Annotated in this window: 54 protein-coding genes and 1 tRNA gene (2 of these 55 only partly in view); 29 read left to right on the top strand and 26 right to left on the bottom strand. The window is 70.2% G+C overall.

Annotated elements, in window-relative coordinates; all coding sequences use genetic code 11:
* Both ACVFYP_RS13345 and ACVFYP_RS13350 read left to right on the top strand, forming a co-directional pair.
* Positions 1-312: the end of a glycosyltransferase family 2 protein gene (locus ACVFYP_RS13345; RefSeq protein ID WP_499200675.1), read on the top strand. It extends 1,506 nt beyond the left edge of the window; 312 of the gene's 1,818 nt are visible here — the last part of the coding sequence; its start codon lies off the left edge, out of view; its stop codon occupies positions 310-312.
* On the top strand, positions 309-1,232 hold the full coding sequence (locus ACVFYP_RS13350; protein WP_499200676.1) for a glycosyltransferase family protein: 924 nt from the start codon (positions 309-311) through the stop codon (positions 1,230-1,232). The genes ACVFYP_RS13345 and ACVFYP_RS13350 overlap by 4 nt, the downstream gene beginning before the upstream one ends.
* On the opposite strand, the gene ACVFYP_RS13355 is transcribed toward ACVFYP_RS13350, so the two are convergent.
* Positions 1,233-1,877, bottom strand: coding sequence for a LolA family protein (locus tag ACVFYP_RS13355; protein WP_499200677.1), 645 nt, complete (start codon positions 1,875-1,877; stop codon positions 1,233-1,235).
* 175 nt (positions 1,878-2,052) lie between these two features.
* On the opposite strand from ACVFYP_RS13355, the gene ACVFYP_RS13360 reads away from it, so the two are divergent.
* The 6 genes from ACVFYP_RS13360 (at position 2,053) to ACVFYP_RS13385 (ending at position 9,169) form a co-directional block, all read left to right on the top strand.
* Positions 2,053-2,325 carry a hypothetical protein gene (locus ACVFYP_RS13360; RefSeq protein WP_499200678.1) on the top strand — a complete coding sequence of 91 codons (273 nt, stop codon included), beginning with the start codon at positions 2,053-2,055 and terminating at the stop codon, positions 2,323-2,325.
* A gap of 228 nt (positions 2,326-2,553) precedes the next feature.
* Positions 2,554-3,342, top strand: a complete 789-nt coding sequence (locus tag ACVFYP_RS13365; RefSeq protein ID WP_499200679.1) for a hypothetical protein — start codon at positions 2,554-2,556, stop codon at positions 3,340-3,342.
* Between the two features lies 1 nt (position 3,343).
* Positions 3,344-3,721: a hypothetical protein gene (locus tag ACVFYP_RS13370; RefSeq protein WP_499200680.1), complete on the top strand. Its 378-nt coding sequence runs from the start codon at positions 3,344-3,346 to the stop codon at positions 3,719-3,721.
* 53 nt (positions 3,722-3,774) lie between these two features.
* Positions 3,775-5,031, top strand: a complete 1,257-nt coding sequence (locus tag ACVFYP_RS13375; RefSeq protein ID WP_499201272.1) for a putative DNA modification/repair radical SAM protein — start codon at positions 3,775-3,777, stop codon at positions 5,029-5,031.
* Positions 5,031-6,521: a UdgX family uracil-DNA binding protein gene (locus ACVFYP_RS13380; RefSeq protein ID WP_499200681.1), complete on the top strand. Its 1,491-nt coding sequence runs from the start codon at positions 5,031-5,033 to the stop codon at positions 6,519-6,521. The genes ACVFYP_RS13375 and ACVFYP_RS13380 overlap by 1 nt, the downstream gene beginning before the upstream one ends.
* A 77-nt stretch (positions 6,522-6,598) precedes the next feature.
* On the top strand, positions 6,599-9,169 hold the full coding sequence (locus ACVFYP_RS13385) for a Calx-beta domain-containing protein (RefSeq protein WP_499200682.1): 2,571 nt from the start codon (positions 6,599-6,601) through the stop codon (positions 9,167-9,169).
* A gap of 46 nt (positions 9,170-9,215) precedes the next feature.
* Here the strand turns inward: ACVFYP_RS13385 and ACVFYP_RS13390 are convergent, their stop codons facing one another.
* From ACVFYP_RS13390 to petA, 5 genes are all read right to left on the bottom strand, one after another.
* Positions 9,216-9,782 carry a DUF2585 domain-containing protein gene (locus ACVFYP_RS13390; RefSeq protein WP_499200683.1) on the bottom strand — a complete coding sequence of 189 codons (567 nt, stop codon included), beginning with the start codon at positions 9,780-9,782 and terminating at the stop codon, positions 9,216-9,218.
* 14 nt (positions 9,783-9,796) lie between these two features.
* Complete coding sequence (locus ACVFYP_RS13395; protein WP_499200684.1) at positions 9,797-10,687, bottom strand: S-methyl-5'-thioadenosine phosphorylase; 891 nt, start codon at positions 10,685-10,687, stop codon at positions 9,797-9,799.
* 123 nt (positions 10,688-10,810) lie between these two features.
* The gene (locus ACVFYP_RS13400; RefSeq protein ID WP_499200685.1) at positions 10,811-11,611 is read right to left on the bottom strand and encodes a cytochrome c1; all 801 of its coding nucleotides are present in this window, start codon (positions 11,609-11,611) and stop codon (positions 10,811-10,813) included.
* Positions 11,611-12,882, bottom strand: a complete 1,272-nt coding sequence (locus tag ACVFYP_RS13405) for a cytochrome b (RefSeq protein ID WP_499200686.1) — start codon at positions 12,880-12,882, stop codon at positions 11,611-11,613. The genes ACVFYP_RS13400 and ACVFYP_RS13405 overlap by 1 nt, the downstream gene beginning before the upstream one ends.
* A gap of 62 nt (positions 12,883-12,944) precedes the next feature.
* A complete protein-coding gene (gene petA, locus ACVFYP_RS13410) occupies positions 12,945-13,541 on the bottom strand; it encodes a ubiquinol-cytochrome c reductase iron-sulfur subunit (RefSeq protein ID WP_499200687.1) in 597 nt (198 codons plus the stop codon).
* Positions 13,542-13,989: 448 nt separating this feature from the next.
* Here petA and hemF point away from each other — a divergent pair, with 448 nt between their 5' ends.
* The 10 genes from hemF (at position 13,990) to ACVFYP_RS13460 (ending at position 23,379) form a co-directional block, all read left to right on the top strand.
* Positions 13,990-14,847 carry an oxygen-dependent coproporphyrinogen oxidase gene (gene hemF, locus ACVFYP_RS13415; protein ID WP_499201273.1) on the top strand — a complete coding sequence of 286 codons (858 nt, stop codon included), beginning with the start codon at positions 13,990-13,992 and terminating at the stop codon, positions 14,845-14,847.
* 67 nt (positions 14,848-14,914) lie between these two features.
* Positions 14,915-15,367 carry a (2Fe-2S)-binding protein gene (locus ACVFYP_RS13420; protein ID WP_499200688.1) on the top strand — a complete coding sequence of 151 codons (453 nt, stop codon included), beginning with the start codon at positions 14,915-14,917 and terminating at the stop codon, positions 15,365-15,367.
* Between the two features lie 14 nt (positions 15,368-15,381).
* A complete protein-coding gene (locus ACVFYP_RS13425; RefSeq protein ID WP_499200689.1) occupies positions 15,382-17,625 on the top strand; it encodes a xanthine dehydrogenase family protein molybdopterin-binding subunit in 2,244 nt (747 codons plus the stop codon).
* Between the two features lie 76 nt (positions 17,626-17,701).
* Complete coding sequence (locus tag ACVFYP_RS13430) at positions 17,702-18,232, top strand: hypothetical protein (protein WP_499200690.1); 531 nt, start codon at positions 17,702-17,704, stop codon at positions 18,230-18,232.
* A gap of 80 nt (positions 18,233-18,312) precedes the next feature.
* A complete protein-coding gene (locus tag ACVFYP_RS13435) occupies positions 18,313-19,311 on the top strand; it encodes a Bug family tripartite tricarboxylate transporter substrate binding protein (RefSeq protein WP_499200691.1) in 999 nt (332 codons plus the stop codon).
* Between the two features lie 292 nt (positions 19,312-19,603).
* Positions 19,604-20,056: a tripartite tricarboxylate transporter TctB family protein gene (locus ACVFYP_RS13440; protein WP_499200692.1), complete on the top strand. Its 453-nt coding sequence runs from the start codon at positions 19,604-19,606 to the stop codon at positions 20,054-20,056.
* Positions 20,057-20,058: 2 nt separating this feature from the next.
* Positions 20,059-21,588 (top strand): tripartite tricarboxylate transporter permease, encoded by a 1,530-nt coding sequence (locus tag ACVFYP_RS13445; protein WP_499200693.1) that lies wholly within the window; start codon positions 20,059-20,061, stop codon positions 21,586-21,588.
* Positions 21,589-21,602: 14 nt separating this feature from the next.
* Positions 21,603-22,226, top strand: coding sequence for a DedA family protein (locus ACVFYP_RS13450; protein WP_499200694.1), 624 nt, complete (start codon positions 21,603-21,605; stop codon positions 22,224-22,226).
* A gap of 39 nt (positions 22,227-22,265) precedes the next feature.
* Entirely contained in the window at positions 22,266-22,928 is a 663-nt protein-coding gene (locus ACVFYP_RS13455; protein WP_499200695.1) for a tyrosine-protein phosphatase, read from the top strand.
* A gap of 211 nt (positions 22,929-23,139) precedes the next feature.
* Positions 23,140-23,379: a DUF2188 domain-containing protein gene (locus ACVFYP_RS13460; RefSeq protein ID WP_499200696.1), complete on the top strand. Its 240-nt coding sequence runs from the start codon at positions 23,140-23,142 to the stop codon at positions 23,377-23,379.
* Here the strand turns inward: ACVFYP_RS13460 and ACVFYP_RS13465 are convergent.
* The 9 genes from ACVFYP_RS13465 to ACVFYP_RS13505 form a co-directional block, all read right to left on the bottom strand.
* A complete protein-coding gene (locus ACVFYP_RS13465) occupies positions 23,372-24,049 on the bottom strand; it encodes a CatB-related O-acetyltransferase (protein WP_499200697.1) in 678 nt (225 codons plus the stop codon). The two genes, ACVFYP_RS13460 and ACVFYP_RS13465, sit on opposite strands and share 8 nt — an antisense overlap.
* The gene (locus ACVFYP_RS13470) at positions 24,046-25,800 is read right to left on the bottom strand and encodes an ABC transporter ATP-binding protein (protein WP_499200698.1); all 1,755 of its coding nucleotides are present in this window, start codon (positions 25,798-25,800) and stop codon (positions 24,046-24,048) included. The genes ACVFYP_RS13465 and ACVFYP_RS13470 overlap by 4 nt, the downstream gene beginning before the upstream one ends.
* Positions 25,801-25,897: 97 nt before the next feature.
* Positions 25,898-27,178 (bottom strand): CCA tRNA nucleotidyltransferase, encoded by a 1,281-nt coding sequence (locus tag ACVFYP_RS13475; RefSeq protein WP_499200699.1) that lies wholly within the window; start codon positions 27,176-27,178, stop codon positions 25,898-25,900.
* Complete coding sequence (locus tag ACVFYP_RS13480; protein ID WP_499200700.1) at positions 27,175-27,417, bottom strand: hypothetical protein; 243 nt, start codon at positions 27,415-27,417, stop codon at positions 27,175-27,177. The genes ACVFYP_RS13475 and ACVFYP_RS13480 overlap by 4 nt, the downstream gene beginning before the upstream one ends.
* 44 nt (positions 27,418-27,461) lie before the next feature.
* Positions 27,462-28,433, bottom strand: coding sequence for a Bug family tripartite tricarboxylate transporter substrate binding protein (locus ACVFYP_RS13485; protein ID WP_499200701.1), 972 nt, complete (start codon positions 28,431-28,433; stop codon positions 27,462-27,464).
* A 56-nt stretch (positions 28,434-28,489) separates the two neighbouring features.
* Positions 28,490-29,542: an NAD/NADP octopine/nopaline dehydrogenase family protein gene (locus tag ACVFYP_RS13490; RefSeq protein WP_499200702.1), complete on the bottom strand. Its 1,053-nt coding sequence runs from the start codon at positions 29,540-29,542 to the stop codon at positions 28,490-28,492.
* Positions 29,539-30,957 (bottom strand): NAD(P)-binding domain-containing protein, encoded by a 1,419-nt coding sequence (locus ACVFYP_RS13495; RefSeq protein ID WP_499200703.1) that lies wholly within the window; start codon positions 30,955-30,957, stop codon positions 29,539-29,541. Before ACVFYP_RS13495 ends, ACVFYP_RS13490 begins: the two co-directional genes overlap by 4 nt.
* Before the next feature lie 46 nt (positions 30,958-31,003).
* Positions 31,004-31,618: an NUDIX hydrolase gene (locus ACVFYP_RS13500; RefSeq protein ID WP_499200704.1), complete on the bottom strand. Its 615-nt coding sequence runs from the start codon at positions 31,616-31,618 to the stop codon at positions 31,004-31,006.
* A 16-nt stretch (positions 31,619-31,634) separates the two neighbouring features.
* Complete coding sequence (locus tag ACVFYP_RS13505) at positions 31,635-32,285, bottom strand: DUF1285 domain-containing protein (protein ID WP_499200705.1); 651 nt, start codon at positions 32,283-32,285, stop codon at positions 31,635-31,637.
* Positions 32,286-32,484: 199 nt separating this feature from the next.
* On the opposite strand from ACVFYP_RS13505, the gene ACVFYP_RS13510 reads away from it, so the two are divergent.
* From ACVFYP_RS13510 to ACVFYP_RS13540, 7 genes are all read left to right on the top strand, one after another.
* Positions 32,485-33,489 (top strand): AAA family ATPase, encoded by a 1,005-nt coding sequence (locus ACVFYP_RS13510; protein ID WP_499200706.1) that lies wholly within the window; start codon positions 32,485-32,487, stop codon positions 33,487-33,489.
* Positions 33,482-34,342 carry a DUF58 domain-containing protein gene (locus tag ACVFYP_RS13515; protein WP_499200707.1) on the top strand — a complete coding sequence of 287 codons (861 nt, stop codon included), beginning with the start codon at positions 33,482-33,484 and terminating at the stop codon, positions 34,340-34,342. Before ACVFYP_RS13510 ends, ACVFYP_RS13515 begins: the two co-directional genes overlap by 8 nt.
* A gap of 62 nt (positions 34,343-34,404) precedes the next feature.
* Positions 34,405-37,131, top strand: a complete 2,727-nt coding sequence (locus tag ACVFYP_RS13520) for a DUF4159 domain-containing protein (protein WP_499200708.1) — start codon at positions 34,405-34,407, stop codon at positions 37,129-37,131.
* A gap of 3 nt (positions 37,132-37,134) precedes the next feature.
* Complete coding sequence (locus tag ACVFYP_RS13525) at positions 37,135-39,312, top strand: hypothetical protein (protein ID WP_499200709.1); 2,178 nt, start codon at positions 37,135-37,137, stop codon at positions 39,310-39,312.
* An 83-nt stretch (positions 39,313-39,395) separates the two neighbouring features.
* Entirely contained in the window at positions 39,396-39,734 is a 339-nt protein-coding gene (locus ACVFYP_RS13530) for a hypothetical protein (RefSeq protein WP_499200710.1), read from the top strand.
* 111 nt (positions 39,735-39,845) lie between these two features.
* A complete protein-coding gene (locus ACVFYP_RS13535) occupies positions 39,846-40,496 on the top strand; it encodes a hypothetical protein (protein ID WP_499200711.1) in 651 nt (216 codons plus the stop codon).
* 68 nt (positions 40,497-40,564) lie between these two features.
* A complete protein-coding gene (locus ACVFYP_RS13540; protein WP_499200712.1) occupies positions 40,565-41,095 on the top strand; it encodes an invasion associated locus B family protein in 531 nt (176 codons plus the stop codon).
* A 92-nt stretch (positions 41,096-41,187) separates the two neighbouring features.
* On the opposite strand, the gene ACVFYP_RS13545 is transcribed toward ACVFYP_RS13540, so the two are convergent.
* From ACVFYP_RS13545 to ACVFYP_RS13575, 7 genes are all read right to left on the bottom strand, one after another.
* On the bottom strand, positions 41,188-41,997 hold the full coding sequence (locus ACVFYP_RS13545) for an aspartate dehydrogenase (RefSeq protein ID WP_499200713.1): 810 nt from the start codon (positions 41,995-41,997) through the stop codon (positions 41,188-41,190).
* A gap of 233 nt (positions 41,998-42,230) precedes the next feature.
* A complete protein-coding gene (locus ACVFYP_RS13550; protein ID WP_499200714.1) occupies positions 42,231-43,154 on the bottom strand; it encodes a hypothetical protein in 924 nt (307 codons plus the stop codon).
* Between the two features lie 174 nt (positions 43,155-43,328).
* On the bottom strand, positions 43,329-44,009 hold the full coding sequence (locus ACVFYP_RS13555) for a zinc metallopeptidase (RefSeq protein ID WP_499200715.1): 681 nt from the start codon (positions 44,007-44,009) through the stop codon (positions 43,329-43,331).
* A 13-nt stretch (positions 44,010-44,022) separates the two neighbouring features.
* Positions 44,023-44,808 (bottom strand): SDR family NAD(P)-dependent oxidoreductase, encoded by a 786-nt coding sequence (locus ACVFYP_RS13560; protein WP_499200716.1) that lies wholly within the window; start codon positions 44,806-44,808, stop codon positions 44,023-44,025.
* 31 nt (positions 44,809-44,839) lie between these two features.
* A tRNA-His gene (locus tag ACVFYP_RS13565) sits at positions 44,840-44,912 on the bottom strand.
* Between the two features lie 61 nt (positions 44,913-44,973).
* On the bottom strand, positions 44,974-45,378 hold the full coding sequence (locus ACVFYP_RS13570) for a cytidine deaminase (protein ID WP_499200717.1): 405 nt from the start codon (positions 45,376-45,378) through the stop codon (positions 44,974-44,976).
* A 1-nt stretch (position 45,379) separates the two neighbouring features.
* On the bottom strand, positions 45,380-46,573 hold the full coding sequence (locus ACVFYP_RS13575; RefSeq protein WP_499200718.1) for an aminotransferase: 1,194 nt from the start codon (positions 46,571-46,573) through the stop codon (positions 45,380-45,382).
* 380 nt (positions 46,574-46,953) lie between these two features.
* On the opposite strand from ACVFYP_RS13575, the gene ACVFYP_RS13580 reads away from it, so the two are divergent.
* Positions 46,954-47,292 (top strand): P-II family nitrogen regulator, encoded by a 339-nt coding sequence (locus tag ACVFYP_RS13580; protein ID WP_499200719.1) that lies wholly within the window; start codon positions 46,954-46,956, stop codon positions 47,290-47,292.
* Between the two features lie 185 nt (positions 47,293-47,477).
* Positions 47,478-48,917 (top strand): type I glutamate--ammonia ligase, encoded by a 1,440-nt coding sequence (glnA, locus tag ACVFYP_RS13585; protein ID WP_499200720.1) that lies wholly within the window; start codon positions 47,478-47,480, stop codon positions 48,915-48,917.
* 236 nt (positions 48,918-49,153) lie between these two features.
* On the opposite strand, the gene ACVFYP_RS13590 is transcribed toward glnA, so the two are convergent.
* The 3 genes from ACVFYP_RS13590 to ACVFYP_RS13600 all read right to left on the bottom strand — a co-directional run bounded on the left by ACVFYP_RS13590 (position 49,154) and on the right by ACVFYP_RS13600 (position 52,609).
* A complete protein-coding gene (locus tag ACVFYP_RS13590; protein ID WP_499200721.1) occupies positions 49,154-50,587 on the bottom strand; it encodes an amidohydrolase family protein in 1,434 nt (477 codons plus the stop codon).
* Between the two features lie 135 nt (positions 50,588-50,722).
* Positions 50,723-51,616 (bottom strand): fumarylacetoacetate hydrolase family protein, encoded by an 894-nt coding sequence (locus ACVFYP_RS13595; protein WP_499200722.1) that lies wholly within the window; start codon positions 51,614-51,616, stop codon positions 50,723-50,725.
* A gap of 9 nt (positions 51,617-51,625) precedes the next feature.
* Positions 51,626-52,609 (bottom strand): Bug family tripartite tricarboxylate transporter substrate binding protein, encoded by a 984-nt coding sequence (locus ACVFYP_RS13600; RefSeq protein ID WP_499200723.1) that lies wholly within the window; start codon positions 52,607-52,609, stop codon positions 51,626-51,628.
* Between the two features lie 113 nt (positions 52,610-52,722).
* On the opposite strand from ACVFYP_RS13600, the gene ACVFYP_RS13605 reads away from it, so the two are divergent.
* Positions 52,723-53,346 (top strand): glutathione S-transferase family protein, encoded by a 624-nt coding sequence (locus tag ACVFYP_RS13605; RefSeq protein ID WP_499200724.1) that lies wholly within the window; start codon positions 52,723-52,725, stop codon positions 53,344-53,346.
* A 13-nt stretch (positions 53,347-53,359) separates the two neighbouring features.
* Positions 53,360-53,941, top strand: a complete 582-nt coding sequence (locus ACVFYP_RS13610; RefSeq protein WP_499200725.1) for a histidine phosphatase family protein — start codon at positions 53,360-53,362, stop codon at positions 53,939-53,941.
* Here the strand turns inward: ACVFYP_RS13610 and ACVFYP_RS13615 are convergent.
* Positions 53,936-55,747: the 3' portion of an HAD-IC family P-type ATPase gene (locus tag ACVFYP_RS13615; RefSeq protein WP_499200726.1), read on the bottom strand. 891 nt of this gene lie beyond the right edge of the window; only the last 1,812 of its 2,703 coding nucleotides appear in the window; the start codon falls outside the window, past its right edge; it ends in the stop codon at positions 53,936-53,938. The two genes, ACVFYP_RS13610 and ACVFYP_RS13615, sit on opposite strands and share 6 nt — an antisense overlap.

Consider the following 55,747-nt stretch of genomic DNA (forward strand, 5'->3'; position numbering starts at 1 on the left):
CTCCGCCGGGCGGTGTTCGAGGAGGTGGCCGGGCTGGATGCGGCGGCGCTGCCCTGGGCGCTGCATGATGTCGATCTCTGCCTGCGGCTGCGCGCCCAGGGCTACCGCATCCTGACCAACCCCGCCGCGACGCTGCGCCGCACGGCGCCGGAACTGCCGCCACCCCTCTCCGCCCTGGTGACCATGCGCTGGCGCTGGGATGCGGTGCTGGTGGCCGACCCCTTCCTCAACCCCAATCTGCCGAGGCTGGAGGCACTGCGCGGAGCCGCGCCGGCGGCCCCGCCGGCCTGGCGCAAGGGATGCGCGGCGTGACCGCGCAGGCGCCGCCCGTTGGCGGCCTGGCCATCGGCATCGTGCTGTTCCGGCCCGATCCGGCGGCGCTGGCCGCCACCTTGCGGGCCGTGGCCCCGGCGGCGGAGATGGTGCTGCTGTTCCTGAACGCGCCGCTGTCCAACGCCGCGCGGACGGTGGTGGCGGGGCACCCCGGCCCGGCGCCTGTGCTGATGAATGACGGGACCAATCTCGGCCTGGGCGTCGCCTATAACCGCATGGCGGAGGTGGCACGCGGCGCCGGCCTCGGCGCGCTGCTGCTGCTCGACCAGGATTCCGCGCCGCCCGCCGACCTGCCCGCCGCGCTCTGCGCCATGCGCGACCGCCTTCGCCAGGCGGGCGAATGCCCCGCCGCGATCGGGCCCTTGCCAGTGGCGGCGGAGGGGTCGGGCTGCAAGGCGCCGCGGCTGTTCCCTCGCCCGGGGCTGGAGTCGCCGGAGGATGCGCGGCCGCTGAACTTCCTGATCTCCTCCGGCACCCTGCTCGATCTGGAGGCCTGGGCCGCGATCGGTGGGTTCCGGGAGGATTTCTTCATCGACGCGATCGACATCGAATGGTGCTTCCGCGCCTGGGCGCGGCATTTTTCCTGCTGGATGGTGCCGGGCCAGCCCATGCCGCACCGGCTGGGCCAAGGGGTGCTGCGGGTGCCGCTGCTGGGGATGCGGCTGGCGCGGCAGCCGCCGGCGCGGCTTTACACCTATGCGCGCAACCAGGCGGCGATGCTGCGCCTGCCGAGCGTGCCGCTGTGCTGGAAGTGCCGGCTGCTGCCCTACATGGCAGTGCAGGCGGCGGTCCATCTGGTGGCGAGCCATGGAGACCGGCAGACGCTGCGGGCCTTCCTGCTCGGTCTGCTGGACGGGCTGCGCAACCGGCTGGGGCCGGTCAGCCGCGGCTTTGGCTGATCAGCGGCGTGCCGCCTCGCCTTCCAGGAAGCGCGGGTCGTTGAAGTCGAACAGGCGGTTGTCCAGCGTCATGCCGGCTTCCACCTCATACAGCGTCACCCGCGTTTCACGCCCCTGGGCGTCCAGCACGGTCCATTGCCGCAGCTCCAGCGGGTCCTCGGCGAAGGCCAGCACCAGCCGGCCTTCCGCCACCGCATCGGTGCGGTGCAGCCCGACCCGCAGGAAGCCGCCGGAGCGTTCGGTGGCATAGACGGTGATATCCCCCGAGAGCCGGATCTGCGGCCGCAGCAGCAGGCCGAGCGGGGTGGTGGAGGCGGGCACGGCGGTGGGCTGGCGCAGCTCGCGATCATACATCAGCACCTGGCCGCCGGAGGCGACCAGCAGCAGCGGCTCCGGCGGGTCGTAGTCGAAGCGCATGCGGCCGGGGCGGCTGATCAGGGCCGTGCCCTGGGCGGAGGCGCCGTTCTGCGCCACCTGTAGGAAGCGGGCGCGCAGGGTGCGCATGCCGTTGAGATAGGTCTCCACCCGCGCCACCGCCGCGCGGTCGATCGTGCCCTGGGCCAAAGCGGGCCGGAACGTCAGGGGGGCGGCGAGGGGGGCGAGGGCCAGGGCGGCGGCGGCCCCGAGGATGCGACGGCGGATCATGTCCTGGCAGATGGCCCATCCCCGGCCCCACGGAAAGGCCCCGCCGTTGTTAACCTCATCTCAATCCTTGGTGCGTCTAATGCGGCGACGCGGGGCACCATGATCGTCCCCTGACCGCCCGAAGATCGGGTCTCCGGCACCCCTACCCGGCGCGATGGCGCCACGGAGTCTCCCGATGCCCTTCGATTTCCTGCCGCCCGCCGCCCTTCTGCCGATCGAGGCCGCGACCATCCATGGCGTGCCGCGGCAGGAGCTGGTGGCGCATGCGATGGAGCAGATCTCGCCCTCCCTGCGCGGCGCGGTGGCCGAGATCGAGGTCAGCGGCGGTGGCCAGTTCGTGCATATGGGCATGGTCTTCGACCAGGTGGCCTGGCGCGCCGTCTGGCGTCGCCCCGGCCTGCCGGTCGCCAGCGGCAGCTTCCCGGTGTGGAACGGCGCGCCGGTCTGATTTTTTTTGGCTCAGGCGCCGGCGCGCGCTCCGCGCGCTTGGCTGCGCGCCACTTGGCGCGGCGCCCGTTCGGGCGCTCACCCGCCGTTGGCGGGTGCGAAAGTGCCTCAGCCGCCGGCGCGCACCTGACTGCGCGACATATGTCGCCGGGATGATGGGGGCGGTTCCGCCGCGCCCGGCTTCGCCCTACCCTTCGCCGCCCGCGCGGCCAAAGGGCAGGAGCACCCGATGTTCGACACCGACAACACCCCCGAATCCCGCATTGCCGGCGCCGCCGCCCTTCTGGCGGATATCCGCCGTGGCCGTCGCGCGCCCATCCCCGGCCTGCCCGAGTCGCTGAAGCCGCAAACCATCGCGGAGGCGGAGGCGATGCAGGTGGCGACCTATGCCGCGCTGGGCTGGTCCATCGCCGGCTGGAAGGTCGGCCGCACCTTCGACCAGCCGATCGCCGCCCCGCTGCCCGATGCCGCCCTGGCCCCGGTGACGGAGACGCCGCTGCACCTGCCGCCCGGCACGGCCATGGAGCTGGAGGTGGCGCTGCGCCTGCGCCAGGGGTTGGACGCGGCGCAGCTCGCCGCCCTGCAACCCGCCGACCTGCCTGGGCTTGCTGACCTCGTCCTGCTGTTCGAATTCGTCGAGACCCGGTTCGCCGCGGGCCATCCGGCCGGCGATCTGGAAAAGCTGGCCGACTGCGTGTCCAACGGCAGCTGCGTCTTCGGCCCCGCCACCGGCGCCTGGACCTGGCCGGATGCCGAGACCATCGCCATGCGCCTGACCGTGGATGGCATCGAGGTGGCGCGGCATGAGGGCCCGCATCGCGCCATGCCGCTGGCGGCGCTGATCGGCGGCTGGCGCGACCGCTGCCTGGCGCTTGGCCATCTGCCCCAGGCCGGAGAGGTCATCACCCTCGGCAGCCAGACCGGCATGCTGCCCGTGCCCGCCGCCGGCGGCACCCTGCTGGGTGAGATGACCGGGCGCGGCAGCCTGAGCGTCCGCGTCGCCCCGCTTGGGAGCTGACATGGACCATCACGGCCCGCCGCCGATCGCGCAGCTGCACGGCATGGGCGGGCACCTGCTGCTCTACCCCGACCGCATCCGCCTGCTGCGCCACGGGCCGTGGTTCACCGCCATGAACCTGCTGGCGCATCTGGAGCGGGAGATGGAGACCATCATCCTGCTGCGCGACCTGGTGGCGGTGCATATGGTCCGGTCGCTGCTGCTGGTGCAGTTCCTGCGCCTGACCTATCCGGGCTGCCCGACGCCCAGCGGCCATTACCTGCGCGACGCCTTTGCGGAAAACGCCTTCCTGTTCAGCCTGGCCGACAATCGCCCGCTGCTGGCGATGCAGCAGCGGATCACCGATGTGGCCGCGGAGGCGCGGGGCGGCGGCGGGTAAGGGGGTTGTGTTCGAGCAATTCGAACATATCATGAACATGAACCCTTCGGACCCTGCCCATGGAGCTGCTGCGCAAGCTCGAGATCCTCGCCGATGCGGCGAAATATGACGCCTCCTGCGCCTCCTCGGGCACGAGCAAACGCGACAGCCTGAAGGGCGGGCTGGGCAGCACGGAGGGCAGCGGCATCTGCCACGCCTATGCGCCGGATGGGCGCTGCATCTCCCTGCTCAAGCTGCTGCTGACCAATGCCTGCGTCTTCGACTGCGCCTATTGCATCAACCGCGCCTCCTCCAACACGCCGCGCGCCCGCTTCACGGCGGAGGAGGTGGTGGCGCTGACGCTGGGCTTTTATCGGCGCAACACCATCGAGGGGCTGTTCCTCTCGTCGGGCATCATCCGCTCGCCGGACTACACCATGGAACAGGTGGTGCGGGTGGCGCGGCTGCTGCGGCTGGAGCATGGCTTTCGCGGCTATATCCACCTGAAGACCATCCCCGACGCGGCGCCCGAATTGCTGGCGGAGGCCGGGCTCTATGCCGACCGGCTGTCCATCAACATGGAACTGCCGACCGTCGCCGGCCTGGAATCCCTCGCCCCCGAGAAGAATTTTTCCCGAATCCGCCACGCCATGGCGGGGCTGCGAACGCGTATCGACGGCGCCCAGGACGAGGCGAGGACGGCGCGACGCGCATCCCCCAAAAGATTCGCGCCGGCGGGGCAGAGCACGCAGATGATCGTGGGCGCCGATGGCGCGGATGATGGCGCCATCCTGTCGACCGCGACGGACCTCTATGCCGGCTACCGGATGCGGCGGGTCTACTACTCCGCCTATTCGCCGATCCCCGACGCCTCCCGCCTTCTGCCGCCCGCGCCCCCGCCGTTGCTGCGCGAGCACCGCCTCTACCAGGCCGACTGGCTGCTGCGCTTCTACGGCTTTTCGCGGGAGGAGGTGATGGCGGGCGGGGAGGCGGGGATGCTGGACCTGGAGCTGGACCCCAAGACCGCCTGGGCGCTGAAGATGCGCCAGGATTTCCCGGTGGATGTGAATCGCGCATCGCGGGAGGTGCTGCTGCGCGTGCCGGGGCTCGGCGCGAAGACGGTGGACCGGCTGGTCTCCGCGCGACGTCACACCCGGCTGCGGGTGGCGGATCTGGCGCGGCTGCGCGTGCCCCTGGCGAAGGTGCTGCCCTTCCTGGTGCTGGCGGACCATGTGCCGCGCGGGCTGGACAGCGCCGGGCTGCGCGACCGCCTGCGCCCGGCCACCGCCTTCGCGGCCGCCGCGCGGCCTGTGCAGATGGCGCTGTTCTGATGCTGGCCTCGGCCCGGGCCGGCGTCGCCGTCACCCTGCCGGGACCGGCGGATTTCGCCGCCTGGCGGCGGGCGGCACGGGGCCTTGTCGCGGCCGATATTCCCCCGGAACAGGCGGAATGGGTGGTGGCGGGGGAGTTGCCGGGGCTGCTGGCCGAGGCACCGGCACCGCCACCTTCCGCCGCACCCTTCCACGTGCCGCGCGCCTTTCTGGAACTCGCGGAGGTTGCGATCCGCCATAGCGATCCGCAACGCTTCGCCCTGCTCTACGGCCTGCTCTGGCGCATCGTCCAAGGCGAGCGACAGGTGATGCAGGCGGCGACCGACCCGGCGGTGATCCGCATGGGCGCCCTGGCCAAGGCGGTGCGGCGGGACGCGCACAAGATGCACGCCTTCGTCCGGTTCCGGGAGGTGCATGGGGAGGACGGGCCGCGCCACATCGCCTGGTTCGAGCCCGACCACCATATCGAGGAAGCGGAGGCCGGCTTTTTCCAGCGCCGATTCGCCGCGCTGCGCTGGTGCATCGTCACGCCCCGCCGTAGCGTCGCCTGGGACGGCGCGGCGCTGGCCTTCGGCCCTGGCGGGCGGCGCGCCGATGTGCCGCCGGACGATGCGATGGAGCCGCTGTGGCGCGCCTATTACGGCGCCATCTTCAACCCGGCGCGGCTGAAGCCCGCCGCGATGCGGGCCGAAATGCCCCGCAAATACTGGCACAACCTGCCGGAAGCGGCGGAGATTCCGCGGCTGATGGCGGAGGCTCAGCGCCGCGTGGCGGAGATGATGGAACGCGCCGCCGTCGCGCCCAATCCGCGGCCGCAATCGCCCCGCCATCTTTCGGCTCCGGCGCAGGTTTCGCGGGACATGCAGATGCCGATCGACGCGCCCTCCGACCCCGCTTTGGCCCTGGCCGCGCTGCGGGAGGACCTGCTCTCCCGCCCCGACCTGCCCGCTTTCGCCGCCCGCGCCACCCAGCCGGTGTTTGGCGAGGGTCCCCTCGGCGCCAGCCTGATGTTCGTTGGTGAACAGCCGGGGGATGAGGAGGATATCGCCGGCCGCCCCTTCGTCGGCCCCGCGGGCCGCCTGCTGGATCGCGCCTTGGCGCAGGCCGGCGTGGAGCGGCGCGACGCCTACCTCACCAATGCCGTAAAACACTTCAAGTTCACGCCCACCGGCAAGCGGCGCATCCATCAGTCACCGAATGCCGGCGACATCACCTACTACCGCCCCTTTTTGACGCGGGAGGTGGCGGCGGTGGCGCCGCGGCTGATTGTCGCCCTTGGCGCCTCGGCGCTGACGGCGCTGACGGGGCAAAAGCTGCCGGTGCTGAAGACGCGCGGGCAGGTGGTGACGGCGCTCGGCGGCCAGCCGGTCTTCGCGACGGTGCATCCCAGCTACCTTCTGCGGCTGCCGGACCCGCAGGCCCAGGCGGCGGGTTTCAGCGATTTTGTGGCGGACTTGCGGGCGGCGTGGGAGCTCACGTGCGGGTTGTGACTGCGCAAAATATACCAGATTGCCAGCGGACTCGAGGATCGATAAACCTTCGATAAGTCTTCGAAGATGGTGCGATCATGGTGCATCTGGCTGGGCTCTCGATCAGGGCGAATCAGGACCGCGTGGCAGAAGGCACGGTCGGCTACCTGCAAATGGTCAGCTTCTCGGTGACACGGAGCGGCGACCTTTCCATTGCCAGCACCGCCTCCTGGCGTATCGTGACCGAGCCCGGCGGCGTCGATGCCGCAGACTTCTATGGTGGCGTGCTGCCGTCCGGCACCGTCAGCTTCGCCGCCGGCGAGGTTTTGAAGACCGTCGATGTACTGGTGCTGAGCGATGGCCAGCCCGAGGGCAATGAGCGCTTCGGCGTGGCCCTCGAGCAGCCGTCCCACGGCACCGGCCTTTTGGGGAATGCGCAGGCCTGGACGACGGTCCACGATGTCTTCCTCTCGGTCTATGTGAACCAGAACAGTGGCCTATCGGAAGGCTCCGGAGGCGGCGTGACTCCGGTCACCTTCACAGTGTCTCGCAGCGGCGACCTTTCCGTTGCCAGCACCGCCTCCTGGCGTGTCGTGACCGAGGTCGGCGGCGCTGATGCCGCTGACTTCCAGGGTGGCGTGCTGCCCTCCGGCACTGTCAGCTTCGCAGCCGGCGAGCGAATCAAGACCATCGAACTGGGGGTACTGCGCGATGACCAGATCGAGGCGTATGAACGCGTCGGCGTGGTGCTTGATCAGCCCTCAAACGGCACCGGTCTTACCTCGGGCAATTTTGAAGCCTGGACTTGGGTCCGGGACGATGACGCGCCCACAGATGTGCCGCCGGCGTTCATCGGGCTGCAGGCGCTTGTGCGGGGCGGCGTGATGGAGGGTACGGGTGGCGGCACCACCATCCACCAGTTCCGCATCACCCGCAGCCATGACGACCTGCCGACGCCGCCCCTGAGCTGGTACGTCGTCACGGACGCTTCATTCAACGGGCCGGATGCCCGGGACTTCGCCGGCGGCATCATGCCGAAGGGCAGCGTGCTCTTCGCCGATGGCGAACTGAGCCGAATCATTTCTTTCGAGGTGGTCCAGGACGACGAGATGGAGGCGGACGAGGTTTACGATGTGCGCTTCGTGTTCCGTGATTATGGAGTCGACTATGCCAACTCCAGCGCCCGGGGCATCATTCTGAACGATGATGCGGAGCCCGCATCGCTCGACATCGCCGCTCTCACCGCCAGCCGCGCGGAAGGCACCGGCAGCGGCGTGACGGTGCACGAATTCCTGGTGACCCGCAGCGGCAACCTCGATATCGCGGCCACCGCCCGCTGGTCCGTCCAGGGCAGCGGCGGCCAGCCGGCTGACGCGGCGGATTTCCTGGGCGGCGTGCTGCCCTCGGGCAGCGTCAGCTTCGCGGCGGGACAGGTCAGCCAGGTCATCAAGGTCCGCACCCAGCGCGATGCGGTGGCGGAGCGGGATGAGGGCTTTCAGGTCACCCTGCATAACCCAGGCGCCGATGTGGTTCTGTCCACCGCCAGCGCCAGCGTGACCGTGCTGGATGACGACACGCCGGGCGCCACCTACACGCTCTCCCCCGCCAGCAGCAGCAAGGCGGAAGGCACGGGCAGCGGTGTCACGGTGTATGAATTCACCGCGACGCGGGACGGTGACCTCTCCGCCGCGGCACAGGTGGCGTGGACGGCCACCGGCAGTGGCGCCCATGCGGCGAACGCGGCGGACTTCCTGGGCGGCGTGCTGCCGGGCGGCACCCTCGCCTTCGCGGCCGGCCAGGCCAGTCAGGTGGTCAAGGTGCGGGTGCTGCGGGACGCGACGGACGAGGCGGATGAGGGTTTCACCGTCGCCCTGCGTGGCCCGTCCGGGCAGGTGCTGGCCTCCGCGGGCGGCACCATCGCCAATGACGATGCCGCGGGCTTGGCCCTGACCCTCACGCCCAGCAGCAGCGCGCGCGAGGAAGGCACGGGCAGCGGCGTCACGGTGTATGAATTCACCGCGACGCGGGACGGCGACGTCTCGGCCGCCGCGCAGGTGGCGTGGACGGCGACGGGCAGCGGCGCCCATGCGGCGAATGCGGCGGACTTCCTGGGCGGCGTGCTGCCGGGCGGCACCATCGCCTTCGCCGCTGGCCAGGCCAGCCAGGTGATCAAGGTGCGGGTGCTGCGGGACACGACGGACGAGGCGGATGAGGGTTTCACCGTCGCCCTGCGCGGCCCGTCCGGGCAGGTGCTGGCCTCGGCGGGCGGCACCATCACCAATGACGATGCGGCGCGCCTTGCCCTGACCATCACGCCCGCCAGCGGCGCGCGCGGGGAAGGCACGGGCAGCGGTGTCACGGTGCATGAATTCACCGTCACCCGCGCTGGGGACGTCTCCGCCGCGGCGGAGACCAGTTGGTCCGTGGCCGGCTTCGGCGATCACGCGGCGGATGCGGCGGATTTCCTGGGCGGTGTGCTGCCGGGCGGCGTGGTCGCCTTCGCGGCCGGACAGGCCAGCCAGACCGTGAAGGTGCGCGTGCTGCGGGATGCGCTGGCGGAGGCGGATGAGGCCTTCGCCGTGCTGCTGCAGGGCGCGCGGGCGGAGGCGACCATCCTGAACGATGACGGTCCCTTCGCGCCCAGCGCCGATCTGATGCTGATCGGCTGAGACCAGATCGGCGGTGATCGTGACCGATCACCGCCGATCCATGGGCTCAGCCCCCCGCCTGCCAGGCCTTCACGCTGTCCAGCGGCCAGAGCAGCATCAGCACGTTCAGGGTCAGGTTGTCTCGGATCACCAGGGCCACGCCGATCTCCATGACCAGCAGCAATGCCACGCTGGCCCAGACCGGCAGGCGCGCGGCCAATGCGAAGCCGATCCACATGGCCGCGATGTCACTGACGGAGTTGAGAACGCTGTCGCCAAAATAATCCAGCGCGATGGTCGCCTCGCGGTAGCGCTGGATCACCGCCTCCGTGTTCTCGGCGATCTCCCAGGCCGCCTCCACCACCGTGGCGATGACCAGGCGCGGCAGCAGGCCGAGCCGCCCGGCCAGCAGATGCAGCGCGGCGTAGAAGATCAGCCCATGGGCGATGTGGGACGGCGTGTACCAATCCGTCAGGTGCTGGGAGTTCTCGCTGCTCAGCACCTCCCCATGCCACAGCTTGATGCTGCCGCATTTGCAGATCGGCTCCCGCCCCATCGCCAGCAGGATGCCGGCGGTGGCGGCCAGCAGGGCCAGCAGGATGGCGAACCAGGCCCAGCGGGGCATGCGGTGCATGGCCGGGCGGACCGTCAGCCCGCCGCCCGCAACACCCGCCCGGCGACGGCATCCAGCTTCGCCATCAGCGCCGGGTCGCGCTGTTCCGGCGCGGTGATCAGCGCGTAGTCCAGCGCGCGGTCGCAGCCGGCGGGGCAGGGGCCGCGCGGGGCGCCGAGGCCGGGCACCACATCCGCGATCAGCGACCGGGCCATGTCCGCATTGCCGAACAGCACCTTCACCACCTGGTCCACCGTCACCGCGTCATGATCCGGGTGCCAGCAGTCGAAGTCGGTCACCATGGCGACGGTCGCGTAGCAAAGCTCCGCCTCCCGCGCCAACTTGGCCTCCGGCATATTGGTCATGCCGATCACGGAACAGCCCCAGCTGCGATACAGCAGGCTTTCCGCCTTGGTGGAGAATTGCGGGCCTTCCATGACCATGTAGGTGCCGCCGCGCGTCACCGGCAGCCCCAGCTTTTCGGCGGAGGCCTGCAACGCATCGCCGAGCCGGGGGCAGACCGGATGCGCCACCGAGACATGGCCAACGCAGCCGGTCTCGAAGAAGGACTTTTCGCGGGCAAAGGTGCGGTCGATGAACTGGTCGACGATGACGAAATGCCCGGGCGGCAGCTCCTCCTTCAACGACCCCACGGCCGAGAGGGAGATGATCTCGGTGCAGCCGGCGCGCTTCATCGCGTCGATATTGGCGCGGTAGTTGAGGCGGGAAGGCGGGGTCGGGTGGCCGCGACCGTGGCGTGGCAGGAAGCGCACCTCCACCCCGCCCAGCCGGCCGTGCAGGATCTCGTCCGAGGGCTCGCCCCAGGGGCTGGCGATGCGCTTCCAGGCGCGGTCCTCAAGCCCCGGCAGGTCGTACAGGCCGGAGCCGCCAATCAGGCCGATGACGGGGGTGATCTGGTCGGACATGCGGGCAGGTTCCTCGGTGCCTGGGGCTTCTACAATGGGATGAACCCTTCTTGAACCGGCCCCAACGAAAAAGGGCCGCCCTTGCCGGGGCGGCCCTTATCTCGGCTGATCCAGTGGGCTGGATCAGTGCTTCACATCGGCCCAGATCTTGCGCTTCACGGCATAGGTCAGGCCGCCCAGCACGATCAGGAACAGGATGATGCGCACGCCCATGGCGCGGCGCTGCTCGGTCTCCGGCTCCGCCGCCCAGGCGAGGAAGGTGGTCACGTCGCGGGCCATCTGGTCCACGGTGGCGGCGGTGCCGTCAGCATACTGCACCTGGTCCGGGTTCAGGATCGCCGGCATGGCGATCTGGTGGCCCGGGAAATAGGCGTTGTAGTGCATGCCCTCGGCCACGGTGAAACCGGCCGGCGGATCGACATAGCCGGTCAGCAGCGCATGCACGTAGTTGGCGCCGTTCGGCCGGGCCTTGGCCATGACCGACAGGTCCGGCGGATAGGCACCGTTGTTCGCCGCGCGCGCCGCCAGCTCATTCGGGAAGGGGCGGCGGAAGCGGTCGGACAGGCGGGCTGGGCGGTCGAACATCTCGCCCATGTCGTTCGGGCCGTCCCGCACCTCGAAGGTGGCGGCGATGGCACGCGCCTGGTCCTCGCTCAACCCGATCTCCATCAGGTTGCGATAGGACAGCTGGTACATGCCATGGCAGGCCGCGCAGACTTCCTTGTAGACCTGCAGGCCGCGCTGGGCGGCGCCGCGGTCGAAGGTGCCGAAGAAGCCGGCGAAGCTGAAACCAGCATTCGGGATGGTGATATGCTCCCCGGCCGCGTGGGCCGGGGTGGTGAGGGCCATGGCGCCACCGAAGGTGGCGGCGCCCAGCGCCAGGGCGCCGATCAGGTTGCGGAAGCCCCGCTTGAGGTCACGCATCAGGCCTTCTCCATCGGCTTCGCCGCGGCGCCCGCCATGACCGGTCCGCCACCGCGGAGGACGGGCATGGAGATGCTCTCAGGCAGCGTCAACGGCCGTTCCAGGCGGCCGAGCAGGGGCAGGATCAGCAGGAAATAAGCGAAGTAATAGGCCGTGGCGATGCGGGACACCGTCACATACGGCTCCTCCGCCGGCTTACCGCCCGCCCACATCAGGACGAAGAAGGCGACCAGCCACAAGAACAGCGCCCACTTCGCGATCGGCCGGAAGCGCATGGACCGCACCGGGGAGGTATCGAGCCAGGGCAGCACGAACAGCACCGCGATGGAGCCGAACATCAGCAACACGCCACCCAGCTTGTCGGGAACGGCGCGCAGGATGGCGTAGAACGGCAGGAAGTACCATTCCGGCACGATGTGCGAGGGCGTCACCATCGGGTTTGCCGGGATGTAGTTGTCCGGGTGGCCGAGGTAGTTCGGGGCGAAGAAGACCAGCGCGGCGAAGACGATGAAGTAGACGATCAGGCCGACGCTGTCCTTCGCCGTGTAGTACGGGTGGAAGGGCAGGGTGTCCTGCGGCCCCTTCGGGTCGATGCCGAGCGGGTTGTTGGACCCGGTGATGTGCAGCGCGGCGACGTGCAGGAAGGTGACGCCGGCGATCACGAAGGGCAGCAGGTAGTGCAGGCTGAAGAAGCGGTTCAGCGTCGGGTTGTCGACGGAGAAGCCGCCCCACAGCCAGGTCACGATGTGCTGGCCGACGATCGGGAAGGCGCTGAACAGGTTGGTGATGACCGTGGCGCCCCAGAAGGACATCTGGCCCCAGGGCAGCACGTAGCCCATGAAGGCGGTGGCCATCATCAGCAGGAAGATGACGACGCCGAAGATCCACAGCAGCTCCCGCGGCGCCTTGTAGGACCCGTAATACAGGCCGCGCCAGATGTGGATGAACACCACGATGAAGAACATCGAGGCGCCGTTCATGTGCACGTAGCGGATCAGCCAGCCGTAGTTCACGTCCCGCATGATGCGCTCGACGCTGTCGAAGGCATGGGCGGTGTGCGGCGTGTAGTTCATCGCCAGGAAAATGCCGGTCGCGATCATGATCATCAGCGTGACCATGGCGAGCGCGCCGAAATTCCAGAAATAGTTGAAGTTGCGAGGAGTCGGGAAGCTCCCGTACTCCTTCTGCATCATGGTGAACACCGGAAGCCGCTGGTCGATCCAGCGGATCACGGGGTTCTGGATGGTGCTGTCGTGAAGGCCGATGGCCATCTTGCCTGGCTCCCCAGTGGAGGCCGAGGGGTGGGCGCGGGGAATGCCGCGCCCTGCCGCCCTCAGCCGATCCGGATTTGCGTGTCGGAAGTGAAGCTGTAGCCCGGAACCGCAAGGTTCAGCGGTGCCGGACCCACCCGGATGCGGCCGGAGGTGTCGTAATGGCTGCCGTGGCAGGGGCAGAACCAGCCATTGTAGTCACCCTTGGCATCGGTGGGCTTCTGCCCGAGCGGCACGCAACCCAGATGGGTGCAGACGCCAACCACGACCAGCCAGGCATCGCGCTGCACGCGGCTCTGATCCGTCGCGGGGTCCTTCAGCTGGGACAGCGGCGTGGCGCGCGCGGCCTCGATCTCGGCGGCGGTGCGGTGGCGCACGAAGACCGGCTTGCCACGCCACACCACGGTGACAGCCTGACCAACCGCGATCGCCCCCAGCTCCACATCGGTGGAGGCCAGCGCCAGCACGTCCCGCGCCGGGTTCATCGAGCTGATGAAAGGCCAGACCACCGCGCCCACGCCGACCGCCGCGAAGGCGGCGGTGCTCAGGGTCAGGAAGTCGCGTCGTGTCTCACCATGGGACCCGTCGGAAGCCCCAACGGGAGCAGCCCCGTGCCCGGCACCCTGCGATGCCCCGGCGGGCACCATTGTCTCGGCCATCTCGTCGTCCTTTTCCGCCTGCCGCCTTCGGGGCCGACCGGAGCCGGCCGGGTCCTGAACGGCGGGACCCTGAACGGCTGGACCCGCCTCCAGGGCCCTTGCCGGCCCAATCGGACCGCCAGGCGACCCGCATCGCCGCAAACCTTCGGCACCTTCCCGGATTGTCAAGGGGCGCCGACGCTTGCGCGAAGGGCGCTCAGGCCTCGGCTGCCAGGATGGCGCTGCGCCGCATATAAAGGGTGGGTTGTGGCGGTGTCCATCCGCTGTTGCGCCAGAACACCTGTGGCATGGCGCGAAAGCCGCGGAGCGTGTCGCCCGGGTCGCCATTCCTTTAACCGCCTGTCAATCTGCGCCTTGCGCGCCCTGCCGAGAGGCGCCAGCCGAGGACCCGTCCGCCATGACCGACCAGCCGCCCGCGCCGCTTTCCGCCGCCCCTGCCGACCATCCCATGCTGCCCACCGCCCGGGCCTGGTTCGAACAGCTGCGGGACCGGATCTGCGCGGCCTTCGAGGCGATCGAGGATGAGCTTTCCACCGGCCCCCATGCCGGCCTGCCCGCCGGCCGCTTCCTCCGCACCCCCTGGGACCGGCCGGAAGGGGGCGGCGGCGTGATGGCGGTGATGCGCGGGCGGGTGTTCGAGAAGGTGGGGGTGAACGTCTCCACCGTCTTCGGCGAATTCTCCCCCGAATTCCGCAAGCAGATCCCGGGGGCGGAGGCCGATCCCCGCTTCCTGGCCACCGGCATCTCCCTGGTTGCGCATATGCGCAGCCCGCGCGTGCCGGCGGTGCATATGAACACCCGCTTCATCGTCACCAGCCGCGCCTGGTTCGGCGGCGGCGGCGACATCACCCCGATGGACCACGCGGCGCCGCATAGCCTGGAGGATGCCGCGGTCTTCCACGCCGCCTTCAAGGCCGCCTGCGACCGGCATGACCGCAGCTACTATCCGCGCTTCAAGCAATGGTGCGACGAATACTTCTTCCTGCCGCATCGCAACGAGCCGCGCGGCCTGGGCGGCATCTTCTACGATTGGCTGGGCGACCGCACCCCGGGCCATGGCATCGAGGCGGATTTCGCCTTCACCCGCGATGTCGGCCTGGCCTTCCTGGAGGCCTACCCCGCCATCGTCCGCCACCGCATGGCCGAGCCCTGGACCGAGGCGGAGCGGGCGCATCAGATCATGCGCCGCGGCCGCTACGTGGAATTCAACCTGCTGCACGATCGCGGCACCCTGTTCGGGCTGAAGACCGGCGGCAATGTGGAGGCGATCCTGATGTCGCTGCCGCCGGAGGTGGGCTGGCCCTGACAGTCCTCGACATCGGCCCCGTCATTTCGGCACACTCCGCGCTTCGCGCTTCAGAAGGCCCCACCCGATGGTTCAGATCACCGTCAACGGCACGGCACGCCAGGTCGAGGTCGAGGATGACACCCCGCTGCTCTGGGTGCTGCGCGACACGCTCGGACTGACCGGGACGAAATACGGCTGCGGCGTCGCCCAGTGCGGCGCCTGCACGGTGCTGGTGGATGGCATCGCCATGCGGTCCTGCCAGGTGCCGGTGGACAGCGTGGCCGGCCAGGCCATCACCACCATCGAGGCGGTGGAGCAGGACCCGGTGGGCGCAAGGCTGGTCAGCGCCTGGGTGGCGCTGGACGTGCCGCAATGCGGCTATTGCCAGTCCGGCCAGTTGATGGCCGCCACCGCCCTGCTGAAGGAAACGCCGAAGCCGAGCGAGGCGGATATCGCCAGCGCGATGACCAATCTCTGCCGCTGCGGCACCTACAACATGATCGCCGCCGGCATCCGCCAGGCGGCGGACGCGGCATGAGGGGCGAACCGGCCATGACCCGTCCTGACGAAGCGCTGGCGGCCGCCTTTCAGGGGGACGCGCCGCTGAATCTGTCCCGCCGCGCCACGCTGGCCGCTGCCTTCGGGGGCGGGCTGCTGCTGGCACTCGGCATCCCGCAGCGCCCGGCCCGCGCCCAGGCGATGGGCGGGCTGGCCCATGCCCGCAAGGTGCCGTCCTACCTCACCATCCGCCCCGATGGCCGCATCCTGCTGCAAAACCCCTTCGCGGAGGGCGGGCAGGGCATCCATACCGCGGTCGCGCAGATCGTGGCGGAGGAGCTGGATGCCGACCTCGCCGCCTTCGAGGTGCAGACGGCACCCGCCGGCGCGGACTACCAGGTGCTGTTCAACGGCAGCCGCCGCGTCACCGGCGGCAGCTTTTCCATCCGCAACACCTATGCGCATTTCCGGGTGCTGGGTGCCACCGCGCGGGCGATGCTGCTGGCCGCCGGCGCGCAGCGGCTGGGCGTGCCGGTTGGGGAGCTGACGACGGAGCCAGGCTTCGTTCTGCACACCGGCACCAGTCGCCGCATCCCCTACGGCGAATTGGCGGAGGCCGCGGCCGCGCTGCCGGTGCCCCCCGACGCCGAGCCCAAGACCGGCGCCTTCCGCCTGATCGGCACGCCCCAGAAGCGCATCGACACCCGCGCCAAAAGCACCGGCCAGGCGCAGTACGGCATCGATATCCGGGTCGACGGCATGCTGCAGGGCGCGGTCATCCATGCCCCCCGTGCCGGGGCCGAGCCGGGCGAGGTGCTGAACGAGGCCGCGCTGAAGGCGATGCCCGGCGTGCATTCCGTCCACCGCCTGCCCGGCGCCGTCGCCGTGCTGGCCGACAGTTTCTGGCGCGCCCGCAAGGCGGCGGAGGCGGCTGAGATCGCCTGGACGGCGCTCAGCGGCCAGGCCGTGGTGGCGGAGGATTTCTCCTCGCCGGGCATGCTGGAGGCCCTGCGCAGCCAGGCCGATGCGCCGGGCAATCCGGCGCGGGACATGCAGGGGGATGCGGCCGCGGCGCTGCGGGGCGCCGCCAAGGTGGTGACGGCGGATTACGATGCGCCCTACCTCGCCCATGCCCAGCTCGAACCCCCCTCCGCCACCGTGCGCTTCAATGCGGATGGCACGCTGGATGTCTGGACGCCGAACCAGTCGCCGGAGGCGTTCCGGTCCATCGCGGCCCGGGAATCCGCCTTGGCCGAGGAGAAGATCCGTATCCATACGCCGCTGCTGGGCGGCTTCTTCGGGCGCCACTTCACCTATGGCAGCATCCACCCCATGAACCAGGCCATCCGCCTGGCCCGCGCGGTGGAGCGGCCGGTGAAGGTGATCTGGACGCGGGAGGAGGAATTTGCCCGCGACGCCTATCGCCCACTGAGCATGGCGCGCCTGCGGGCCGGGCTGGATGCCGCCGGCAAGATCGTCGCCTTCCACGCCACGGTGCCCGGTGAGGGGCCTGTCGCGAAGCATTTCGGGACGGCGCGGCTCGGCAATCCGCCGCTCGACACTACGGCGGTGGAGGGGGTGGCGTTCAAGCCCTATGCCATCCCGAACCGCCGGGTGGACTGGGTGCATGTCCCGCATCCCGTCAACATCGGCTTCTGGCGCTCCGTCGGCCATTCCATGAATGACTTCTTCTACGAGTCCTTCCTGGATGAGGTGGCGGAAGCCGCCGGCGCCGATCCCCTGGCGTTTCGGCGCGCCCATCTGGCGGAGTCCCCGCGCCATCTTGCGCTGCTGGATGCGGTGATGGAGCTGTCGGGTGGCTGGCGGCGCGGCCCCTATCAGGCGGCGGATGGCACCCGCCGGGCGCGCGGCCTCGCCATGGCCTCCCCCTTCGGGTCGGAGGTGGCGACGGTGGCGGAGGTTTCGCTGCGGCAGGGGGAGGTGCTGGTGCACGACATCTTCGTCGCCATCGACCCCGGCAGCATCGTGAACCCCGCCATCATCAAGGCGCAGGTGGAAAGCGCCGCCTGCATCGGCCTGTCCTCCGCCGCCTTCGAGGAGGTGGTCTTCGACGGCGGCCAGCCGCAGCAGCGCAACTTCGACACCTACCGCATCCTGTCGCGGGCGGAGATGCCGAAGGTGCATGTGCGCATCGTCGAAAGCGGCGCGCCGATGGGCGGTGTTGGGGAGCCCGGCACGCCGGGCGTGCCCCCGGCGGTCGCCAATGCCGTGGCGGCGCTGACGGGGCGGCGGCTGCGCAGCCTGCCCTTCGGCAAGCATCGTCTTGGCGAGGCCTGATCCGAAGATGAAAATTTGGCAACCTTAGCCGCGGGCCATGCGTTACGGTTTCTCCATCTAATCGGAGGACCCTCGCATGGCCATCACCCGCAAGGAGGAGCAGCGGCTTCTCTCGCATGAGGAGGCCAAGTTGTTGGCGCCGAGCCACCATCCGGCGCTGGCCGATCTGTCGCCTGAGGAGCTGCGCGCTTTGGCGCAGCGGCTGCGCGCCGAACATGGCCGCGCCCGCGACATGGTGCGGGAGGCCAGCCGTGCCCGACGCGGCAAAAGCGAAGCACGCGGCGCGGCCAGCGCGGCCGAGAAACTGTCGCAGAAGAAGCAGGTCTTCGCCGCGGCGCTGCGCCGGGTGAACGGGCAGTTCGCGCGGAAGGCGGAAGTCCGGCAGGAACGCCGCGCCACCCGACAGGCGGAGCGCAACACGGCGGCCCTGCGCCAGGCCCTGGCGCGCCGCAAGGCGGCAACGCCGCATCATCCCGCGCCGGGCCGCAGCGCCGGCAAGGGCATGCGCGACACCAGCCATGTGGAGATGCATCCCGGCCCGGACCCGCGGGCCATCGGCAGCATCTCCCAGGCCACACGGGACAACCAGGCGCGGCGGGACGCCTGAAGGCGGCAGGGCGCGAGGCTGTAGCCTCCGCCCGGTCCGGGCGGTATCCTCGCCCGGTCGACACGTCCAGGAGACAAAAAATGATCATCAGCCGCCGTGCCCTGCTGGGCACGACGCTCGGCGCGCCCTTTGCCGCCACCCTGCCACCGCTCGCCGCCCCCGCCTTGGCGCAGGCGCCCTGGCCCAGTCGCCCCGTGCGCGTGATCGTGCCCTGGCCGCCGGGCGGTTCCACCGATGTGCTGGCGCGGCTGGTCTCGGAACAACTTTCGCAAAAACTCGGCCAGCCCTTCGTCATCGAGAACCGGCCTGGCGCCGGCGGCAATATCGGCCATGACCAGATCGCGAAAAGCGCGCCGGATGGCTACACGATGGGGCCGGTGACGGTCGGCGGCTGGTCGATCAACCAGTATCTCTATGCCCGCCTGCCCTATGATCCGGAGAAGGACATTTCGCCGATCTCCATGCATTGGGAACTGCCCAATGTCCTGGCCGTGCCGACGGCGCATGTGCCCGCGACCAACCTGCAGGATTTCATCGCCTGGGCGAAGACGAGGCAGGGTGGGGTGAATTACGGGTCGCCGGGTGTGGGCACCACGCCGCATCTCTCGGGCTCCATGTTCGCCAACCGACTGGGGATCGAGGCGGTGCATGTGCCCTTCCGTGGCGCGGCGCAGACCATTCCCGCCCTGCTGGCGGGCGACATCACCTTCGCGCTCGACAACCTCGCCTCCTACGTCCCGATCATTGCCAGCGGCCAGATGCGGGCGCTGGCGGTGACCAGCGCCGAGCGCTGGCCGACCCTGCCGGACGTGCCGACCATGGCGGAGGCCGGGGTGCCTGATTTCGTCGTCACCTCCTGGTGCGCCATGGCCTTCCCGGCGGGCGTTCCGGCCGCCATCACCCAGCGCGCATCGGCCGCGATCAAGGAGGTGTCGGAGACTCCGGCGATGCAGGAACGCTTCCTGCGCACCGGCGCCCGCGCGATCTGGAGCACGCCGGAAGTGGCCGCCGAGCGCGCGGCGCGGGAGCGTCCGATGTGGCGTGACGTGGTGCGGATCTCCGGCGCACGACTCGAATAGTTAGCCGACGAAGTTCTTTCCGAATCAGCGCGCCACCGCGAGGTGGCGCGTTTTTTTATGTCCGGCATCGGGCCGTGCGGGGGCGAAACCAAGGGCCCGCGGCGCGGTCCGCAGGGGATTGTTTGCAAAGAATTTTGGCCCGCTCGGGCGGCCTCCGTGCCGATCCCGTTCCGGCATCCCACTGCCATGCATTGGATCGAATTTCCTCTTTGCAATGTTATGTCCATGTGTCAGGGAGCGCATCCTGGCGGCAAAGTCCGCTACGTCCCAAGCAATGAGAGAGGCGAACGGAATGGAGAGGCGCGACTGGACAGACTTCATCGGGGGTGCGCTGCTCCTGATGTTCGGCTTGTGGTTCCTTTGGCACGCACAAACTCATTACAGTTTCGGAGAACTGCGCCGAATGGGCCCGGGAGCTTTCCCGACTGGCCTCGGCGTTCTGATGTCCGCCACCGGATTGCTGATCCTGATCCCCGCCTGGTTCCGGCGGGGTGAGATGCCGACTGCCAATCTGCGGCCCTTCCTCGCCATCCTGGCCGGCGGCCTGGCCTTCGCCCTGCTGATCGAGCCCGCCGGGCTGGTGCCCGCCATCGTCGCCCTGGTCGTCATCGTGTCGCTGGCCGAGGTGGAGCTGCGCTGGCTGCGCACGGCCATCCTGGCCGTGTCGCTGTCCGTCATCGGGGTTCTGATCTTCACGAAGGGGCTGGGTATCCCGATCCCCGCCTTCCGCTGGTGGAGCTACTGAGCATGGAAGTCTTCGGCATGCTTGGGATGGGGTTCGCCACGGCCTTCTCCCCCGAAAACCTGTTCTATTGTTTCGTCGGCGTCTTCCTGGGCACCTTCATCGGCGTGCTGCCGGGCATCGGGGCGCTCGCCGCCATCTCGATGCTGCTGCCGCTGACCTTCCACCTGGAGGCGACGCCGGCCATCATCATGCTGGCGGGCATCTATTACGGCGCCTCCTATGGCGGCTCGACGGCCTCGATCCTGCTGAACCTGCCGGGCACCCCCTCCGGCGCCGTCGCCTGCCTCGACGGCTATCCGATGTCGAAGCAGGGGCGCGGCGGCATCGCGCTGTTCATCACCACCGTCGCCTCCTTCGTCGGTGCCAGCATCGGCATCATCATCATGACCATCTTCGCGCCCCGGCTGGCGGAGGTGGCGCTGGCCTTCGGCCCGGCGGACTACTTCGCCATGATGGTGCTCGGCCTGGTCGCGGCCTCGACGCTCGCGCAGGGCTCGCCCATCAAGGGCATCGCCATGGTGCTGCTGGGCCTTTGCCTCGGCATGGTCGGCACGGATGTGCAAACCGGCCAGCAGCGCTACACCTTCGATATCCCCTACCTGTCGGATGGTGTGAGCCTGGTGGCCGTCGCCATGGGCCTGTTCGGCGTGGCGGAAGTCATCGGCAGCATCGGCCGCGTCAAGGCCGCCGATGCCTCGGCCGAGAAGATCACCATGCGGTCGATGATGCCGACCAGGCAGGACTGGAAGATGTCCTGGAAGCCGATGCTGCGCGGGTCGGGCATCGGCAGCTTCGTCGGCGTGCTCCCCGGCGCCGGCGGCACCATCGCCTCCTTCATGTCCTATGCGGTGGAGAAGAAGGTCGCCAAGGATCCGTCGCGCTTCGGCAAGGGCGCGATCGAGGGCGTCTGCGCGCCGGAATCGGCCAATAACGCGGGCTCCCAGACCGCCTTCATCCCGACCATGACGCTGGGCATTCCGGGCGATGCGGTGATGGCGCTGATGCTCGGCGCGCTCATCATTCAGGGCATCCAGCCCGGTCCGCGCCTGATGACCGAACATCCCGAGATGTTCTGGGGCCTGATCGCCAGCTTCTGGATCGGCAACATCATGCTGGTGATCCTGAACATCCCGCTGATCGGCCTTTGGGTGAAGATGCTGCAGATCCCCTACTCCATCCTGTACCCGTCGATCATGATGTTCATCTGCATCGGCGTGTTCAGCATCAACAACAGCTACTTCGACGTGCTGATCGTGATGGTCTTCGGCATCATCGGCTACATCATGATGAAGCTGAAGTTCGAGCCGGCGCCGCTGCTGCTGGGCTTCATCCTGGGGCCGCTGATGGAGGAACATCTGCGCCGCGCCATGCTGCTGTCGCGTGGCGATCTGGCGGTGTTCTGGGAACGCCCGATCAGCGCCACCCTGCTCGGCCTGACGGCGTTGATGCTGGTCTGGGCGGCCTATAGCACCATCCGCGGTCGCAGCGTGGCGGCACGGTTGCGGGCCGAGGCCGAAGCGACGGGGGGCTGAGCGAAGGCGTGGGCATGACGGAGCAGTTCATCGGCCCGATGGTGGCCTGGGTGGAGGCGAATGCCGCCTGGGCCCCGGTGATCGCCTTCGGCATCGCCTTCATCGAATCGCTGCCGCTGATCGGCATCTTCCTGCCTGGCTCAGCCCTGCTGCTGGGGCTGGGCCTGCTGATCGGCAGCGGCACGGTGCCGGTCTGGCCCGTGCTGCTGGCCACCATCTTCGGCGCCATCCTGGGCGATGCGCTGGGCTTCTGGCTGTCGCGCTGGCTGGGTCCCGCCTTCGTGCGGCAGCACCTGCCGAAGCGCCACCGGCGGATCTATGGCCGTGGCGTGCTGGCCTTCCGGCGCTGGGGGGTCTGGGCGGTGTTCATCGCCCGCTTCATCAGCCCGCTGAGGGCCGTGGCGCCGATCATCGCGGGTGTCACCCGCATGCGGCAATGGCGCTTCCAGGCGGCGAATATCGGCTCCGCCCTGATCTGGGCGCCGATCGTGCTGATCCCCGGCACGGCGGCGGGCCATGTGATGGCGCTGCTGGAGGATCGGGGCGATATCCTGCTGCTGGTCGGCTTGCTTGTGGCGGCGATCATCGCCTGGCTGGCATTGCGCGCCGTCTGGGCGCGGGTCAGCCTGTCCGCTTGATGTCTGGCCATCCGGCGCGACACACGCCATATCGGCGCGGTGAATCTCTCCTCCGCTGCCGGGCGCCGCGCCGCCTGGCTCAACAGCCTGTTCGTCGATCATGCGGCGTTGCGCATCTCCTGGCGCAATTGGGGGGTGGTGGAGCCCGGCCGGCTGTACCGGTCGAACCACCCGCTGCCCTGGCAGTTGGATGCCGCGAAGCGCCGTTTCGGCCTGCGCTCCGTCATCAATCTGCGCGGCCACCGTCAGGATTGCGGCAGCGATGCACTGGGCCGGGCGCGGGCCGGGGAGCTGGGCCTGGTGCATGCCGATGCGCCCTTCGAAAGCCGCGGCGCGCCGCATAAGGATCGCATCCTGCGGCTGGTCGGGCTGCTGGCCGAACTGCCGGAGCCCGTGCTGATCCACTGCAAGTCCGGCGCCGACCGCACTGGGCTGATCGCGGGCGTTTGGCTGCTGCTGCAGGGCCGCCCGGTGGAGGCGGCGCTGGACCAGTTGCACTGGCGCTTCGGCCATGTTTCCGCGAGTCGCACCGGCATTCTCGATGCGTTTTTTCGCGACTACGCGGCCTTCCAGGCGCAGCATGGCCCAAAGCCGTTCCTGGACTGGCTGCGCGAGGATTATGACGAGGTGGCGCTACGCGCAACCTTCCAGAGCAAGCCCTGGGCGGACCGGCTGGTGGATGGGGTGCTGCGGCGGGAATAGCGGGTCGCATCACCGGGCTGGCGAGGCGCGGGCCAGCGAGGCCCCATTTGCCGGGCGGGAAAACACCAATCCGCGGCCGGCGCCCCACAGCATCAGGGCATTTTCTTCGAGTTGTCCGTGGAAGATTTCAGATGCAGCCTTGGGGCCCCGGGCGGGCACCGAGGGAACCCGCGCCGCCGCGGCGCATTCTGCTAGGCCAGGGAGATCGCCGATGGACCGCATCCACTACCGCGTCGTCGAACATGATGGCGGCTGGGCCTACAAGCTGGGCGACGTGTTTTCCGAGCCTTTCCCCAACCGCGAGGCCGCGCTGAGGGCCGCCCGCCACGTCGCGCGGCAGCAGCATGTGCCGGACAATGCCGCGACCATCGAATACCAGGACGCGCAGGGGAAGTGGCACACGGAGTTCTCCGCCGGCGATGACCGGCCGGATGCCGACGTCGTCACCTGACGGCGAAGTCTTCCAATGCCGTGACGCCGCCCTTGGCGAGAATGGGGATGGCCTGCGCCACGCGCGCTGCGGGCCAGCCCCACCAGGCCAGGGCAACCAACCGCGCGGCGTCCTCCTCGCTGTAGCGGCGGCGCACCACACGCGCGGGATTGCCGGCGACCACCGCGTAATCCGGCACGTCGCGGGCCACCACGGCCCGCGCGCCCACCACGGCACCATGGCCGATCCGCACGCCCGGCATCACCAGGGCTTCCATCCCCAGCCAGACATCATGGCCCACCACCGTGTCCCGCGCGGGGCGCCAGGGGTAATCGGACAGCGGCAGGGCGCTGGCGAAGGCGCCGCCCATAATGCCGAAGGGATAGGTGGAGGGGCCCGCCATCGCATGCATCGCGTCGGGAAACATGAAGCGCGCGCCGGTGGCGATGGCGCAGTATTTGCCGATCTCCAGCCGCGCCCCGGTGACCTGGAAATTGTAGAGCAGGTTGCGGCGGAAGAAGTCCAGCGCGTGCAGCGGGTCGTCGTAATAGGTGAAGTCGCCCACCGCGCAGTTGGTGATGCCGGGCATGGTGGCCAGCAGCGGCTTCAGGAAGACGATGCGCGTCTTGTTCGGCACCGGATGCAGCGCATCCGGATCGGGCAGTGCGGCGGCTTCCGCCTTCGATCTCACGCCGCAAAAGCCTGTGTGCGGACCAGGCGGGCATAGAGGCCGTCGGCGGTCATCAGCTCCGCATGCGTGCCCTGTTCCACGGCGCGCCCGGCCTCCATCACCACGATCAGATCGGCATCGCGCACGGTGGACAGGCGATGGGCGATGACCAGCGTGGTGCGGCCTTCGCGCAGCCGCGCCAGGGCCTGCTGGACCAGCGACTCATTCTCCGCATCCAGCGCGCTGGTCGCCTCATCCAGCAGCAGCACGCGGGGATTGCGCAGCAAGGCGCGGGCGAGGGAGACGCGCTGGCGCTGGCCGCCCGAAAGCCGCGATCCCTGGGTGCCGAGCGGCGTCGCATAGCCCTGCGGGAGGGCGGCGAGGAAGTCATGCGCCGCCGCGGCGCGCGCGGCATCCTCCACCTCCGCCTGGGTCGCGCCGGGGCGGCCGCAGGCGATATTGGCGAAGGCGGTGTCGTCGAACAGCACGGCGTCCTGGCCGACATAGGCGATGGCGTCGCGCAGGCTGGTCAGGGTGACGTCCCGGATATCCGCGCCGTCGATCCGAATGCTGCCCGCCGTCACGTCATACAGCCGCGGCACCAGGGCCAGCGCGGTGGACTTGCCGGCGCCGGAGGGACCGACCAGCGCCACCGTCCGCCCCGGCGCGGCCGCAAAACTCAGGCCGGAGAGGGCGGCATCCGGCACGCCGTCATAGGCGAAGCCCACATCCTCGAAGGTGACGGCGCCCTCGCCCGGCGGCAGGGGGATGGCGCCGGAGCGGTCGGTGATGCGGGCCTTCTCGTCGATGGCGTCAAAGCTGCGGGACAGGCCGGCGAGCCCCTCCTGCAAGGCCGCGTTCAGGCTGCCGAGCGCCCGCACCGGCTGGGCTGCCATCAGCAGCGCCGCGACGAAGCCGGTGAAGTCGCCAATGGTGCCGAGGCCGGCGGCCACCCGCCAGCCGACGAAGCCCAGCACGGCCGCCACGGCGACGCCGCCCAAAGCCTCCAGCACCGGGTCCAGCCGGGCGCGGGACCGGGCTATGGCGATCTGGCTGTCGCGCAGCCGGGTGAAGGCAAGACGGGCGCGGGCTTCCTCGGCTTCCTCCAGCCGGTAGGAACGGACCACGCGCGCTGCGGCGAAGCTTTCGACCAGCAAAGCGGAGGTCTCTCCCACCCGGTCCTGCATGCCGGAGGAGGCGCGGCGGATGCGCTTGCCGATGCGGAGAATCGGCACGGCGGCGATCGGGTAGAGCAGGAAGGCCAGCAGCGCCATCTGCCAGTCGATCCACAGCATGGACCCCACCAGCCCGACCACGGTTAGCACATCCGCCGCCCCGCTGAGGGCCTTGGTCAAGGCCTCCCGGATCAGGGCCGCATCCGTGGTGAAGCGGGCGGCGTGGCGGGCGGGGGCGTCGCGCGCCACGGCGGCCAGGTCGGCGCGGGTCAGCGCCACGAACAGGCGTTGCTGCAGGTCGGCGATGACGCCCAGCACCACGGATTGCGTGGCCAGCGCCTTGCCATACAGCGTCAGCGCCCGGGCGGCGGTGACGGCGATGATCAGCGGCGGCAGCACCCAGGCGACGCGGGCATCGCCGGCGGCGAAGCGGTCGAAGGCCTGCTGGATCACCAGCGGATACAGCGCGGCGGTGGCGGCGACGCCGATGGTGCACAGCGTCGCCACCAGCAGCCCGCGCGGGTGCTGGCGGATGTAGTCGCGCCAAAGCCGGCGGATCAGCGGCAGGGAGGCGGCATCGAAGGCAGGGCGGGCCATGCGGGCCGTGTAGAGCAGTGGGGGGCGGGAGGCGAGGGGGGTTCCCGAATCGGGCCCGGGGTGATAGTTCTTTATTTGTTCCGGTCATGCCGGGGAGTCAGGACCCTGGCATCTCTGTCGGTGCAGTGCCTTCCGGGGCGGCGGTCCCGTCCGCCGTCCCGGCATTTTTCGCACGCGCCAGCAGCGCCGGCTGGTCCAGGGTGCAGTCGCTGTCGATCCAGGCCTGTCGCAGGCGCCCCAATATCTGGCCCATGGTCGGCCCCGGCCGCACGCCGAGCGCCAACAGGTCCCGGCCCTGCACGGGAAATTCCGGATCGGCCTCGCCGGGCGAAAGCCGGTCACGCAGCTCGGCCCAGCCTTCCCCGCCAAACTCCGCCTGCGCCACCCAGAGTGGTTCCACCGGCGCCACGTGGCGGGAGGCGGCGCGGATGCCGGCGCGCCAGGCGCGGAAATGAAAGCCCTTTGTGGCATCGCCGGGCCTCGGCGCGGCCTCGATCCGGCGCAGCACGGTGAGCCTTTCGCGCTCCTCGCCCGACAGGCGCAGCCGGCGGGCGAGCGCGGCAACATCGGCCGGCAGCGGCAGCAGCACGGCGAGGCGCAGCAGCGGATCGCCCGGCAGGCCGCGCGGGATCATGGCGGCGAGGCGGGCAGGCTCCGCGCCCTCCGGCAGCACCGCCGCCAGCAGGCCGACCCGGGCCATCAGCTCCAGCGCCCCCACCGGATCGGGCGCTTCCAGTAGCCGCTTCAGCTCCATCCAGATGCGCTCGGGCGCCACCCGTGCCACCAGGCCCGGCACGGCGGCGGCGATGGCGGCCAGCGCCTCCGCATCCGGCATGCCCTTGCCGTAGCGCGCCCAGAACCGGAAGAACCGCAGGGCGCGCAAAAAATCCTCGGCCAGCCGCGTCGCCGCATCGCCGACGAAGCGCACCCGCCCCGCCGCGAGGTCCGCGCGGCCGTCGAAGAAATCCCAGAGATTGCCCTGGGCATCCATCGACATGGCATTGAACGTGAAGTCGCGCCGGGCCGCGTCTTCGCGCCAATCGGTGGTCCAGGCGACCTCCGCATGGCGACCATCGGTGACCACATCGCGGCGCAGCGCCGTGACCTCCACCGGCTGGTGGCGCAGCACGGCGGTGACGGTGCCATGGGCGAGGCCGGTCTCGAAGACCTTCAGCCCGGCATCGCGCAGCTTCTGGGCGATCACCTCCGGCGGGTAGGGCGCGGCGACGTCCACGTCATGCACCGGGCGGCCCGCCAGCGCGTCCCGCACGCAGCCACCCACGGCCCGCGCCCCGGGCAGCGCCGCCAGCACCGCCGCCGGGGCGGCGTCCGACAGGAAGGCCGGGGGCGGCAGACGGTCCCGCGGCGGGTCGCTCACCGCCCGCCCTCGATGCGGCTGGGCAGCACGCGGCCATCCGGGCCGAGGCTGGGCGGCACATAGACGCCGCCCACCACATCCTGCTTCGTCAGCCGCACGAACAGGGCGGCGCCGGCGCCGATCACCACGGCGATGGCCACCAGGATCACCACCCAACGGGGCGGGCGCGCGCCTTCCGGCCGGAGCCAGCGCCAGAGCAGCCAGGCGAGAAGGGGCAACAGCAGCAGGAGAATGGCCATGTGGCCATCCTATAGCCCGCCAGGATGCCCCGGCAGAGTCCGCCCTATTCCACGCTGATCGAAAGCGGCGCCGCCACCCGGGTCCAGCGCGCCAGATCCTCGCGCAGCAGGGCGCCGAATTCCGCCGATCCCGCGCCGTTCGGCACCGCCCCCAGCGCCGCCAGCCGGGTCTTCACCAGGTCATCGCCCAGCGCCTTCACGAATTCGGCGCGCCAGCGCTCTATGACCGGGGCCGGGGTGCCGGCCGGGGCGGCGAGGCCGGTCCAGATCGAGGCGACGAAGTCCCGCACGCCACCCTCGATCATCGTCGGCACCTCCGGCATCGCCGGGAAACGCTCGGCGGAGGTCACCGCCAGCACCCGCAACTGCCCGCCTGAAAAGCCGAGCACGGAGGGCACGGAGACGAACATCAGGGCGATACGCCCGGCCATCAGGTCGTTGAAGGCGCCGGCCGCGCCGCGATAGGGCACATGCTCGACATTCAGCCGCTCCCGTGCCTTCAGGTCTTCCATGATGAGGTGGGTATTGGTGCCGGTGCCGGTGCTGGCATAGGGCAGGGGCTGCGGCGCATTGCGGGCCAGCGCCAGCGCGCCGGCCAGATCCTGCACCGGCAGGTTGGGCGCGGCGATCAATGCCACCGGGCTGTCCGAGATATGCAGGATCGGCGCGAAATCGGCGATCGGGTCATAGGACAGGCGGCGGCCGATGGCCTTGGCGATGGTGAGCTGGCCGGCGGTGGCCAGCAGCAGGGTGGTGCCATCCGGCGCCGCCTTGGCCACCGCCTCCGCCCCCAGCAGCCCGCCGGCGCCACCGCGATTCTCCACCACGACATTCTGGCCGACGGAGGCGGTGACGGCCTGGGCGAAAAGCCGCCCCAGCACATCCTGGCTGCCGCCCGGCGCGAAGGGCACCACTAGCCGCACCGGCCGATCCGGCGCCCAGCTTTGGGCCGATGCCTGGCGTGCCAGGGCCGGCAAAGCGAGGGCGGTGGCGAGCAGTGTGCGGCGGGTCGGCATGTGGTGAGCTCCTGCAATCCGCGAAAGCCTGCCGCGCCGGCAGGGTCGCGGCAAGTTCAACGACCGATCCCGTCCCGCAGCGCGCCCGCCAGATCGTCCAGCGCCAGCCCGTCCAGCAGCGCATTGCGACGCAGGTCACGGCCCCACAGCGATTCCAGCACCGTGACCACCGATTCGGTCGCCGGCATCGGCACCGACGTCCGGGCGGCGAGCCACAGATAGAAGGACAGGCCGAAGGGCACGTCCTCCGTCACGTAGCGGGTGTCCATCAGCGCCGGGCCGTTCACGCTGCGGCCGCTGGCGGCGATCGCCTGGCCCATCTCGTGCAGCGCGGCGCGGGGCACGCCGCTGGCGCGGTGCAGCGATTCGGCCAGGGAGATCACGTAAAGCCCGCAGCCTTTGGCCAGCGCGTCGCGCTCGGCTTGCAGGGCTTCCATGAGCCGGCCGGAGGCTTCGGTCATCAGCTCATATTGCGGCCAGGCCTCGGCGCGCTCGATGCGGGTGACGTTGGCGAGCGCCAGCACGGCGTGGATGATCGGATTGGCATTGGCCAGCGCCGGCTGCAGCACGTCGGGCGCCACCGGACAGGCGTGACCGAACAGCACGGTGGCCAGCGCGGCAAGGTCCGGCGCGGCGGCGGCCGGGATGGCGGCGATATCGACCGCGGCGCGGATCGCCGGGATGCGGACGCGGTCGGGTGCCAGGCGGCGCGCGGTGGTGGGCGTGGTGGCCAGCCCGCCGACCGGCGCGCGCGGGCCGAGGGCGGCGCGCAAAGCTTCGAAGGCCAGCGGCGAGAGCGCTGCGGCCGGCGCGATCAGCAGCGGCATGCTGGGCGGGATGGCGGCGGCCAGGCGCGGCAGCAGCGCTTCATGCGCATAGGCCGGCACGGCCAGCAGCGCGATCTCGGCACCGTCCAATGCGGCCTCCAGCTCGGCGGCGACACGAAGCGAAAAACGGCCGGCCAGCGCGCCTTCCGCCACGATATGGTCGGTCATCCCTGCGGTGCCGCGGCCCGAGGGCGACCACAGCGCCACCTCATGCCCGCGGGAGGCGGCGAGTGCGGCGGCGGCCGGGCCGATGGCGCCGGCGCCCAGAATCGCGACTTTCATGGGCGCTCCGGCCATTCATCGCCCTGCAATTCGGGCGTCTCATAGGCTTTCAGATTGGCGAAATGCTGCGCCTTGTCCTCGACGAAGAAGGCGCGGGCGAGGTGGCGGGCCAGCCGCTTGGCGCCAGCGCTGACCGCCGGGATGTCGCCTGAAAGCTTTCCGTGGCTCAGCGTCGCCGGGTAGTTGAAGCAATGCAGCCGGGCCAGGGAGGGGCAGGCGCCCGGCACCTTCTCCTGAAAGGCGAAGCCGGGGTCGAGGTCGGGCGAGGTCGCCAGCTCCTCATTCGGCCGCTCCGCCCGAAAACGGTCGCCCCAGAGCCGAATGTTGGGCGCGAAATGCGCGAGTTCCGGCCGCGCCGCCACATCCACCCGGAAGCCCGTCCCGAAAATCAGGAAATCCAGCGCGAAGACGCCCTTCGGCGTCTCCAGCCGGATTTCCCCGCCCTTGGCCGACAGCGCCTGGATCGGGCTGCCCAGATGCAGATGGGCGTGGGGAAAGCGGGAAACGCGCAGCGTCGAATCGCGCGGCGGCGGGGTCTGTGCGCTGAGCACCAGATCCAGGAAGCGCCACTTCCACTCGTCCGGAAGCCCCGCGAAGCCATGCACCACACCGGGGCTGCCGATGCCGGTGAACTTGTTCACCCGCGGCAGCTCCGGCCGGCGGACGAACATGTCGAGCCGCCCGCAGCCGGCCTCCAGCGCCGCCGCCGCATTGTCCATGGCGGAGGCGCCGGCACCGATCACGCCCACCCGCTTGCCGGCCAGCGCGGCAAAATCGATGGCGTCGCGCGAATGCGCCCGCAGCTCCGGCGGCAGGTTCTGGGCAATCTCCGGCAGCCAGGGGCCTCCGAGGCCGTCACGCCCTGTGGCCAGCACCACCCGGCGCGCCAGGATATGGCCCCCGCTGGTCTCCAGCCGGAACAGCTCCTCCGTCTCCGGCCGGATGTCGGTGACGGCAACGCCGTTCTCCACCGCGATGCCCATCACCTCCCGGTACCAGACCAGGTAGTCCATCCACATCCCGCGCGGGATCTTGCCCAGTGCGCCGAAAGCGGCGGCGCCGTGCTGGTGTTCGAACCAGGCGCGAAAGGTCAGCGCCGGCAGGTCCAGCGCCGGGCCAGCGAGGGTTTTGGGGGAGCGCAGCGTCTCCATCCGAGCGAAGGTGACCCAGGGCCCCTCCTGCCCGGCGGGGGCCTTGTCCAGGACGCGAAAGTTGGAAATCCCCAGCAGCCGCAGCATGGCGGCCACCGCCAGCCCGCACATGCCGGCGCCGATGATGACCACATCGACCACCGCCTCGCCGCCATGCCAGCGCTGCGGCACCCAGGGCTTCGCGGGAAGCTCCAGCCAGGCGAGGTCCTGGCGCAGCCGGGCCTCGAGCGTCGCGAGTCCGGGCGGTGGGGCGGCATCCAGCATGGGACAAAAGCCTGAGCAGGGGAGGTTTCCCCGCTGTAGCGCGCCGTCAGGCTTCGCGCAGCACCCGCGACAGATTCACCAGAATGGTCGCGGTGGCGCCCCAGATCAGGTGCTCCGCATGCGGCCAGACCCAATACTCCCGCATCCTGCCGCGCCATTCCGTGCTGCGGCGGGTCGGCGCCGCCGGGTCGTAGAGCACGGCCAGTGGCAATTCGAACACCGCCTGCACCTCCGATGGGTCCGGCGTCAGGGTCACCGGCGGGTCGAGGAAGGCCACCACGGGGGTCACCCGGTAGCCGGTGCCGGTCATGTGGTCGGGCAGGGTGGCGGCTATCACGGGCAGGCGCGGGTCCAGCCCCACCTCCTCCGCCGCCTCGCGCAGCGCCGTCTGTTCCGCGGTCTCGCCCTGCTCCATCCGGCCACCGGGAAAGGCGACCTGGCCGGCATGGGCGCTAAGCTTGGCGGAACGCAGGGTCAGCAGCACGCCCGGCCCCGATTCATGCCAGATGATCGGCACCAGCACGGCAGCCGGCACCGGCCCGCCGGGGCGGGTGCCCCAATTCTCCTCATCGTCGAAGGCGGTCGCGCCGATGCGGGACAGCGCCTCCGCGTCGGCAAGACGCGCGGCGATATCCTGGCGACTGGGCAGCAACAGGGTCATGCGCGGCGGGTTTCGATCACTCCGCCGCCTGGCCGCAGGCCAGGTTCGGCACGTCGTCGATCGGGAAGAACACGCCCTCCGACCACACGCCGAGCACGTCGCGCCCCTCGATCCGTTCCGGCTCCGCCAATGCGACCAGTTCATAGAAGACGGCGCGGTTGATGCGGGCCTCCAGGCCCGGGCGGACGGTGATGTAGGGGCGGGGTTCGCGGGTGCGGGGGTCGATGGCGACGCGGATGGGGTGGTCGGCGTCCGCGGTCACCATTTCATCGAGATTGGTGCGGAAGGTCAGGCACTGGCGGGGCTCGGTGGCGCCGGCCGGTGTGCAGGGGTCGGCGCAGCTTCGCCACCACATCTCCACCGCGACGAAGGGGGCATCCTCAACCTCGATCCGGCCGCGCTCCACCGGGGTTTCCAGCCAGAAGCTGCCATCCGCCTCCCGCTTCAGGACGGAGGCGAACAGACAGACCAGCTCCTTCCGGCCGATAGGGCTGCCCTTGTAGTGCCAGCTTCCATCGCGGGCGATGCGCATGGAAAAGTCACCGCATTCGGTGCGCAGCGCCGGCATGCGGCCCGGCCTGCCGCCCTTCGGCAGGCGCGTGGGGGGCTTGGGGCAACTGCCCGAAAGCCCGCTCTGCCCTGTTCCGTCGGATTGCGCCTGGCTCATGCCGATCTTCCACAAACTCTGTCCAGGAAGTGCCGCCGGGATCCCCACGATCCTGGCCACTCCCCGGTTCCCCTCTCCGCCACCTTCGCTCCGCATGGCATCCTGATGACGATTGGTGCATGCAAAGGTGGCATCCGGCATGGGCGGAGTGGATACTCTCCCCATATCGGACGTGACGCATATAGGGAGCCTGACCCGCATGGTGGAAGTGGTTGGCGCGGCGGAGGCGGAATCTCTGCTCCAGGAAGCCGATGCGCTGGCGGCGCGGCTCGCCAAGGTGCGCGAAGGTGTCGGCCGTGTCATTTTCGGCCAGGAACAGGTGGTGGAGCGCACGCTCATCACCCTGCTGTCGGGCGGCCATCTGCTGCTGGTCGGCGTGCCTGGCCTCGGCAAGACCAAGCTGGTGGAGACGCTGGGCACCGTGCTCGGCCTCGACGCCCGGCGGGTGCAGTTCACGCCGGACCTGATGCCGGCCGACATCCTGGGCAGCGAGGTGCTGGAGGAAGATGCCCAGGGCCGCCGCGCCTTCCGCTTCATCAAGGGCCCGATCTTCTGCCAGTTGCTGATGGCGGATGAGATCAACCGCGCCAGCCCGCGCACCCAGTCGGCGCTGTTGCAGGCGATGCAGGAGCACAAGGTGGCGATCGCCGGCGAGATTCACGCCTTGCCCGCGCCCTTCCATGTGCTGGCGACCCAGAACCCGATCGAGCAGGAGGGCACCTATCCGCTGCCCGAGGCGCAGCTCGACCGCTTCCTGCTGGAGGTCGATGTCACCTATCCCGACCTCGCCGCCGAACGCGCCATGCTGCTGGCCACCACCGGCGCGAAGGAAGTGCGCGCCGTGCCGGCGATGACCGGGGCGGAGCTGGCGGCGGCGCAGCTGCTGATTCGCCGCCTGCCGGTCGGCGAACAGGTGCTGGAAGCGATCCTGCGGCTGGTCCGCAGCGCCCGGCCCGAAACCACGGAGATCGAATCGGTGCGCCGTCACCTCGCCTATGGCCCCGGCCCACGGGCCGCCCAGGCGTTGATGCTGGCGACCCGGGCGCGGGCGGTGCTGGATGGTCGGCTGTCGCCCAGCATCGAGGATGTGGCGGCGCTGGTGGAGCCGGTGCTGCGCCACCGCATGGCGCTGAATTTTTCCGCCCGTGCGGATGGCGTGCATCTGAGTGAGGTGCTGGACGTGCTGAAGGCCCAGCTTGGTTAGCCCCGCCCGCCTTTCCATCCCCTGGGCGGAGCAGCTTGGCGCCACGCTGCCGCCGTTGCTGGTGCAGGCGGAACGTGTCGCCGCCACGGTGATGCCCGGCGTGCATGGGAGACGGCGTTCCGGGCCCGGCGAGGCCTTCTGGCAGTTCCGGCCCTATGTTGCCGGCGATCAGGTCAGCCGCATCGACTGGCGGCAATCGGGCAAGTCCGACCGGCTGTTCATCCGCGAGACCGAATGGGAATCGGCGCAGACCGTGGCGCTGTGGCGCGCGGCCGATGCCGGCATGGGCTGGCGCAGCAGCCGCGACCTGCCGACCAAGGGCAGCCGCGCCGACCTGCTGATGCTGGCGCTGTCCGCGCTGCTGCTGCGGGGGGGCGAAAGGGTGCGGCTGTTCGGTCTGCCGCGCCCCTATGCCGGGCGCGGCGCCCTGCCGCAGATCGCCGATGGGCTGGCTTCCATCGCGGCGCGGCCGGAAGATCCGCGCCTGGCGCGACACGCTCGCGCCGTGCTGTTCGGCGATTTCTGGGACCCGCTGGAGGAGACCCGTCGTGCCATCAGCCGCCTTGCCGGCCAGGGGGTGCGCGGCCATCTGTTGCAGGTGGTCGATCCCGCGGAGGAGACCCTGCCCTATGCTGGGCGGGTACGCTTCGAATCGATGCAGCCGGGCGACCCCGGTGCTTTGGTTCCGCGGGTGGAGGCGGTGCGGGAGGCCTATGCCGAACGTGTGAGCCGGCATCGCGAGGGCCTCGCTGCCCTGGCCGCCACCGCCGGATGGACCCTGGCCACCCACCGCACGGACCATCCGCCGGAGGTGGCCCTGCTGGCGCTGCATCAAAGGCTCGCGCCAGGATGAAGCGGGCGGCATGGGATTTGCTGCGCCACCGCCAAAATGCCGCGTGACAGGAGGCGGATGACATGCTGAGCCTCGGATCGCTGAGCTTCGCCGCCCCCTGGCTGCTGCTCGCTCTGCCGGCGCTGCCGGTGCTCTGGTGGCTGCTGCGCGTCACTCCGCCTGCCCCGAAACGCCAGGACTTCCCGGCGCTGCGCCTGCTGCGCGACATGCCGACGCCGGAGGAGACCCCGGCGCGCACCCCCTGGTGGCTGCTGGCGCTGCGGCTGGCGGCGGCGGCGTTGATGATCCTGGGGCTGGCGCGGCCGATCTGGGGGCCGGGCGCAGGCGGTGGCGGGCAGGGTCCTCTGCTGATCGTGGTGGATGATGGCTGGGCCTCGGCCGCCGACTGGCCGGACCGCATGGCGGCGGCGGAGGCGGAGCTGGATGGCGCCGCCCGCAATGGCCGCCGCACCGCTTTGCTGCTGACCGCCCCCCCGCCGGTGCCCGACGCGCCCCGCATCACCGGGCTGATGCCGGCCGAGGAGCTGCGCGGCCGGCTGGTGGCACTGCGGCCGAAGCCTTGGGCGCCGGATCGGCCGGGGGCGCTGGCCGCGCTGCGCCAATGGCGCGCGCAGAATCCGGGCGGTTTCGGCGCGCTGTATGTCGCGGATGGGGTGGAACATGCGGCGGAGGGTGATGCCTTCACCCCGCTCGCCACGGCCCTGGCCGAGGGCGGCGCCCTGACGCTCGCCCGCAGCGAGGGCCGTCCCACCCGGTTGCTGCCGCCGCCGCGGGCGGAGGCCGACCAGCTGGTCGTTTCCCTGCACAGCACGCCGCTGCCGGTGGCCACCGAAGTGCCGGTTCTGGCCCGCACCGGCGATGGCCGAACCCTGGCCCGCGCCGTGGTCGCCATGCCGGCCGGGGCGACGGAGGCTGAGGTCGCGCTGCCCTTGCCGCTCGAAATCCGCAACCAGGTGGTGCGGCTGGACCTGGATGGCGTCGTCGGCGCCAATGCCAGCGTGCTGCTGGATGAGCGATTTCGACGCCGCCCGGTCGGGCTGATCGCCGGGGCCGGCGCGGCGGCGGCCGATGTGCCACTGATCGGGGAGCTGTTCTATCTGGACCGCGCCCTGTCCCCGCATGCCGAACTGCGGCGGGGCAGTGTCTCCGAATTGCTGGCGCGGCGGCTGTCCGTGCTGGTGCTGGCCGACCGGCCGGTGGAGGCGGGGGCGGAGCGGCAGGAGCTGACCGCCTGGATCGAGGCCGGCGGCACCCTGCTGCGCTTCGCCGGGCCGCGCCTGGCCGAACATCCGGACGGTCTGCTGCCGGTGCCGCTGCGCGCCGGGGAACGCCAATTGGGCGGTGCCCTGTCCTGGGAAAGGCCGCAGACGCTGGCGCCTTTCCCGGAGGGTTCGCCCTTCCAGGGGCTGCTGCCGCCGCCGGAGGTGACGGTGGAACGCCAGGTGCTGGCCCAGCCCTCCGCCCAGCTTTCGGGCCGCACCTGGGCGCGGCTGGCGGATGGGACGCCGCTGGTGACCTGGGAGAATCGGGGCGCCGGGCGGATCGTGATGTTCCACGTCACCGCCAATGCCGAATGGTCCAGCCTGCCGCTGTCGGGCCTGTTCGTGGACATGCTGCGGCGGATCGTGGCGCTGTCGGCCGGCGTCGGCGGGGCGGAGGGAGAGGCACCCTTGGCGCCGATGGAAACGCTGGATGGCTTTGGCCAGCTCGGCCCGCCACCGCCGGGCGCGCAGCCCGTCACGGCCAGCCGCGTGGAGCGGGAAGTGCCCTCGCCGCGCCATCCGCCGGGCTGGTATGGCAGCGGCACCGGGGGGGAGGCGGCGCATCGCCGGGCGCTGAACCTTGGGGCGGGCATCGCCCCACCGAGTCTGGCCGCCGCGCCACCCTCCGGCACCGCCACCCGCGCCATCGGCGGGGTGCCGGCGGAACGCGACCTGGGGCCGTGGCTGCTGGCGGCGGCGATGCTGCTGCTGGTGGCGGATCTGCTGGTTTCGCTCGGGCTGCGCGGCGTGCTGGGGCGGCCGCGCGCGGCGCTCGGCGCGCTGATGCTGGCCGGGCTGCTGGGTTTTCCCGCCATGGCGCAGGAGGGGAGCCCGGCTTTGGCCACGCGGCTGGCCTATGTCGTCACCGGCGATGCGCAGGTGGATGAGGTGAGCCGCGCCGGCCTTGTGGGCCTGTCCGATTTCGTCAATCGCCGCACCGCGGCGGCGCTGGCGGAGCCGGCGGCGGTGGTGCCGGGGCAGGATGATCTGTCCTTCTTTCCGCTGCTCTACTGGCCGGTGACCGGCGAAGCGCCGCAGCCGGATGCGGCGGCGGTGACGGCGATCAACGGCTTCATGCGCCAGGGCGGCATCATCCTGTTCGACACGCGGGATGAGGGTTCGGGCGAGGGGTTTTCGCCAGGGGGGCGCGCCGCCTTGCGGCGCCTGACCCGGGATCTCACCGTGCCGCCGCTGGCTCCGGTGCCGGAGGACCATGTGCTGAAGCGCGCCTTCTACCTGCTGGCCGACCTTCCGGGACGCTTCACCGGCGGCACCGTCTGGGTGGCGCGGGACCAGGACCGGGCGAATGACAGCGTCAGCCCCGTCATCATCGGCGGGCATGACTGGGCGGCGGCCTGGGCGATCGATGCGCGGGGCAACAACCCCTATGCGGCGATTCCCGGCGGGGCGCGGCAGCGCACGCTGGCCTATCGCTTCGGCACCAACCTCGTGATGTACGCGCTGACCGGCAACTACAAGGGTGACCAGGTGCATGTGCCGGCCATTCTCGAACGGCTGGGGAACTAGCGCATGAACCAGGCCCTCGCCGGCATCGACTTCGCCCCTGTCATTCCCCTCTGGCTGCTGATCGGCCTTGCTGCGCTGGCGCTGCTGGCGCTGCTGCCGGCCCTGGTGCGGCTGCCGCGCGATGCGCAGGGCGCGCGGCGCTGGCAGCCGGCCCGCGGCGTCTGGCTGCGGGCGCTGGCCTTCGCGGCGCTGCTGCTGGCGCTGGCCAATCCCCGGCTGGTGGAGGAATCGCGGCAGACCCGGCCGGACATCGCGCTTCTGGTGGTGGATCGCAGCGACAGCGCCGGGCTGAACGCCCGCCCGGCGCAGATCACCGCCGCCCGCGACGAGATCGAGGCCCGCGCCCGCCGCCTGCCGGAGCTCGAACTGCGCACGGTGGAGGTGCCGGAGGGCGGCAACCAGGGCACGCGGCTGTTCACCGCCATGGAACGCGCCTTGGCCGATATCCCCCGCGCCCGGCTGGCGGGGGTGATGGCCCTGACCGATGGCCAGGTGCATGACGTGCCCGCCGCGCCCACGCTGGACGCCCCCTTCCACCTGCTGCTGCCCGGCCAGGCCGGGGAGGTGGACCGCCGCATCCGGGTGATCGAGGCGCCGGGCTTCGGCATCGTTGGCCGCCCAGTGGAATTGCGCGTGGTGGTGGAGGATCTCGGCGCGCGGCCGGATTCCGGCGGTTTTGCCGGCTCCGCCGGGGGCGCGGCCGCCCGCCTGACCATCCGCCGCGACGGCCAGCCGCCCCGCGTGGAATCCGTGCCGGTGGGCCGCGAACACCGCATCGCCGTGCCGATCGAGCGCGGCGGCCAGACGGTGGTGGAGCTGACTGCCGAAACCCGACCCGGCGAGGTTTCGGACCTCAACAACCGCACGGTCGTGACCATCAACGGCGTGCGCGACCGGCTGCGGGTGCTGCTGGTCTCGGGCGAACCGCATGCCGGGCAGCGGACCTGGCGGCGGCTGCTGAAGGCCGATCCGAATGTGGATCTGGTCCATTTCACCATTCTCCGCCCGCCCGAAAAGGACGACCTGACCCCGCTGCACGAGCTGGCGCTGATCGCCTTCCCGGTGCGGGAGCTGTTCCAGGTGAAGCTGCGCGAATTCGACCTGATCGTCTTCGACCGCTTCGGCAATCGCGGGCTGCTGCCGCCCGTCTATCTGCGCAACATCGCCGATTACGTGCGCGGTGGCGGGGCGCTGCTGCTGTCGGTCGGGCCGGAATTCGCGGGGGCGACCAGCCTGGCCGCGACACCGCTGGGCCAGATCCTGCCCGCGCGGCCACCCACCGGCCCGGGCGCGGCCCAGGCGGCGCTGCTGGAACAGCCCTTCCGGCCTTTTGTGACGGAGTTGGGGGCGCGGCATCCCGTCACTGAAAATCTGCCGGGCGCCAATAGCTTTGCGCCGGACGGCGCCAATCTGGCCGAGGCCACATGGGGCCGCTGGTACCGGGCGCTGCGGGCCGATGCGCGGGCCGGCAGCACCGTGATGCAGGGCCCCGGCGGCACGCCGCTGATGGTGCTGGACCGGGTGGGGGAGGGGCGGGTCGCCCTGATGCTCTCCGACCACATCTGGCTGTGGTCGCGCGGCCATGAGGGTGGCGGCCCGCAGCAGGAACTGCTGCGCCGCATCGCCCATTGGACGATGAAGGAGCCGGAGCTGGAGGAGGAGGACCTCACCGCCCGGATCGAACATGGCAGCATGACCGTCACTCGCCGATCCCTGGAACCCGGCGCGCTGCCGGAGATCACGGTGACGACGCCGGAGGGCGCGACCTCTCGCCACATGCCCGTCGCGCGCGGCGCCGGGCGGGCGGTGGTGGAAATTCCGGCGACGCAGGCCGGAGTCTGGCAGGCCAGCGACGGCCGCCGCACCGCCTTCGCCGCCGCCGATGCGGCCAATCCGATGGAGGTCGCCGACCTGCGCGCCGATGCGGCGCCGTTGACGCCCCTGGCCGCGGCCACCGGCGGCGGCGTGCGCTGGCTGGGCAACGGGGAGACGCCCCTTGTGCCGGAGCTGCGCCGGGTGGCGCCGGGGCGGGACGCGCAAGGCGCGGGCTGGATCGGGCTGCGCCGCAATGGCGACCACAGCGTGACGGGCATCACCGCCCTGCCGCTGCTGCCGCCCTGGCTGGCCCTGCCCATGGTGCTCGGCTTGGCCCTGCTGGCCTGGCGGCGGGAGGGGCGCTGAGCGTCTTCCGGCGCCGGGGGCTGGACCCTGCGCCGGCCGCGCCCCACATCCGCGGCATGCGACCGATCCTGCCCGTCCTCCTGATGTCCGCCACGCTGGCCGCCTGCGCCCAGGGACCTGGGCTTGACCAGCGCCTGTCCACCTATGTCGGCCGGGGGGAGGCGGATCTGGTCGCCGAGATGGGCGTGCCGCTGCGGGTGCATGAGGCGGAGGGGCGTCGCTTCCTGCAATTCGAACGGCGCCACAGCGTCGCCGTGGCCCCGCCGCCCGGCTACTATGCCCCTGTCTATGGCCCCTGGGGACCTCGATTCGGCTATTGGCCGCCGCCCTCCGGGGTCGCGGTGCTGAGCTGCGAATTGACCTTCGCGCTGCGCGATGGGCGGGTGGAAAGCTTCAGCTATCGCGGCGAGGGATGCGGCTAGGGCCTGTGGACAGTTGGGCTGCGGGCCCTCTTGGCCAAGGTTTGGCCAAAAGCGGGTGAGGCGCGCGCCTTGCCCTTCCTAGTCAGGCCCGTCTTGCTGTATTTCAGCGCCATGCGCCCTTTCCCCGGATTGCCCCTTCTGGCCGCCGCCCTTTTGGCCCCCCTGGTCCTCGCCCCCGCGGCGTCGGCGCAGGGCATCATCCGGCCGGCGGAGACCCAGCGCGCGCCCAATGCCCTGGCGCCGGCGCTGCCCGGTCTCGCGGCCCGCAGCACCCCGGCGCCGATCGCGGCCGGGCCGGGCACCGCGGCGCTGGCCCCCAATGCGGCGCTGTTCGATGCCATCGGCCGTGGTGACCTGGCGGCGGCGCGGGATGCGGTGGCGCGCGGCGCCAATATCGAGGCTCGCAACGCCCTTGGCCTGTCGCCGCTGGACGCGGCGGTGGATCAGGGCCGCAATGAGATCGCCTTCTACCTGCTGTCCGCCCGTGACCGGACCCGCAGCGCCCCTCCGGCGCAGGGCACCAACGCTTCCGCCGCCGCGGCGGCCTCCGCAGCCCGGGTCGCGGCCATGACCAGCCCGCCGCAGCAGCGGCGCGCGCCGTTGAACGCGCCGCCCGCCGTGGCGGCGGAACCGGTCGGCGCGGTGCCCTGGTCCGGCAATGGCGGCGCGGCGCAGCCGGAGGTTGGCTTCCTCGGCTTCGATGCCGGCCGTCCTGCCGACGCGACCCCGCCCACCACCACCAGCCGCCGCGCCCGGCCCTGATCCGCCAAGGCCTTCTGGCCGCCGCCGGCGCGCTGCTGCTGGCCGGACCGGCCCTGGCGCAGCGCGCGGTGCCCCTGCCACCGCCGCCGCCCCCCGCGCCACGCGCGGCGGAGGCGCAGCCAACGCCCCAGCCGGCAGGCGAGGCCAGTGCGGAGGCGGAGGCACCGACGCGCCACTGGGACATGCGCTGCGACGCGGCGACCGAGGAGGCGCCCCGGACCTGCCGCGTCACCACGACCGTCCTGCTGCGGCCCCAGAACCGGACTCTGGCGCAGGTGCTGCTGACGCGGCAGCGGGAAAGCCGGTCCCTGACCCTGATCTTCCAGATCGCCCATGGCAGCTGGCTGCCCGGCGGCCTGTCCTGGCAGGTGGATGAACTGCCGGCCCAACGCCTGGCCTTCCAGACCAGCGACGCGGCGGGCATCTACGCCGCGCTGGTGGTGCCCGACGCCACCCTGACGATGCTGCGGCAGGGAACAACGCTGCGGCTGAACTTCGTGATCGCCGCGCGGCGCGAGCCGGTGTCCGTGCCGATCCCGCTGGCCGGCTTCACGGCGGCGGCGGCGGAGATGTTCGCCGCTGAAGCGGCGGCGCCGTGACGCGTCACGTCTGAAGCAGGCGATCCAACGCCGTAGCAGGCTGCCGGGGATGCCCTCTCTCCCATCAGAAGCGGGGAGGAGGGCTATCCCCTTTAGCTGCCCACCTTCAGCGTGCTGGTCAGGCCGCGCAGGCAGGCCAGGATCGACAGTGGGGTGATCTTGCCGGTGCGGGGGTTCTCCTCGCTCGGCACGTTCTCGATCGTCATGGTGAGCCGCGCGCTGGCCGCCTCCACCTTGATGGTGTGGGTGTTGCGGGTGACGGTGGTGTCGGCCCAGATCTTCACCGTGGTGCGCTCCGGCCCGATGCCGGCCAGCGCCAGGGCGGCGGCGACGTTCACATTGGCCGGGAAGCCCTGGGCGGCGTCGAAGGCATTGCCCTCGAAGATCAGGGTCGGCGTGGTGATGGTGGTCACGTCGATCTTGTGCAGGTCGAGATAGGGCGCGCCGACCAGGCCGCGGGGCGGCTTGCGCGTCTCGATGGTGACGGAGGCGACCTCCCCTTCCGCCGCCGCCCGCACGGCATCCAGGCCGAGCAGCGCGCCGGTGGGGACGATGATGCGCGCGCCGGTGGCCCGGGCGCGTTCCACCAGATGCATGCGCGGCAGCAGGGCGCCGACGCTGCTGGGGACGAAGATCTTTCCGGCCTCGATGGCGGCGACCGCCACCTGTTCGAAGACGGCGGCGGGGGCGGCTTCCACCACCACATCGGCCTGGGCGAGATCGGCCAGCCCAACCAGAGCCGGCTTGCTGCGGAAGCCCGCGATATTGGCGGCGGCCTTGGCCTGGTCCCTGGCGGAGACGGCGACGAGGCGCAGACCCTCCACCCCCTGGTCCAGGGCGCGGGCCAGATGCAGGCCGATGGCGCCGAGGCCGGCGATTCCGACGGTGAGTTCACGTGCCATGTGCGGCGGCTCCCGATCCTGTGTCGGGGCGGGGCTACAGCAAGATCGCGGCGGAGGGAACCGCGCCGCGCCCATTCGGCCGGCCGGCCGGTATCATACCAACGGCCCTTTCGCGTGACCGCTTCGGGCCGCCCTCAATCGCCGGGCGGAAACCTCCGGTTTCCTTGGCTTCGCCGCACTTGCGGCGGCGCCCATTCGGGCGCTCGGACCGGTCAAAAGACCGGCCGCTGGTATCAGATGCCGTTGCTGCCGATGTCCTGCCCGGCGCGGCTGCCATAGGTGGGGATACTGCGCAGCGCCTCGCGCAGGACGAGGTAGTGGGCATCGCCAAGCGGGATGGTCAGATCGCCGGTGTTCGACATGTTGTGGGTCAGTATGCGCTTGGCCAGCCGCATCGCGGCCCGGCCATGGGCCGAGGGCATGCTGTCGACGTCGATGGTGCGGGGATCGTCCAGCACCAGCGCGATGCGCATCGCCTCCGCCGTATGGGCCGCCGCCTCATGCAGCAGCAGGTTGCCCGCCTGCTTGGTGATGTCCATGCCGGCATGCAGCGATTCATGCACCACCACGGCGCACTTGCCGAGGTCGAAGCTGCCGGGGTCGCGGATCCAGAAGAAATTGAATGGCTGGCTGTACAAGGCGCGCACATTCTCCGGCGCCTGGCTGCCCATGGCGATGCACATGATGCTGTGCGAGCGCACCGCCGAGGCCACCTTGTCGAACATCTGGGGCGTGACCTTCAGCGGCCCCATGCGGAAGCGAATCATCGCCATGACGGGATCGGCCAGCGTGTCCAGCACGCGGTCGCGCACGCGGTCGTCATAGGGGGTCAGGCCGTGCCAGCCGAGCGGCGGGATGGCGATGGCCGGGTTCCGGTCGTGCCGGTCCAGGCAGTAGTTGATGCCGTCGAGGCTTTTGGTGCAGCCGAGGAAATGGTTCAGCGCCCAGTTCACCTCGGACGGGTTCCGAAGTTGGAAGTTGTAGAGGATCAGGTCCCAGACATCGGCGATGCCGTAGATCCGCGCGATATCCGCGAAACCCATGCGGTGCCCGGCCGCCCAGTGCCCGTCATAGGCATAGAGGTAGGTGGCGCGCGGGCGCGGCGAGACGGGGGGGTAGACGATACTCGCCCAGCGCCCTGGCTTGCGCACATTCATGGCCATGCCGTCCTGACTTGTCTGCGCGCCAGCCGGGCAGGGCGCCCGGACCACGACGCAGGCTTTGCCGGCGACCGGCCAGGCGGGTCACCGCCCGCTGGTCCGCCTGCATCACCGACCCAGGGTGTCTTTAGTTTTGTTATGTTTCGACCGTGTTTCGAGAGGCTTCGCGCCTCAGGGCCGGAACCAGCGCACCGCATTGATCAGCGTGATCAGCCCGGCCGCCACATAGGTCAGCGCCGCCGCCCGCAGCACGCGCCGCGCCTGCGGCATGTCGGCCGGCTGCAGGTAACCGCCCTGTTCCAGCACCGGCAGCGCCTTGCCGAAGCTGGCATCCAGCTCCACCGGCAGGGTCACCGCATGCACCGCCAGCCGCCCGGCGAACAGCAGCACCACCAGCGCCAGCTGCAATGCGAGCAAGGCGGGGGATCGCACCGCGGCGAACAGCAGCGGCATGGAGATCAGCACCAGCTGCGCGATGCGGTCCAGCGGCGTGATGGCGCGAATCAACACCATGCGGCGGCGGAAGCCGGGCTCCCCCCGCGCATGCTGCACGGCGTGTGCGACCTCATGGGTGGCCACGGCCACGGCGGCGATGGAACGGCCGTGGAAATGGGGCGCGGCCAGGCGGACGATGCCGGCCTCCGGGTCGTAATGGTCGCCCTGATCGGTCTCCTCTACCTTCACCTGGCGCAGATCGGCCGCGTCCAGCAGGTGGCGCGCCAGTTCCGCCCCCGTGCCGGCCAGGTCCGGCCTCTCCGCCTGCGCCTGGGCGAGCACATGCTGCACCCAGATCTGCGGGCCGAAGATCAGGCCCAGCAGCAGCAGGGAGCCGAGGACGGCCAGCAGGACCATCAGACTGTGCTTTTCACACCACCGGGCTGCGCCCGCCATCGACATTGATGGCGGTGCCGGTGATGTAGCCGCCCTGGTCGGAGGCGAGGAAGGTGGCCATGGCGGCGAATTCCTGGGCCTTGCCGATGCGGCCCATCGGCACGGCCTTGCCCTGTTCGGCCTTCCAGTCCTCCCAGGAAATGCCGCGCGGATCGGCGGCGTGGCGGCGGACCCACTGGTCGCTCTCGATGATGCCGACCAGCATGCCGTTCACCAGGATGTTGTGGGGCGCACCCTCCCCGGCCAGGATCTTGGTCAGCGCCATGCCCGCGGCGCGGGAGACGGCGGTGGGCGCGCCGCCGGCGGCGGGGGCCTTGGCGCCGATGTTCAGCACATTGATGACGCGGCCCCAGCGGCGTTCCTTCATCCCCGGCCAGACGGCACGGGTCAGGCGGATGGCGGCAAACAGCTTCAGGTCGAGATCGGCCTGCCACAGCGCGTCATCCACCTCCATGAAGGGGCCGCGCTGGCTGGTGCCGGCATTGTTCACCAGGATGTCGATGGGGCCGAGTTCCGCCACCGCCTGGCTGGTGGCCTTGGTGCAGCCCTCCGCCGTGCCGATATCGGCGGAGATGGCGGCGACACGGGCGCCCTGGAACTTGCCGAGAAGATGCGCCTTGGCGCTGGCCAGCGCCTCCTCCCCCCGGGCGACGAGCGCCACGGCGGCGCCGGATTCGACATAGCTTTCGGCGATGGCGAGGCCGAGACCCTTCGACCCCCCAGTGATCAGGGCGGTGCGGCCATCAAGGCGGAGCTGCATGGAGTTTGTTTCCTGGACGTGTGGGCGAATGGGCGATCGACGGGGCTCGAACCCGCGACATCCAAGACCACAACCTGGCGCTCTACCAACTGAGCTACGACCGCCACACGCCAAACGCCGGGATTGACCCCGGGCGCGGGTGATAAGGCGAGGGGGACGGTCGCGTCAACCGGGGTGAAGCTGGTCGGGGCCAAAGGCGTCGGGCAACAGGCTGGCGAGGGTCGCCTGGCGGGGGCTGCCATCCGCCGCGCGCATCAGCACGACCAGGCTGCCATCGGGCGAGAATTCGGACAGGACCTGCCGGCAGAGGCCGCAGGGGCTGAGCGCGACGCCGGCCGGGCCGGCCACCGCGATGGCGGTGAATCGGCGCTGGCCGCGCGCCACGGCGGCGCCCAATGCCACCCGCTCGGCGCAGATCGTGGCGCCGTAGCTGGCATTTTCCACATTGCAGCCGGGCTGGAGGCTGCCATCGGCGCAGAGCAGGGCGGCGCCGACGGTGAAGCGGGAATAGGGCGCATGCGCCATGGCCCGCGTCGCCTCCGCCGCCCGCATCAGCGCCGCCGCATCCATCTCAGCCGGTCGCGGCGTGGCGGTTGGCGCCGCGGGCGGCGATCCAGGCCTCCATGCGGGCCAGGGCTTCGTCGATCACGGCCTCGCCCTTGCAGAAGGCGAAGCGGGCGTAGTGGTTTGGCGCGTCCGCGCTGGCGTAAAAGGCGGTGACGGGAATGGCGGTGACCTTCGCCTCCACCGTCAAGGCGCGGCAGAAGGCCACGTCGTCGCCGTTGAAGCCCAGCGGCCGGAAATCGGTGGTGATGAAGTAGCTGCCCTGGGTCGGCAGCACGCCGAAGCCGAGTCGCGCCAGGCCGGCTGCCATGCGGTCGCGCTTGGATTGCAGGCTGGCGGAGACGCCCTCGAAATAGGCGTCGTCCTTGGCCAAGCCGACGGCGATGCCGCGCTGCAGATTGGGCGCGGTGGTGAAGGTCAGGTTCTGATGCGCCTTGGTGACATTGGGCGCCAGCGACCGGTCGCAGGTGACATAGCCGATCTTCCAGCCGGTCAGGCTGAAGGTCTTGCCCGCCGATCCGATGCGCATGCAGCGTTCGCGCATGCCCGGCAGCGTCATCAGCGGCACATGCTTCCAGCCGTCGAAGGTCAGGTGTTCATAGACCTCGTCGCAGATGGCGTAGCAGTCGTGGCGCTCGATCAGGTCCGCGATGAAGGCCAGTTCGGCATGGGTAAACACCTTGCCGGTGGGGTTCATCGGCGTGTTCAGCAGGATGGCCTTGGTCTTCGGCCCGAAGGCGGCGGCCAGTTCGGCGCGAGGCAGTTCCCATTTCGGCGGCGTCAGGCGCACCAGCTTCGGGATGGCGCCCAGCAGCTTCACCACCGGCAGATAGGTGTCGTAGAGCGGCTCGATCAGCACGCATTCATCGCCGGGGTTCAGCACGGCCATCAGGCAGGCGGTGATCGCCTCCGTCGCGCCGGAGGTGACGATGACCTCGGCATTGGCATCCACCTCCAGCCCATAGAAGCGCTTGTTATGGGCCGCGACGGCGTTGCGGAGGTCCGGGTGGCCGGACATCGGCGGGTACTGGTTGCGCCCGTCCTTCAGCGCCGCGGCCGCGGCCTCGATGACGTCTTCCGGCCCGTCATAATCGGGAAAACCCTGGCCGAGATTGATCGCGCCATGTTCCGTGGCGAGCGCCGACATCACCGTGAAGATCGTGGTGCCGGTGGCGGACAGAAGGTCGTTCTGGGGTTTCACGGAAGCTCTCTCAGGCGCGGAGGCGGCTTGGTCTTGCGACGGGGCGGCGATGATGCGGGGGGATGGGAAAAGGTGCAACTGGGCTGAGGAGCATCGCCTAATAATTAGGCTGTTTGACCATGAATTGATCGTTTTTGATGCTGACCCGGCGAGAATCCCCGCGCTGCGCCGTTGCCCGGATGGCACGCGCCATGCAACAGGAAGCCTTGAGAGCGGGTATGGCCTGTCGCCCCGTCAGGCGGCACCATGGCGGTGATCCGGGTGGCCGAATGCGGGCTGCCTGCTTGCGGCGGAAGCCGGGAGGAAACCTTGCGGCGGAAGCCGGGAGAACACAGCGTGTGCTTCGGCCCTTCCGGCCGGCACGCGGAGCGACGGAGCCGATGAAAAAGATCGAGGCGATCATCAAGCCCTTCAAACTCGATGAGGTGAAGGACGCACTGCACGAGATCGGCCTGCAAGGGCTGACCGTGGTCGAGGCGAAGGGGTTCGGGCGGCAGAAGGGCCATACCGAGCTCTACCGCGGCGCCGAATACGTCGTGGACTTCCTGCCGAAGGTGAAGATCGAGGTGGTCTGCCCCGATGATCTGATGGAACGCGCGATCGAGGCGATCACCGCCGCGGCCCGCACAGGGCGCATCGGCGATGGCAAGATCTTCGTCAGCGACGTGCAGGAGGTGATCCGCATCCGCACCGGCGAACGGGGCGACGACGCGGTTTGATTTCTTTCCGCCTGGCCGGGGGCCGGGTGGGCGAAGACGGGCCGGACCGGCGAGACGCCGGGGAAGGCTGACCGGATGACCGGGGAGCCCCTTGGGGGGCGACGGGTACATCGGGGCGCGTGGCGGGGGCCGGTCCCCGCCGCGCGGCAATGGGACCGGGACGAACAAACACAGGACCGCACACGATGGCGAAGAAGCCGGCAGCTGGGGGCACCAACGCCGCCGTCTCCAAGGTCATGGAAATGATCAAGGAGCACAGCGTCGAATACGTCGATTTCCGCTTCACCGACCCGAAGGGCAAGTGGCAGCACACGGCGCAGCACGTCTCCACGATCGATGAGGACGTGTTCGTCGACGGCATCATGTTCGACGGCTCCTCCATCGCCGGCTGGAAGGCGATCAACGAGTCCGACATGATCCTGATGCCGGACGCCGCCACGGCGGTGATGGATCCCTTCGCGGCCAAGCCGCAGATGATCCTGTTCTGCGACATCGTGGAGCCCTCCACCGGCCAGATGTACTCGCGCGACCCGCGCAGCACGGCGAAGCGCGCCGAGGCCTATCTGAAGTCGACCGGCATCGGCGACACGGCCTTCTTCGGCCCGGAGGCCGAGTTCTTCGTGTTCGACAGCGTGAAGTTCGGCACGGGCGGCAACTACGGCATCTACCAGCTCGACAGCATCGAGGGTCCGGGCGCCAGCCTGAAGGACTACCCCGAGGGCAACATGGGCCACCGCCCGGTGGTCAAGGGCGGCTACTTCCCGGTGGCGCCGGTGGACAGCGAAGGCGACCTGCGCGCCGAGATGCTGTCGACCATGGGCGAGATGGGCCTGGCGATCGAGAAGCACCACCATGAGGTGGCGCAGTCCCAGCATGAGCTGGGCACCAAGTTCGGCCCGCTGGTGCAGCAGGCCGACCACATGCAGATCTACAAGTACTGCGTGCACAACGTGGCCCACAGTTACGGCAAGACCGCGACCTTCATGCCGAAGCCGATCTACGGCGACAACGGCAGCGGCATGCATGTGCACCAGTCGATCTGGAAGGCCGGCAAGCCGGTGTTCGCGGGCAACGGCTATGCCGACCTGTCCGAGATGGCGCTGTACTACATCGGCGGCATCATCAAGCACGCCAAGGCGCTGAACGCCTTCACCAACCCGACCACCAATTCCTACAAGCGCCTGATCCCGGGCTTCGAGGCCCCCGTGCTGCTGGCCTATTCGGCCCGCAACCGCTCCGCCTCCTGCCGCATTCCCTATGCGACGAACCCGAAGGCCAAGCGCGTCGAGGTCCGCTTCCCCGATCCGGGCGCGAACCCCTACCTCGCCTTCGCCGCCATGCTCATGGCCGGCCTCGATGGCATCAAGAACAAGATCCATCCGGGCGATGCCATGGACAAGGACCTGTACGACCTGCCGCCGGAGGAGCTGAAGGGCATCCCGACCGTGTGCGGTTCGCTGCGTGAAGCGCTGGGCGCGCTGGCCGCCGACCACGAGTTCCTGCTCGCCGGCGACGTGTTCAGCAAGGACCAGATCGAGAGCTACATCGAGCTGAAGTGGGCCGACGTGTACAAGTTCGAACACACCCCGCACCCGGTCGAGTTCGAGATGTACTACTCCGTCTGATACCAAAGGCCGGCCCTTCGGGGCCGGCCGGCAGGATCGGCCGGGTCGCGCGAGCGGCCCGGCCTTTTTTGTGTTCACACCAACGCTCGATTTCATCGACCGTTGGTATGCCTTTCCAGACCCTCAAGCGCCGGGCGCCCGCTCCGCGGGCTTGGCTACGCCGCACTTGCGGCGGGTCGCATTCGCGACCTCGGCCGGCTTCAGCGGCCGCAGGTCACCCTTTTCAGGCGTTGGCATCACACGTAGCGCGTGGAATTCCAGAAGCCGGGCGGCGTCGCGGTCATGGCGTGCAGGCCGGTACGGTCCAGCGCCAGGCCGATCTCCCGCGTCGCGGCATCCATCACCGCATCCTCCTCCACCGTCCGCACCACGCGGCCCTGCATCACCACGCGGCCGCCGACCAGCACGGTGTCCACATCTGACCCCAGCGCGAAGCAGACCAGGCGGTACAGCGGCATGTCGCCGGGCCAGAGATGCGGCTTCCGCAGGTCGATGATGGCGATGTCGGCGCGCTTGCCGGTCTCCAGGCTGCCGATCTCCGCCTCCATGCCCAGGGCCTTGGCGGCGTCGCAGGTGATCATCTCCAGCGCCTTGCCGGGCGGCAGCACCTTGGCGTCGCGGAAGTGGCGTCGGTGGTAGTGCATCGCCTGGGTCATGTGGCGGAACATGTCGAAGCTGCGGTCGGGCGCCGTGCCGTCCGAACAAATGGCCACGGTGGCCCCCGCATCCATCAGCTCGATCGCCGGGCAGCGCCCGATGATGGACATATTGGCGGAGGGGTTGTGGGCGATCTTCGTCCCTGTCTCCGCCACCATGCGGATCTCGTCCTCGCCAAGCTCGATGCAATGCGACAGCAGGGCATCGGGGCCGAGGATGCCTTGCTCCATCGCGTCCCGCACCGTGCCGCCCTTGTGGCCGTCCTGGGTGAAGCCGACGCCCTTGGCGCGGGACAGGGCGCGGACCTGCTTCGCCACCTCCGGATAGATCTTGGCCGTCTCCGGCGTGACGCCGTGGCGGCCCGGATAGCCCACCGGGGCGCAGAGCATGATGCGGGTCAGGCTGTCCTGCGCATCATGCAGCCGCTCGACCAGCGTGGTGCAGACGGCGAGCTGATCCTCCAGCCCGATCTGCCTTTCGCGATGCGTCGCGCCCTGCCATTCGAAGAACCGGTTGGGGTAGGGCGGCGGCGAAACGCCGGGGCAGAGGACGCTGCGGATGCCGATGCGGCGATAGCCCTCGGCATGGGCCTCGGCATGTGCCGCATCATCGGTGCGGGACCCGTAGGCGCCGAAGATCGACAGGCCTGTGGTGACGCCGGCCTTCAGCCTCTCGAGCGCCGCCAGCGCGCCATCGGCGCCCCAGAAATCGGGCGTGGCGCCGCGCGGATAGATGGCCTCGACCGATTCCGTCCAGCGGCCACCATCGCCGCCGCCCAGCGTCTTCACCAGCGTGTGGCCGGCATGGGCATGGGCGTCGATCAGGCCGGGCAGAACCGCCTTGCCGGCGGCATCGATCTCCGCCGTGCCGGGATGCGCGGCGCGCAGCGCGGCGGTGTCGCCGATGGCGGCGATGCGGCCCTCCGCCACCAGCACCGCGCCGCGCTCGATCACCCGGCGCTCCGCGTCCATGGTGACGACCAGGCCGTTCACGATCAGCAATTGTCCCGACATTTCGCGCTCCTCCAGCTTCGTGGCGGAGCCTAGGGAAGCGGGCGGCGGGTGGCGAGGGGCAGGGCTGTTGAAAATAGCGCGCGAAACCCGCGATGCCCTTTGCGCATCACGGGTTTCGCCATTCTGAGGCGGCGCTCAGGCCTCGCCGGGCGCCACGATATGCGTCGTCAACTCCATCAGCCCTTCGAGCCCGGCGACGCAGACATCGCCCGGCTTCATGTAAAGCTCCGCCGCATTCGGATGGCCGATGGCGGTGCCGCGCGGCGCGCCGGTGGCGATGATGTCACCCACCTCGAAGGGCATGAAGCGCGTAAAATGCGCGATGATGCCCTCGATGCGGTGGATGTATTCATCGGTGTTGACGCGCAGCCGGCGCTCGCCATTCACGTCGCAAGTCAGCCAGAGGTCGTAGGGATCGGCAACCTCCGCCATCGGCACGACATAGGGGCCGACCGGCGTGAAGCCCGGCATGTTCTTCGAGACCCAGAACTTGGTGCCGGAGATCACTTCCTGCTTCTGAATCTCCCGCGCCGTCAGGTCGTTCAGCACGGTGATGCCGCCGACATGGCTGCGCGCATCCTCGCGCGAAACGTGGAAGGCGCGCTTCGTCACGACGAAGGCCAGCTCCGGCTCGTAGTCGAAGGTGGTGATGCCGTCGGGGCGCACCACGCGGGCGCCCTCGCCGACAAGGGTCTCGGCCAGCTTGACGAAGCCGGTCGGCTCCTGCGGGTCTTCCTTCAGCATGCCCTGCGCGACCAGCTCGGCGCGATGCACCTTGCTGTTCTTGCCGACGCAGAAGATCTTTCCGGGATTGGGGATGGGCGGCAGGATGTGGCAGGTCGCGAGCGGAAGCTTCTGCGTCGCCTGCGCGATCAGCGTCTTCAACTCCGCGATCGGCAGCGCCAAGGCACGCCGCATGTCCAGGTCCGGACCATGCGTGGCGGACAGATCCCGCAGCGCATCACCCTCCACCGCGCCGAGACGCGGGCGCAGATCGCCGCGGGAAAGAAAGGTCGCCAGTCTGATCATGAGAAAAGCCTATTCGAGGGTGATGTTGCGTTCGCGGACCACGCGCTGCCACTTCGCGATGTCCGCATCGATGTAGCCGGCAAAGACGTCCGGCGTCATCGGCTCCGGCTCCGCGCCCAGCGGCGCCAGGCGGTCCTTGGTGGATTGCAGGCCGAGCGCCGTGGCGGCATCCGCGGCGACCTTGGCGGTCACCGCCTCCGGCATGCCGCGCGGGCCGAACAGGCCGAACCAGCCCACCGCGGCATAGCCCGGCAGGCCCGTGGTGCTGGCCGGTGGCACGCCCGGCAGCAGGGCGGAGGGGCGTTCCGAGGTCACCGCCAGGTTCACCACCTGATTGGCGGCGACGGCCGCGGCCACGGTCTGGGGTGGCGCGAACATCAGATGGATGCGGCCGGCGATCAGGTCGGTCAGCGCCGGGCCGGTGCCGCGGTAGGGCACGTGCAGCATCTCGATCCCGGCCATGGAGCAGAACAGCTCCGCCGCCAGATGGCTGGCCGCGCCGGTGCCGCTGCTGCCGAAGGTGAAGTGGCCGGGGCGCTGCTTCGCCATCGCCACCAGCTCCGCCACATTCTTCGCGCCGACGCCGGGATACATGGCGATGACATAGGCCGGCGCCGCGATCATCGTGATCGGGGTGAGCTGGTCGCGCACATGGAAGGGCGCATCGCCGCCGGGACCCGCCAGGCCCATGATGCCGCCGGTGGAGGTGACCATCAGCGTGTAGCCATCCGGCTGGGCGCGCTGAACCATCTGCAGACCTATCCGCCCGGCACCGCCGCCGCGATTCTCCACCAGCACGGTCTGCCGCCACGTCTCCTGGAAATTCTGCGCCAGCACCCGCGCCAGCACATCCGTGCCGCCGCCGGGCGGGAAGGGCACGACGACGGTGACGTTGCGCGAGGGGTAGGCGGCACCCTGGGCGCGCACCAGGCCGGGCAGGGCCAGGGTGGGCGTGGCGGCAAGTCCGGCGAGCAGGCTCCGGCGCGTTGTCATGGCGAATTCTCCCGCATTATGGGTTCTTTTCCCATGGCCCTCGCGCCCGGCCAAGGGGGTGACGCCCCGGCTGGCGCAGCCTAGCATCGCGCCAAATCCGCGGAGACCTGTCCATGAAGCTGTATTATTCCCCCGGCGCCTGCTCCCTCGGCATCCACATCATCCTGGAGGAAATCGGCAAGCCGTATGAGCTGTCGCTGGTGGCGCTGAAGGATGGCGCGCAGCACAAGCCGGAATTCCAGGCGGTGAATCCGAAGGCAAAGGTGCCGGCGCTGGATCGCGGCGATGGACGGGTGCTGACCGAATTCCCGGTGATCGCCTGGTGGCTCGGCAAGTCCAACCCCGAGGCCGGGCTGATGCCGACGGATTTCGAGGCCGAGACGCGCTGCCTGGAAATGCTGGACTATGTCTGCGGCACCATCCACCCGCAGGGCTTCACCCGGCAGTTCCGCGCCGCCAACTTCACGCCGCGTGAGGAAGACCTTCCCCAGGTGGTGGAGCAGGGCAAGGCGCTTGCTACCAAGTATTTCGCGACGCTGGAGAAGAACTGGACCGGCGGCACCTATGTGCTGGCCTCCGGCTACTCCGTCGCCGATGCGGCGCTGTTCTTCGTGGAATACTGGGCGACGCGCCGGTCCGGCATGACCCTGCCGCCGCATCTGGCGAAGCATCTGGACGCCATGCTGGCCCGCCCGACGGTGCAGCGTGCCTTGGCCCAGGAAGGCCTGAAGGGTTAGTGGGATCAACGCCATGCTGACCTCCACCCCCTTCTGGTTCCTCCGCCATGGCGAGACGGATTGGAACGCCCAGGGCCTGTCCCAGGGCCGCACCGACATCCCGCTGAACCATGTCGGCCTGGCCCAGGCGGAGCGCGCGGCGCGCACCTTGGCCGGCGCCGGCATCGTCAGCATCGTCGCCTCCCCCCTGCTGCGGGCGCGCCGCACGGCGGAGATCGCGGCGGCCGCGATAGGCCTGCCGGTGTCGCTCGACCCGGATCTGGCGGAGGTGAATTTCGGCAGCCAGGAAGGGCTGCCGATGGGCGACTGGTATGACGACTGGATCGACGGCGCCTACACCCCCGAAGGCGCGGAGACTTTCGTCCAACTGCGCGACCGCGCGGTGCGCGGGGTGAATGCCGCCCTGTCGCTGCCCGGCCCGGTGCTGGTGGTGGCGCATGGCGCGCTGTTCCGCGCGCTGCGCCAGGCGGCGGGGCTGGAGGCGAATGTGCGCACGCCCAACGCCCTGCCCCTGTGGATGGAGCCGCCGGCCGCTGGTGAGGCGGCCTGGCGCATCACCCCCGCGCAGCTCGCGGCGGAAGCGCCCCTGTCATGATGTGTGCTGCGCCGTCCAGCGACGGCGCAGCGCCTTCTCCGCCTCCAGCACCAGCATCAGCGCCAGCCCCACCACCAGGATCGGCAGCCCATCCCACAGCGGATGCAGCGCCCGGGTGCCGAACAATGCCTGCATCGGCGGCAGGTAGGTGAAGGCCAGTTGCAGCAGCACCACGCCGCCCACGCCGAGCAGCACCGGCGTCGTGCCCATCGCCCCACGCCAGGTGAAGGATGTGCTTCGCTCGAACCGCACGCTGAACAGATAGGCGATCTCCAGTACCACGATGGTGTTCACCGCTGCCGTCCGTGACGCCTCCAGCGACAGGCCGCGCCATTGCGACAGGCCGAAGATGGCGAAGGTGGCAAGGGTGAACAGCAGGGAGACCAGCACCACCCGCCAGACCAGCAGGCCCGATAGCAGCGGGTCCTTGGGCGAGCGTGGCGGCCGGCGCATCAGATCCTCCTCCCCTTCCTCGAAGGCCAGCACCAGGCCGAGCGTGCTGGCGGTCGCCATGTTGATCCACAGGATCTGCACAGGCGTCAGCGGCAGGGTCAGGCCAAGCAGGATGGCGGTGATCACCACCAGCGCCTCGCCCCCATTGGTCGGCAGGGTCCAGGCGATGACCTTCTGGATATTGTCGAAGACGGTGCGGCCCTCGCGGACGGCAGCGGCGATGGTGGCGAAGTTGTCGTCGGCCAGAACCATTTCGGCCGCCTCCTGCGCCGCCTCCGTGCCCTTCTGACCCATGGCGACGCCGACATCGGCGCGCTTCAGCGCCGGCGCGTCGTTCACGCCATCCCCGGTCATGGCCACCACGGCGCCATCCGCCTGCAAGGCCTCCACCAGCCGCAGCTTGTGCTCCGGGCTGGTGCGGGCGAAGACGTCGCTCTCCTTCGCCCGCGCGCGCAGCGCCGCATCGTCCAGCGTGTCGAGATCGGCGCCGGTGATGACGGAACCGGCGCCGCGCAGCCCGACCTGGCGGGCGATGGCGCCGGCGGTGGCGGCATGGTCGCCGGTGATCATCTTCACACGGATGCCGGCGGCCTGGCATTCGGCGACGGCCACCACCGCTTCCTCCCGCGGTGGATCGATCAGGCCAAGCAGGCCGAGCAGCGTCAGCCCGCCTTCCACATCCGCCTCTGCCAGCGCCGTCGTGCCCTGCGGCAGGACCAGCTCCGCCACGGCGATGACGCGCAGGCCGGACGCGGCCAGCGTCTCCGCCCGCCGGTGCCATTCGGCGGCATCCAGCGGCGTATCGCCGGCCGCCCCGCGCTGCCACGCGCACATCCCCAGCAGCCGTTCCGGCGCGCCCTTCACGCAGGCGAAGGCGCCCGCATGGTCGGTGTGCAGCGTCGCCATGAAGCGGTGGCGGGAATCGAAGGGAATTTCGTCCCGGCGCGGGAAGCGCAGCCGCGCGGCCTCGGCCGGCACGCCGGCGCGGGCGGCGAAGGCCAGCAGCGCACCCTCCATCGGATCGCCGGCCACCAGCCAGCCATCCTTCGCCTCCTCCCGCAACGCCGCGTCGTTGCAAAGGGTGCTGGCGCGCGCCAGCCGGGCGAGCAGCGCCTGGGCGGCCTCCGCCGGCTCTTCGCCGTCCAGCGTTACCGCGCCCTCGGGCGCATAGCCCTCGCCCGTCACCTCGAAGCGGCCGAGGGCGGTGTCCACCGCCGCCACCATCATCTCGTTGCGGGTCAGCGTGCCGGTCTTGTCGGAACAGATGACGGAGACGGAGCCCAGCGTCTCCACCGCCGGCAACCGCCGCACGATGGCACGCCGCGCCGCCATGCGGCGCACGCCGATCGCCAG

The sequence above is a fragment of the Roseomonas sp. F4 genome, from assembly GCF_053891155.1.

Excerpts from the sequence above, each read along its gene's own strand:
- ACVFYP_RS13355 (WP_499200677.1), bottom strand. The coding sequence starts at position 1,877 with ATGATCCGCCGTCGCATCCTCGGGGCCGCCGCCGCCCTGGCCCTCGCC.
- ACVFYP_RS13360 (WP_499200678.1), top strand. The coding sequence starts at position 2,053 with ATGCCCTTCGATTTCCTGCCGCCCGCCGCCCTTCTGCCGATCGAGGCC.
- ACVFYP_RS13365 (WP_499200679.1), top strand. The coding sequence starts at position 2,554 with ATGTTCGACACCGACAACACCCCCGAATCCCGCATTGCCGGCGCCGCC.
- ACVFYP_RS13370 (WP_499200680.1), top strand. The coding sequence starts at position 3,344 with ATGGACCATCACGGCCCGCCGCCGATCGCGCAGCTGCACGGCATGGGC.
- ACVFYP_RS13380 (WP_499200681.1), top strand. The coding sequence starts at position 5,031 with ATGCTGGCCTCGGCCCGGGCCGGCGTCGCCGTCACCCTGCCGGGACCG.
- ACVFYP_RS13385 (WP_499200682.1), top strand. The coding sequence starts at position 6,599 with ATGGTGCATCTGGCTGGGCTCTCGATCAGGGCGAATCAGGACCGCGTG.
- ACVFYP_RS13390 (WP_499200683.1), bottom strand. The coding sequence starts at position 9,782 with ATGCACCGCATGCCCCGCTGGGCCTGGTTCGCCATCCTGCTGGCCCTG.
- ACVFYP_RS13395 (WP_499200684.1), bottom strand. The coding sequence starts at position 10,687 with ATGTCCGACCAGATCACCCCCGTCATCGGCCTGATTGGCGGCTCCGGC.
- ACVFYP_RS13400 (WP_499200685.1), bottom strand. The coding sequence starts at position 11,611 with ATGCGTGACCTCAAGCGGGGCTTCCGCAACCTGATCGGCGCCCTGGCG.
- ACVFYP_RS13405 (WP_499200686.1), bottom strand. The coding sequence starts at position 12,882 with ATGGCCATCGGCCTTCACGACAGCACCATCCAGAACCCCGTGATCCGC.
- petA (WP_499200687.1), bottom strand. The coding sequence starts at position 13,541 with ATGGCCGAGACAATGGTGCCCGCCGGGGCATCGCAGGGTGCCGGGCAC.
- hemF (WP_499201273.1), top strand. The coding sequence starts at position 13,990 with ATGCTGCCCACCGCCCGGGCCTGGTTCGAACAGCTGCGGGACCGGATC.
- ACVFYP_RS13420 (WP_499200688.1), top strand. The coding sequence starts at position 14,915 with ATGGTTCAGATCACCGTCAACGGCACGGCACGCCAGGTCGAGGTCGAG.
- ACVFYP_RS13425 (WP_499200689.1), top strand. The coding sequence starts at position 15,382 with ATGACCCGTCCTGACGAAGCGCTGGCGGCCGCCTTTCAGGGGGACGCG.
- ACVFYP_RS13430 (WP_499200690.1), top strand. The coding sequence starts at position 17,702 with ATGGCCATCACCCGCAAGGAGGAGCAGCGGCTTCTCTCGCATGAGGAG.
- ACVFYP_RS13435 (WP_499200691.1), top strand. The coding sequence starts at position 18,313 with ATGATCATCAGCCGCCGTGCCCTGCTGGGCACGACGCTCGGCGCGCCC.
- ACVFYP_RS13440 (WP_499200692.1), top strand. The coding sequence starts at position 19,604 with ATGGAGAGGCGCGACTGGACAGACTTCATCGGGGGTGCGCTGCTCCTG.
- ACVFYP_RS13445 (WP_499200693.1), top strand. The coding sequence starts at position 20,059 with ATGGAAGTCTTCGGCATGCTTGGGATGGGGTTCGCCACGGCCTTCTCC.
- ACVFYP_RS13450 (WP_499200694.1), top strand. The coding sequence starts at position 21,603 with ATGACGGAGCAGTTCATCGGCCCGATGGTGGCCTGGGTGGAGGCGAAT.
- ACVFYP_RS13460 (WP_499200696.1), top strand. The coding sequence starts at position 23,140 with ATGGACCGCATCCACTACCGCGTCGTCGAACATGATGGCGGCTGGGCC.
- ACVFYP_RS13470 (WP_499200698.1), bottom strand. The coding sequence starts at position 25,800 with ATGGCCCGCCCTGCCTTCGATGCCGCCTCCCTGCCGCTGATCCGCCGG.
- ACVFYP_RS13480 (WP_499200700.1), bottom strand. The coding sequence starts at position 27,417 with ATGGCCATTCTCCTGCTGCTGTTGCCCCTTCTCGCCTGGCTGCTCTGG.
- ACVFYP_RS13485 (WP_499200701.1), bottom strand. The coding sequence starts at position 28,433 with ATGCCGACCCGCCGCACACTGCTCGCCACCGCCCTCGCTTTGCCGGCC.
- ACVFYP_RS13490 (WP_499200702.1), bottom strand. The coding sequence starts at position 29,542 with ATGAAAGTCGCGATTCTGGGCGCCGGCGCCATCGGCCCGGCCGCCGCC.
- ACVFYP_RS13495 (WP_499200703.1), bottom strand. The coding sequence starts at position 30,957 with ATGCTGGATGCCGCCCCACCGCCCGGACTCGCGACGCTCGAGGCCCGG.
- ACVFYP_RS13500 (WP_499200704.1), bottom strand. The coding sequence starts at position 31,618 with ATGACCCTGTTGCTGCCCAGTCGCCAGGATATCGCCGCGCGTCTTGCC.
- ACVFYP_RS13505 (WP_499200705.1), bottom strand. The coding sequence starts at position 32,285 with ATGAGCCAGGCGCAATCCGACGGAACAGGGCAGAGCGGGCTTTCGGGC.
- ACVFYP_RS13510 (WP_499200706.1), top strand. The coding sequence starts at position 32,485 with ATGGTGGAAGTGGTTGGCGCGGCGGAGGCGGAATCTCTGCTCCAGGAA.
- ACVFYP_RS13520 (WP_499200708.1), top strand. The coding sequence starts at position 34,405 with ATGCTGAGCCTCGGATCGCTGAGCTTCGCCGCCCCCTGGCTGCTGCTC.
- ACVFYP_RS13525 (WP_499200709.1), top strand. The coding sequence starts at position 37,135 with ATGAACCAGGCCCTCGCCGGCATCGACTTCGCCCCTGTCATTCCCCTC.
- ACVFYP_RS13530 (WP_499200710.1), top strand. The coding sequence starts at position 39,396 with ATGTCCGCCACGCTGGCCGCCTGCGCCCAGGGACCTGGGCTTGACCAG.
- ACVFYP_RS13535 (WP_499200711.1), top strand. The coding sequence starts at position 39,846 with ATGCGCCCTTTCCCCGGATTGCCCCTTCTGGCCGCCGCCCTTTTGGCC.
- ACVFYP_RS13545 (WP_499200713.1), bottom strand. The coding sequence starts at position 41,997 with ATGGCACGTGAACTCACCGTCGGAATCGCCGGCCTCGGCGCCATCGGC.
- ACVFYP_RS13550 (WP_499200714.1), bottom strand. The coding sequence starts at position 43,154 with ATGAATGTGCGCAAGCCAGGGCGCTGGGCGAGTATCGTCTACCCCCCC.
- ACVFYP_RS13555 (WP_499200715.1), bottom strand. The coding sequence starts at position 44,009 with ATGGTCCTGCTGGCCGTCCTCGGCTCCCTGCTGCTGCTGGGCCTGATC.
- ACVFYP_RS13560 (WP_499200716.1), bottom strand. The coding sequence starts at position 44,808 with ATGCAGCTCCGCCTTGATGGCCGCACCGCCCTGATCACTGGGGGGTCG.
- ACVFYP_RS13570 (WP_499200717.1), bottom strand. The coding sequence starts at position 45,378 with ATGGATGCGGCGGCGCTGATGCGGGCGGCGGAGGCGACGCGGGCCATG.
- ACVFYP_RS13580 (WP_499200719.1), top strand. The coding sequence starts at position 46,954 with ATGAAAAAGATCGAGGCGATCATCAAGCCCTTCAAACTCGATGAGGTG.
- glnA (WP_499200720.1), top strand. The coding sequence starts at position 47,478 with ATGGCGAAGAAGCCGGCAGCTGGGGGCACCAACGCCGCCGTCTCCAAG.
- ACVFYP_RS13590 (WP_499200721.1), bottom strand. The coding sequence starts at position 50,587 with ATGTCGGGACAATTGCTGATCGTGAACGGCCTGGTCGTCACCATGGAC.
- ACVFYP_RS13595 (WP_499200722.1), bottom strand. The coding sequence starts at position 51,616 with ATGATCAGACTGGCGACCTTTCTTTCCCGCGGCGATCTGCGCCCGCGT.
- ACVFYP_RS13600 (WP_499200723.1), bottom strand. The coding sequence starts at position 52,609 with ATGACAACGCGCCGGAGCCTGCTCGCCGGACTTGCCGCCACGCCCACC.
- ACVFYP_RS13605 (WP_499200724.1), top strand. The coding sequence starts at position 52,723 with ATGAAGCTGTATTATTCCCCCGGCGCCTGCTCCCTCGGCATCCACATC.
- ACVFYP_RS13610 (WP_499200725.1), top strand. The coding sequence starts at position 53,360 with ATGCTGACCTCCACCCCCTTCTGGTTCCTCCGCCATGGCGAGACGGAT.